Raw genomic sequence first — 57,671 nt, forward strand, 5'->3', positions numbered from 1 at the left:
ACTGCGCTGCTGGACATCACGTCTGAAGAGGTCCGCGGCATCGTCACCACCTTGCTGCACGCTTATGGCGCGAGCTGTATCATTGCCGACGACCGCCAGGTTAATCGCGACTACGACGTGCTGCTGACCGATAATCCGCAAAGGGCCGACGACTATACCCTGCTACTGGCCAGCGATGAGGCCGGGTGGCAACAGCTTGAAAAGCGTTATATTCGGGTAAACTATAACCTGAGTGGCGCAATGATAGACGCCGTGCTGATGCTGATCGAACAGCAAATGGCCGCGCTGGAACAGGAAGAAATCGCGCTATCGCTGACTGCCGATGACATCCAACTCTATGAAAAACAATTGAAATCAAGTGATTACTATGGACTATTCGTTGATACAGTACCCGATGATGTCAAAAAACTGTATACTGAGGCGGGCAGCAGTGATTTCAATGCTCTGTCACAGACAGCACACCGCCTGAAAGGCGTGTTTGCCATGTTAAATCTGCTTCCCGGCAAGCAACTGTGTGAATCGTTAGAACAGCACATCGCAGACGGTGATGCGCTCAAGATCGAGAATAACATCAGTCAGATTGATTTTTTCGTCAGTAGACTGCTGCAGCAAGGTAGCCAACAACATGAATAACCTGAACGTAATTATTGCTGATGACCATCCTATCGTACTGTTTGGCATCCGGAAGTCACTTGAGCAAATTGAATGGGTGAATGTCGTTGGGGAGTTTGAAGACTCGACAGCGCTGATCAACAATCTGTCCAAACTGGACGCTAACGTACTGATCACCGACCTTTCGATGCCGGGTGATAAATATGGCGACGGCATCACGCTGATCAAATACATCAAACGCCATTATCCGCAATTGTCGATCATCGTTCTGACCATGAACAACAACCCGGCAATTTTAAGCGCCGTGTTGGATCTGGATATCGAAGGCATCGTGTTGAAACAGGGTGCGCCAACCGACCTGCCGAAAGCGCTGGCCGCGTTGCAAAAAGGCAAAAAATTCACGCCGGAAAGCGTCTCTAAACTGCTGGAGAGAATCAGCGCCAGCGGCTACGGTGATAAACGTCTGTCACCGAAAGAGAGCGAAGTCTTGCGCCTGTTCGCCGAAGGTTTCCTGGTGACCGAGATCGCCAAGAAACTCAACCGCAGCATCAAAACCATCAGCAGCCAGAAGAAATCGGCCATGATGAAGCTGGGTGTCGAGAACGATATCGCGCTGCTCAACTACCTCTCTTCCGTCAGCATGGCGCCGCTGGATAAAGAGTAAAACCTTCGCGGTTAACCGAGGGCGCGGCATTGTATGCCGCGCCCTTTTGCTTTCTAGGCATCCCCCGACTCGGCGCGCATGCGACGCACCTGCTGGCTGTAGTACGCCAATGTCTGTTCCAGGGTTTCCAGCGTGACCGGTTTCGACAGGCAGTTATCCATTCCCGCCTCCATACAGCGCTGTTTCTCCTCCGCCAGGGCATTCGCCGTCACACCAATTACCGGAGAGGTAAAGTGCTGCTGGCGCAAGCGCTGGGTCAGATGATAGCCGTCCATATTTGGCATGTTGACGTCAGTCAGCACGATATCGACGGTATTGCGATTCAACACGTCGAGTGCATCGAGCCCATCGTTGGCGGTAACCACCTGATAGCCCAGCGAGCCGAGCTGGTCGGAAAGCAACCGACGGTTAATTGGATGATCATCCACCACCAACAGATGAATATCGCCGTTGTCCGCCGTGCTGGCTTTGACCGGTAACGGCAATTGCATCAGAGTGCTGCCGCTTTCAGTGCTGGTGCCAAACAACCGATTGAGCAACGCCAAGGTTTCGCGCGGCGTCGAGGTGCTATGCATCCAGTAACCCGGCCGGGTTTCCTGCGACGGGCCAATGTGCTCAATGGAAAACTGGATCTGCGCCAGCAGCGGCGTATTGACCATCAGTGGATAGTCGCTGAGCATAACCTCTCCTGCGGTGGTGTCCTGCCCCTGATGGCGCAGCACCGTAGCGCCATAACCGCCAAGGATCTCCATCAGATAGCTTTCCAGCCGCTGATTGCGAATGCTCAGCCACAAGGTTTTACCTTGCCAGGTATCACTGGCCTGCGGGATCGGGAACTGAGCGTTAAACAGCGGAATACGGATGGTAAACAGGCTTCCCAGCCCCGGCTCTGATTCAACGGCGATATCGCCATCCATCATATTGATCAGTTTTTCACAAATCGCCAACCCCAACCCGGTCCCCTGGAAATGGCGCTGCACACCGCTGCCTACCTGGAAGAAGGGGTCAAACAAACGGGTAATCTCTTTTTCCGGAATACCGACGCCGGTATCACGAACGCTGAACTCCAGATAACTGCTGCGCGTGCAGACTTGCAGGATGATGCAACCGGTGTCGGTAAACTTAATCGCGTTGTTTAACAGGTTGGACAAAACCTGCTGCAACCGCACGGGATCGCCGGAAATACGCTCCGGCACGTTTTGTTCGATAAAACAGTACAACCCCAGCCGCTTCTTCACCACCAGCGGCAAATAGTTGCCTGCGATGTGGGTGATCACCTCCAGGCAGGAAAACTCGCGCGGCTCAATCTTCAACTGCTCGGATTCAATTTTGGAGAAATCCAGAATGTCGCTGATGATCTTTAACAGCAGCCCGGACGAGTTGTTCATCGCATTGACCAGACGGTCAACGCCCTGCGGCAACGCCTTGGTTTGCAATAGATCGAGGTTACCGATAATGCCGTATAACGGGGTTCGCAGTTCGTGACTGACGGTCGCGAGGAACATCGACTTGGACTGACTGGCCTGTTCCGCCGCCGCCGCCATCTCCTGCAGCGACTCCTCCATTTTTACGCGAGCGCTGACGTCTACCAGCACGCAGATCGCCACATCCTCGTTACGGTAGCGGGAGTGAACGAAGCTGATTTGCAGGTTATTGTTATTGCTGGTCATCACATCGACAAAATTCACCTGCTGTTCGCAGATAATGCGCGTAATGCGGTCACGGTCTTCTTGGGTCAGCAAATTGATGTAGTTATGCGCCAACTCATTGCTCAGAATATTGGTGCCGTCGCTGATGCGCAGAATCAGGATGCCCACAGGCGCCGAGGCGACGATCTTGCGGTTGAACTGTTCATGTTCTTCCAGCCTGAAGGCGTTATTCTCCGCCGGCAGGAACATTTTACGTTCAAACAGCCAGGCCAGGGTGAACAACACAATGGCCGACAGCAGGTTCAGCAGCAACGCATTGAGGATCAGCATCTTGAAACGCTCGACCACACTCTTTACCGGCAAGGCATAAACAATGCTGAGCGACGAAGGCTGGAGCACCTTCTTCATAATCAGATGGCGGTAATTATCATCATAACCAAAATAGGTGTGTGCATCCGGATAGCTATCGAGCGTCGCGGCAGCGCGTTCCCCTTCCGCCAGACGCAATATCGGTTCGTTATTCTCATCCAACAGGGTCACGCCGATCGGCAGATTACCCGCCGTGACAAAATCTTCCAGGCGTATGGTCTGTTCAATGCCCAGCAGCGCCTCCAGCTTGTTGCCAATATAAATTGGCGTCAGCACATACAGATAGCCGACATCCGGCCGCTGTTGGCTTGGGCTGATCCAGTACAGGTTATTGTCTTTATCCTGATTTTTGGCGTTGCGGTATTTAAGGATGCGCTCGTGCAGCGATTTCAACACGTTCTCGCGGTTAGGCACGACATTGCCGCCACCGAACTCCGCCATGCACAGGCTGTCGCCACCGATGAAAAAAACCCGGTTGAGATCGTAGGCCGCAACGAAATTCTCTTTCCAATACTGGATCAGCCCACTCAGCGAATTGAGCGAACTGCGGTAAGTGGTGTTAAGCGAACAGTTGGATTCCGGATACAACGGAAGAAACTCCGGCGTACTGTTCTTGCCGGGGAATATCCCACTGAACATATCCAGACTGCTGACAGAGCCGTTAAGGCGATTTTCCGCCATATATTTGATATCGCGAATAATATCGGCGGAATGACGGATATAACTCTGCGCCTGATCGAAATCCAGGCTGTATTCTTGCCGGATGTCAGTCTCTTTGTCGTTCAGGATATTCAGGATATAGAAGGTTGTGAGCAGCGCGCCCAGCGACCACAGCATAATCGCCAACACCCGGAACAAATAACGGGATATTTTTAACGTGGTGCGAAAAGAAGCTAAATATTTCAATCGGATACCATGAAAAATTGAGTGGCGGCCAGCGCATTCGCCTCAGAGTCGGGATCGCTGATTTTGGCACGGCAATTAAACCATAGAACTGAAAAAGGGCCTAGCATCGCTGCCAGGCCCTGTTTGCATCTGTACGATCCGGGGTCAGCATCACGCCGCCCCCTTACCGCTTAGGCGTTGTCATCTTCCGCATCATCTGTGGCTTCAGAATCATCGTCAGCGTCGTCCAGCGGTGCAGCGTCTTCTTCCGCTTCTTCCGCTTCTTCCGCGCCCGGCTCGAGGCTGTCCAACTCTTCGTCTTCCACCGGCTCGGCAACGCGCTGCAGACCGACGACGTTCTCGTCTTCCGCAGTACGGATCAGCGTAACACCCTGGGTATTACGGCCGACCACGCTGACTTCCGACACGCGAGTACGTACCAGCGTACCGGCATCGGTGATCATCATGATCTGATCGGTAGTTTCCACCTGCACCGCGCCGACAACCTGACCATTACGCTCGCTCACCTTGATGGAGATAACCCCTTGGGTAGCGCGCGACTTGGTCGGGTATTCGGTGACTGCGGTACGTTTACCGTAGCCATTCTGGGTTACGGTCAGGATGTCGCCTTCACCGCGCGGGACGATCAGGGAAATAACGCCATCGCCTTCACCCAGGTTGATACCGCGAACGCCGGTGGCGGTACGGCCCATCGAACGCACCTGCGTTTCCGGGAAGCGCACCACTTTACCATTGGCGGAGAACAGCATGACTTCGTTGCTGCCATCGGTCAGGTCAACACCAATCAGCTCATCACCCTCATTGAGGTTGACGGCGATGATGCCGGCGCTGCGCGGACGGCTGAACTCGGTCAAAGCGGTTTTCTTCACGGTGCCGCTGGCGGTTGCCATAAACACGTGACGCCCTTCTTCATACTCGCGCACCGGCAGAATGGCGGTGATACGCTCATTGGCTTCCAGCGGCAGCAGGTTGACGATTGGGCGACCGCGTGCGCCACGGCTGGCTTCAGGCAGTTGATACACCTTCATCCAGTACAGGCGGCCACGGCTGGAGAAGCACAGGATCGTATCGTGGGTGTTGGCCACCAGCAGACGATCGATAAAGTCTTCTTCTTTAATACGTGCGGCTGACTTACCTTTACCGCCGCGGCGTTGCGCTTCATAGTCGCTCAGCGGCTGATATTTCACATAGCCCTGGTGCGACAGCGTAACGACCACGTCTTCCTGGTTGATCAGGTCTTCGATATTGATATCTGACGTGTTGGCGGTGATCTCGGTGCGGCGGCCGTCGTTGTACAGCTCTTTGACCGCCACCAGTTCTTCGCGGATCACTTCCATCAGACGATCGGGGTTTTCCAGAATAAAGATCAGCTCAGCGATGAAAGTCAGCAGCTCTTTATACTCGTCCAGCAGCTTTTCATGCTCCAGGCCGGTCAGTTTCTGCAGACGCAAATCCAGAATCGCCTGAGCCTGTTGCTCGGTCAGGTAGTATTTGCCGTCACGGATGCCGAACTCCGGCTCCAGCCACTCAGGGCGGGCCGCGTCGTCACCGGCACGTTCCAGCATCGCGCCCACATTGCCCAGATCCCAGGCTTGAGCAACCAACCCGGCTTTAGCTTCCGCAGGGGTCGGCGCACGACGGATCAGTTCAATGATCGGATCGATGTTTGCCAGCGCGATGGCCAACGCTTCCAGAATATGGGCGCGGTCGCGGGCTTTACGCAGTTCGAAGATGGTACGGCGGGTCACCACTTCACGGCGATGGCGGACAAACGCCTGCAGAATGTCTTTCAGGTTCAGCAGTTTTGGCTGACCCTGATGCAATGCCACCATGTTGATGCCGAAGGTGACCTGCAGCTGAGTCAGCGAATACAGATTGTTCAGTACCACTTCGCCAACCGCGTCGCGCTTGATTTCAACCACGATGCGCATACCGTCTTTGTCGGACTCGTCACGCAGCGCGCTGATACCTTCCACGCGTTTTTCTTTTACCAGCTCGGCGATCTTCTCGATCAGACGCGCTTTGTTCACCTGGTACGGAATTTCGTGAACAATAATGGTTTCGCGGCCGGTTTTGGCGTCGGTTTCTACTTCGGCACGAGCGCGCAGGTAGATTTTACCGCGCCCGGTACGGTAGGCCTCTTCGATGCCACGGCGACCGTTGATGATCGCCGCCGTCGGGAAGTCCGGCCCCGGGATGTGTTCCATCAGGCCTTCGATGCTGATGTTTTCATCATCGATGTAAGCCAGGCAGCCGTTGATAACCTCAGACAGGTTATGCGGCGGAATGTTGGTGGCCATCCCCACTGCAATGCCCGACGAGCCGTTAACCAGCAGGTTCGGGATCTTGGTTGGCATGACGGCCGGGATCTGCTCGGTGCCATCATAGTTAGGCACGAAGTCGACGGTTTCCTTTTCCAGATCCGCCAGCAATTCGTGAGCAATTTTGGACATGCGTACTTCGGTATAACGCATCGCCGCGGCGGAGTCGCCATCGACGGAACCGAAGTTACCCTGACCGTCCACCAGCATATAGCGCAGTGAAAACGGCTGAGCCATACGCACGATGGTGTCGTATACCGCACTGTCACCGTGTGGGTGGTATTTACCGATCACGTCCCCGACGACACGGGCCGATTTCTTGTATGGTTTATTCCAGTCGTTACCCAATACACTCATCGCGAACAGAACGCGGCGGTGCACCGGCTTCAGTCCATCACGAACATCTGGCAGCGCACGTCCGACAATGACGGACATCGCGTAATCCAGATACGAGTTTTTTAACTCGTCTTCGATGTTTACCGGTGTGATTTCTCTGGCAAGGTCGCTCATGGAGCTGCTATCCCTCTACTAATGATTCATCTGCCCGCTGCCATAGTGGCAAAGGTGTAAAACTATATCACAAAGCACGCTTTACGGGAAAATAACCGCCGCTGTTTCGCTGAAATTGTGCATATATGTGCGGTAAAAATGTATCGGCGCAGACGGGGCTGCGCCGATACATGTATAATCCGCGCAACGAGAACAAGGAGCCAAACACGCCCATGAATGCAGAATCATCCAACCAAACGCAAAACGTTGACCATCAGGAAATCGCCAAGTTCGAGGCAGTGGCCTCACGCTGGTGGGATTTGGAAGGTGAATTCAAACCCTTGCACCGTATCAACCCGCTGCGGTTGAATTATATCCTGCAGCGTGCCGGCGGCATTTTTGGCAAAACGGTGCTCGACGTGGGTTGCGGTGGTGGCATTTTGGCAGAAAGCATGGCGCTCGAAGGCGCGCAAGTGACCGGGCTGGACATGGGCGCAGAGCCGCTGCAAGTGGCCCGTCTGCACGCGCTGGAAAGCGGCGTGAATGTTAGTTATGTGCAAGAAACGGTGGAGAGCCACGCGCAGGCCAACCCGCAAGGGTATGACGTGGTGACCTGCATGGAAATGCTGGAACACGTTCCCGATCCGGCCTCGGTGGTACGCGCCTGCGCTCACCTGGTGAAACCGGGCGGCCACGTGTTCTTTTCCACCATTAACCGCAACACCAAAGCCTGGTTGATGGCGGTGATCGGGGCAGAATATATTCTGAAGATGGTACCGCAGGGTACCCATGATCATAAGAAGTTCATCCGCCCTTCTGAGCTGCTCGGCTGGGTCGACGGCACGCCGCTGCGCGAAAAACACATGATTGGCCTGCATTACAATCCTGTCACTGACCATTTCAAGCTTGGCCGCAACGTTGATGTGAACTATATGGTACATACTCAGCACGAAGGGTAAGTATCCCAGCCCGCACCGGGGCTGGCTCCGCCGGATCCGGTGCGCATATCAATCAGTATAAATGCCCTATTTTCACGATTTCGATCAAAATCGCCGTTGTAAACAGTTTTTAAGAATATTAAATCAGATCAATATCACGTTTTTTTCTAACGTTTAATAAAGCGGCAAACGATCACGTTTTTGTGAATCTAAGGAAATTCTTATCACGCTTATTGACAAGCTCGTCGCGCCAGTCACAGCGCGCACTCACGGCCGGAAGCCAAATTTCACCCCCAAGTTATCCACAAAATAGGCCGGTTTTGTTCACTTGCAAACGCCCTATTTTCTCACTATCTTGTTACCTCACCGACATACAACCCCTATATGTAGTGTTTACATACTGAGCAGAGCGACTACACTTCTGCTTGGGGGAATCATACGGACAACCACATGAACCAAAGTCTGCTTGTAACTAAACGCGATGGCCGTAAAGAGCGCATCAACCTCGACAAAATCCACCGGGTCATCGACTGGGCCGCAGAAGGTTTAAATAACGTCTCGGTATCTCAAGTAGAGTTGCGTTCCCATATTCAGTTTTATGACGGCATCAAAACCGCCGATATTCATGAAACCATTATCAAAGCTGCAGCCGACCTGATTTCGCGCGACGCGCCGGACTATCAGTACCTGGCGGCACGCCTGGCCATCTTCCACCTGCGCAAGAAAGCTTACGGCCAGTTCGAGCCGCCAAAGCTGCTCGCTCACGTGACGCGCATGGTAGAAATGGGCAAGTACGATAAGCATCTGCTGGAAGACTACAGCTCTGAAGAGTTCGAGCAGATGGACTCCTTTATCGATCACTGGCGTGACATGAATTTCTCCTACGCGGCAGTCAAACAGCTGGAAGGGAAGTATCTGGTGCAGAACCGCGTCAGCGGCGAGATCTACGAGAGCGCCCAGTTCCTGTATATCCTGGTCGCCGCGTGCCTGTTCTCCAACTATCCGCGCGAAACCCGTCTGGACTACGTTAAACGTTTCTACGACGCGATCTCCACCTTCAAGATTTCGCTGCCTACGCCAATCATGTCCGGCGTACGCACCCCAACCCGCCAGTTCAGCTCTTGCGTGCTGATCGAGTGCGGCGACAGCCTGGATTCCATCAACGCCACCTCCAGCGCCATTGTGAAATACGTTTCGCAACGTGCCGGTATCGGCATCAATGCCGGCCGCATCCGTGCGCTGGGCAGCCCGATCCGGGGTGGCGAAGCTTTCCATACCGGCTGTATCCCGTTCTACAAACACTTCCAGACCGCGGTAAAATCCTGTTCTCAGGGCGGCGTGCGTGGCGGTGCCGCCACCTTGTTCTACCCAATGTGGCATCTGGAAGTGGAAAGCCTGCTGGTGCTGAAGAACAACCGTGGCGTTGAAGGCAACCGCGTGCGTCACATGGACTACGGCGTGCAGTTGAACCGCCTGATGTACCAGCGTCTTATCAAGGGCGAAGATATCACCCTGTTCAGCCCGTCTGACGTGCCGGGCCTGTATGACGCCTTCTTCGCCAATCAGGACGAATTCGAACGTCTGTACACCCAGTACGAAAAAGACGACAGCATTCGCCAGAAACGCGTGAAAGCGGTCGAACTGTTCTCACTGATGATGCAAGAGCGCGCTTCTACCGGCCGTATCTACATCCAGAACGTTGACCACTGCAACACCCACAGCCCGTTTGACCCGCAGATCGCACCAGTACGCCAGTCCAACCTGTGCCTGGAAATCGCCCTGCCGACCAAACCGCTGGATGACGTGAACGACGAAAACGGCGAAATCGCGCTGTGTACGCTGTCCGCCTTCAATCTGGGTGCCATCGAAAGTCTGGACGATCTCGAAGAGCTGGCTACCCTGGCGGTGCGCGCGCTTGACGCCCTGCTGGACTACCAGGACTACCCGATCAAAGCCGCTTACCGTGGTGCCATGGGCCGCCGTACTCTGGGCATCGGCGTGATCAACTATGCCTACTATCTGGCGAAGAACGGTGTGCGCTACTCCGACGGCAGCGCCAACAGCCTGACCCATAAAACCTTCGAAGCCATCCAGTATTACCTGCTGAAGGCGTCGAACCGTCTTGCTCAGGAACAGGGCGCCTGCCCGTGGTTCAATGAAACCACCTATTCTCAGGGCATCTTGCCGATCGACACCTACAAGAAAGATCTGGATGTGATCTGTGACGAACCGCTGCATTACGACTGGGAAACCCTGCGTAAAGAGATCAAGGAAACCGGTCTGCGCAACTCCACCCTGTCTGCGCTGATGCCTTCGGAAACCTCGTCGCAGATTTCCAACGCCACCAACGGCATCGAGCCGCCGCGCGGCCACATCAGCATCAAAGCGTCGAAAGACGGCATTTTGCGCCAGGTGGTTCCGGAGTATGAGCGTCTGAAAAACGAGTACGAGCTGCTGTGGGAAATGCCGAACAACGACGGTTACCTGCAACTGGTCGGTCTGATGCAGAAGTTTATCGACCAGTCGATCTCTGCCAACACCAACTATGACCCAAGCCGTTTCCCGGCCGGTAAGGTGCCAATGAAGCAGCTGTTGAAAGACCTGCTCACCACCTACAAGTTTGGCGTCAAGACGCTGTACTATCAGAACACCCGTGACGGTGCGGACGATGTGCAGGAAGATTTGTTGCCGGCCAAGGGCGGCGATGACGACTGCGAAAGCGGCGCCTGCAAGATCTAATGTTTGACACAGCGGGCCGGAACTCTTCCGGCCCCTTCATTTAGCCACGTTACGATGGATTCAGGCTTATGGCTTACACCACATTTTCTCAGAAAAAAAACAACCAGTTGCTGGAGCCGATGTTCTTCGGCCAGTCGGTTAACGTCGCGCGTTTCGATCAGCAAAAACATGAAATCTTCGAAAAACTGATTGAGAAGCAGCTGTCTTTCTTCTGGCGTCCGGAAGAAGTTGACGTATCCCGCGACCGTATCGACTATCAGGCGCTGCCGGAACATGAAAAACACATTTTCATCAGCAACCTGAAGTATCAAACGCTGCTGGATTCCATCCAGGGCCGTAGCCCGAACGTGGCCCTGCTGCCGCTGATCTCAATCCCGGAGCTGGAAACCTGGGTGGAAACCTGGTCATTCTCCGAGACCATCCACTCGCGTTCTTATACTCACATCATTCGTAACATCGTCAACGATCCTGCACTGGTGTTCGATGACATCGTTACCAACGAAGAGATCCTCAAGCGCGCGAAAGACATTTCCGGCTATTACGACGATCTGATCGAGATGGCTGGTTACTATCACCTGTTGGGTGAAGGCACCCATCAGGTCAACGGCAAAACGGTCACCGTTAACCTGCGGGCGCTGAAAAAGCAGCTGTACATCTGCCTGATGAGCGTGAACGCGCTGGAAGCCATCCGCTTCTACGTCAGCTTCGCCTGTTCGTTCGCCTTTGCGGAACGCGAGCTGATGGAAGGCAACGCCAAAATCATCAAGCTGATCGCCCGTGACGAAGCGCTGCACCTGACCGGCACCCAGCACATACTGAATCTGATGCGTTCCGGCGCCGATGACCCTGAGATGGCGGAAATCGCCGTTGAGTGTCAGCAGCAGTGCTACGACCTGTTCGTGCTGGCGGCCCAACAGGAAAAAGAGTGGGCGGAATACCTGTTCCGCGACGGCTCGATGATCGGCCTGAACAAAGACATTCTGTGCCAGTATGTGGAATACATCACCAACATCCGCATGCAGGCGGTTGGCCTTGGCCTGCCGTTCGCAACCCGCTCTAACCCGATCCCGTGGATCAACGCCTGGCTAGTGTCCGACAACGTTCAGGTTGCGCCGCAGGAAGTGGAAGTCAGCTCTTATCTGGTTGGTCAGATCGACTCGGAAGTGCATGCCGACGACCTGAGCGACTTCGAACTGTAAGCGATGGCATCACCTCTCATAACACTGCGTGCCGCTGGCACGCAGTTATCCTGCCCGAAAAGTGAAAGCTGCCTGCTCGACGTACTGGAACTGCACGACGTGCAGGTAGAATACCAATGCCGATCCGGCTATTGCGGCGCCTGCCGCCTGAAATTGGTAAAAGGCGAAGTGACCTATCACCAACAGCCGCTGGCGTTTATCAATGACGGCGAGATCCTGCCCTGCTGCTGCATGCCACTGACCGATATCGAGCTGGAAATTTGACGTTGGGTGCCTGAAACCGCGCCTGGTCACCAGAAGGCGGGGTTTCCCCCGCCCGATGATTACCGCTTCACCTCACAAGCTAACCTGATCAAAATCGTGATATTTTCCTGGTAGATGGCCAACTCACACAGTGAGTCTCTTATCATCCAGATAAATAACAAAATAGTAATACATACAACAGTTAACGAGTGAAACACATGCTTTAACCGCATGCTTGCCTCCTTGCTGTGAAGGGGCTACCATAACGGTGTCTAGGCGTTAGGGCAGCCCCATTCTGATTGAGAGTCAGTTTGGGGCTTTCACTTATCCGCCTTGCCACACAATGCTCAAGACGAACAGTCTCAAGCACCCGCAGCGATTGTAACAGCCTGTCCCAACCAAGATAACCCCTTATAATATTATGATTAATAAGGGATATATCATTAAATCTAACGATTCCTTACTCGATAATCTCCACGATCTCCAGCCAGCCATTTTTGCCGCACGCCTGTTCGCCGTTCAGCCAGCGCCGCAGCATGTCGAGCGCCAGCATCGCCACCGATTCCTGCCGCAGGCGCAAGCCATGGCGTGCCGCCCGGTAGCGTACCGTTTGGCCGATCCCCCCCTTCGGCGTGTGCAATGCAACGCTCACCCGATCGTCACTCATCGCACTGACCGCCAGCGCCAATTGCGCCCCTGCCAGCTCTGCCAACGAACGGGCACGGGCCAACGTGGTTTCCAGCGTTTCCACACAGTGCGACGGCAACAGCTCGCCGCCGGCCAGCGGTGCGCCTTCGCTCTGCAATTGCAGATTGATCAACCCGGCGCTGAACTGTTCGCTCAGCGCCAGCTTCAACCCTTGCTGGGTTAACCGCTGCGCCAGCGTCGCTGGCAAGCCTACCGTGCCTTCAAAAATGGTGTTTTCACCCGCCACCTGGCGCACTCGTTCCCACGCCTGTTCCATCGCTGCGCGCTGGATCTCCGGGCCGGTCAATTTCAGTTCAATGATTGGGCTGGAAGAGCGGTAGCCGAGCACCACTTCCGGCGGCAGCGGCATGCCGTCCAGCTCGGCGGCCAGATCGCTCTCCGAGGTGCCAAAGGTGGTTAAACGCAGGCACAGCGGCGGCGCCGGCAGGGGAAAACGTTGGCGCAGGCGCGGAACGATCTGCTGCTCGACCATCACTTTGAATTCAGAAGGTACGCCGGGAGTGAAAAACATCGTGCACTTGTTCAGCTTGAGCGCAAAACCACAGGCGGTGCCAACCGGGTTATCGAGCATTTCGGCGTTGGCCGGGATCTGCGCCTGTTTGCGATTTGAAGCCGCCATCGGCCGGCCGAGCTCGGCAAAATAAGCCTCGATGCGCGCCATCCATTCAGCATGCTCAACCAGCTCGACACCGCAGGCGGTAGCCGCCGCCAGCGCGCTGAGATCGTCGCTGGTCGGCCCCAGCCCGCCGTTAACGATCAGAACATCAGCGATATGGCTGCGTTCCTGCAGCGTTTCGATCAGAGAGGAGAGACTGTCCCCCACCGTTTCACGGCCGCTCATCGGCATGCCCTGCTGGAACAGATAATCTGCCAGCCAGGCGGCGTTGGTATCTATAATTTGCCCATGCAGCACCTCATCGCCGGTGCTGAGCATCTCCACCCTTAACATTGATCTCTCCCTTATTTTCCAGTCATTCCACTATAGAAGCCCGTAAATAAGTTTTCACTATGCATCACAGGTTAATTTCTGTTGAAGGCATTTTTGCGCTGCCGAGCGGCCCACACAGGTGTAAACATAAATTAACATCATCCGTAACGCCTGTTTGACACAAAATAGTCAATCAACTATCCTGCCGCACTCAGAATTAGTTATCTGTAATTTTCCCAAATCTTTGGCTGGTAGAGAAAAAAGTGAAGAATCGCACTCTGGGCAGTGTTTTTATCGTGGCAGGTACCACCATTGGTGCCGGGATGCTGGCGATGCCACTGGCGGCGGCCGGCGTAGGCTTCGGCGTCACGCTGGCCTTGCTGGTCGGGCTGTGGCTCTTGATGTGTTACACCGCGCTGTTGCTGGTGGAGGTTTATCAGCATGAACAGGCAGATACCGGTCTGGGTACCCTAGCGAAACGTTATCTCGGCGGTGGCGGCCAATGGCTGACCAGCTTCAGCATGATGTTCCTGATGTATGCGCTGACCGCCGCCTATATCAGCGGTGCAGGTGAACTGCTGGCAGCCAGCATCAGCCAATGGACCTCACAAGATTTCCCCACCACGCTCGGCGTATTGCTGTTTACCCTGGTGGCTGGCGGCGTGGTTTGCATCGGCACTCATTCGGTCGATCTGTTTAACCGCATTTTGTTTACCGCCAAAGTGGTGTTTCTAATCGCCATGCTGGGTCTGATGCTGCCGAATATTCACCGTACCAATCTGATGACATTGCCGCTGGAACAGGGGCTGGCGCTGTCGGCCATCCCGGTCATCTTCACCTCATTTGGCTTCCACGGCAGCGTGCCCAGCATCGTTAACTATATGGGCGGCAACATCCGCAAGCTGCGCTGGGTGTTCATCATCGGCAGCGCCATTCCACTGGTGGCCTATATCTTCTGGCAGTTGGCCACGCTCGGCGCCATCAGTTCTACCACCTTCGTCGGCATTCTGGCGCAACAAGCCGGGCTAAACGGCCTGTTGCAGGCGGTACGCGACGTGGTGGCGTCACCGCACGTAGAGTTGGCGGTGCATCTGTTTGCCGATCTGGCACTGGCTACGTCCTTCCTTGGCGTGGCGCTCGGGCTGTTCGATTTCCTGGCCGATTTGTGCAAGCGTCAGAACAACGTGCGCGGCCGTCTGCAAACCGGGGCCATCACTTTCCTGCCGCCGCTGGCGTTCGCTCTGTTCTATCCACGCGGTTTTGTACTGGCGCTGGGGTTTGCCGCCATTGCGTTGGCGGTGCTGGCACTGCTGTTGCCGTCAATGCTGGTGTGGAAGGCGCGTCAACGGCATCAGGCACAATACCGCGTATGGGGCGGCACGCCGGCGCTGGCGCTGGTGTTTGTCTGCGGGGTTACGGTGATTGCCATTCAACTGGGTATCGCCAGTGGTCTACTGCCGGCTGTGGGGTAACAGCGGACTTTTATTGAAACAAGGGGGCTGCGGCCCCCTTTTTGCTGCGTTAGAAACTCAGACCAACGCCGACGTACGGGCCATCGGCAAGCGTGTTGTCACGACGCCCGTCCTTCCCTTCCATCTGTATGTAGCGGTAACCCACATCTACGCTGAGCGGGCGGAAAATATTCCAACGCAGGCCACCGCTGGCTTCGTTATAGGCTTTCACACCGCTGGTCAGCGACTCCGGTGCGAAATAACCTTCGCCGTGCAGGCTAAAGTAACGGCTGATAGCCCAGTCCAGGCCGCCGCCCAACGCCAAAGCACCACCGCTATCGCCGTCTTTCGGGCTCAGATACAGCGCCTTGCCGCCCACCGTAGCGGTCAAAGGACCCAGCGGCAGACCGAAATTCAGCCCCAGGCTACCGACGTTGCCGTCATGATCGCTGCGCGACCAGTTGCCCGTTAACCCCAATCCGGTGCTACCGGTGTCTTGGCCGAAGCCGAGGTTGGTATAATGCTGCCCGGCTTCGCCCGACAGGCCGATAGCGCTCGCCGTACCGGTCACAAACAGCATACCGGCTGCGCACGCGACCAAAGTTTTCATCATCATTTTTCCCTCTCGCTTTTTATCCGTTCAGAATGGCATGAGCCAACCCGTAATAATACGTTCACGAGTCTATACCAAAGCACAACGAGTCTTTAAGGGATAAGGGCGAAAAAAAACCTTCGGATATCAGATAATTGTAAAGTTTTGCAAGTGAAAGGCGAATTCAGGCTGACGACGCCAACGATAACTCAGACCTATTTGCCGCCATCGCCTAATAGAACTACAAATAGTATTGGCATTAATCAACGTCAGGAGAGAACCCCCGGCAGAACTACCATGATGAACGCTTAAGCCACCCGAGTCTTAACGCAATGGCAATACGATAAGGAGCAAGTGATGAGCAAGAAAGGATTGACCACCGCAGCCGGCGCCCCGGTTGTCGATAACAATAATGTGATCACCGCAGGAAAACGCGGGCCGATGCTGCTGCAGGACGTCTGGTTCCTGGAAAAACTGGCCCATTTCGACCGCGAAGTGATCCCCGAGCGCCGCATGCACGCCAAAGGCTCCGGCGCCTACGGCACTTTCACCGTCACCCATGATATTACCCAATACACCCGCGCAAAAATCTTCGCTGAAATCGGCAAGCAAACTGACATGTTCATCCGCTTCTCCACCGTAGCCGGTGAACGCGGCGCAGCGGACGCCGAACGCGACATTCGCGGTTTTGCCATGAAGTTTTACACCGATGAAGGCAACTGGGATCTGGTAGGCAACGACACGCCGGTATTCTATCTGCGCGATCCGCTGAAGTTCCCCGATCTTAACCACGTAGTAAAACGCGATCCGCACACCAACCTGCGCAATCCGGTGTACAAATGGGATTTCTTCTCCCATCTGCCGGAATCTTTGCACCAATTGACCATCGATTTCAGCGATCGCGGTATCCCGAAATCCTATCGCCACATGCATGGTTTCGGCAGCCACACCTTCAGCTTTATCAATGCCAATAACGAGCGTTTCTGGGTGAAATTCCACTTCCGCTGCGAACAGGGCATTGAAAACCTGATGGATGAGGAAGCGGAAGCGATCATCGCCAAAGATCGTGAAAGCTCGCAGCGCGACCTGTTCGACGCAATCAAGCGCGGTGATTTCCCACGATGGAAGCTGCAAATTCAAATCATGCCTGAACATGAAGCCTCGCAGACACCCTACAACCCGTTTGATCTGACCAAGGTATGGCCGCATGGCGACTACCCACTGATCGACGTCGGCTTCTTCGAACTGAACCGCAACCCGGACAACTATTTCTCAGAAGTTGAACAGGTGGCGATGAACCCGGCCAACGTGGTGCCGGGCGTCAGCTTCTCGCCGGACAAAATGCTGCAGGGCCGCCTGTTCTCTTACGGGGATGCGCACCGTTACCGCCTGGGTGTTAACCATCACCAAATCCCGGTTAACGCCGCCAAATGCCCGTTCCACAACTATCACCGCGACGGCGCGATGCGCGTGGACGGCAACAGCGGCAACGGGGCGACCTACGAACCGAACAGCTTCGGCCTGTTCCAGGAACAACCGGACTTCAGCGAACCGCCGTTGAGCATCGAAGGCGCGGCCGATCACTGGAATCACCGCGAGGATAAGGATTATTTCAGCCAGCCGCGCGCACTGTTTAACCTGCTGAGTGCCGAAGAACACCAGCGCATGTTCACCCGTATCGCCGGTGAGCTGTCGCAGGTGCCGGAACAAATCCAGCGGCATCAGGTCGATCTGTTTACCCAGGTGCACCCGGACTACGGCGCCGGCGTCGCCAGGGCGCTGGGGCTGAAATAATCGGCCCTGTTTACCGCCACGGCCGCCTTCGGGCGGCTTTTTCATGCCGTTGAAAGTTGCTCCGCCAGCCATTGCTGAAGCAGACGGCGCGAAATCTTGATACCGCCGGCTTTCAGTTCGTCGGGTAAAGCGAATAGCGCCGTCGGGCGTTGGAAGTTGGCCAGCTTGCCCTGTGACCACGTCAGCAATTCATCCAGCGAGAGGACGCCTTTACTGTCGATCACCGCCACCGGCCGCTGGCCAAATTCAGCATCTTCCACCGGCACCACAAACACCTGCGTAATCTGCGGATGAGCCGTCAGCACGCGCTCAATATCCTCCGGTTGCACACCTTCCCCCCCGCTGAAAAACAGGTTGTCCAGCCGCCCGATAATACGCAGCTCGCCCTGCGCCATCTCGCCGCGATCGCGGGTATGAAACCAACCTTGCTCATCGGCCAGCGGCTGCAAAGCGCCGCAATGCCAGTACCCCAACGCCAGGCTCTGCGCGCGGATCCACACTTCCTCATCCACCAGCCGAATTTCACGGCCGGCCAACGGTAACCCGACGCCCGGCCGCGTATCGGCGCGCTTGGCGCACACCGTAGAAGCCAGTTCGGTCAGACCATAGCCGCACCAGCAGCGAATACCCGCCGCCTCTGCCTGTTCGGTCAGCGAAACCGGGATCATCGCGCCGCCCAGCAGCACCTCTTTCAGCGACAGATCGTCCAGCGGCTGCGCCAACAGCCGCCACAGTTGCGTCGGCACCAGCGAGGCATGGGTACAGCCCGCCAACGCATCGGCCAATGGAAACATATCACGCACCACCAACGTGGCACCGGCAGCCAGCCAGCGCCAGAGAATACCCTGGCCGGATACGTGAAACAGCGGCAGGGAAAGCAACCAACGATCCTGTGGCTGAAAATCCATCAGCCTCAGCACCCCTTCTGCGCTGGCTAAATGCCCGGCGCAGTTATGCGCTGCGGCCTTTGGCATGCCGCTGGAGCCGGAGGTCAGCGTCAGCGTCGCCAGCCGCTGCGGATCCCAAGCGGGTAAAGTCAGCCTACGCGGTTCGGTAGAGGGCGGGGTCAACGGAATAAGGGCGGCCGGCAACGCCGGCAAGGGATCCGGACTGAAGACAAACGCCATATCCAGTTCAGGCAACAGCGTTTCCAACAGAGAAACAGGCAATGCCGGATTCAACGGCAACAGCCGCGCACCGCACTGCAGCAGCGCCAGATAGGCCAACAGCAGCGGATAGCTGTTCTTGCCGCACAGCGCGACCCCGCAACCGGGTTCGACGCCCTGATGCTGAAAATTGGCTGCCAGCTCATCGACCTGGCGTTGCAGCACCTGCCAGTTAATCGGTTGTCGCCCGACAATGACTGCCGTCGCCTGAGGTTGCCGCTGCGCCCAATGCCGCCACGGCCAGTCGTTCAACTGCGCCATAGGCATTCCATCGTTTGCAGATCCCGCAACGGCAGGCGGCTGCCCGGCCAACACCGCAGCAACTGCGCCTGCATCAAATCGAGCGTATCCAGCCCGGGGACGGTAGCCGGCGTCAGCCAGTGCGCGATGCGCGCCAGCTGGGTCAGCCCCAGACTGGATTCGAGGCTGGAACTGATCACCGCCGTCAGCCCTGCCGCATGGGCCTGCTCTACCAGAGCCCGGCAGCGGCTCAGGCTGCCGACCAGCGTGGGCTTGACCACTATCGCCGCCACGCCCGGTTCGGCCTGCACCACAAAATCCGCCTCGCGCACGCTTTCGTCCCAGGCGATGGCTATGCCGGTCGCCAACGCGAAATCCCGCGATTCATCACGGGTTTTGCAGGGTTCTTCGAGAAAAGCGATGCGATCGCGCAGCGCCGGGTTGACGTATTTGGCGAAACCCTCGGCTTTGGCACGGGTCCAGCTGCGGTTGGCATCCAGCCGTAGGCGCAAATCCGGCAGCGCTTCCAGCAGCACGTTAACGATCATGCCGTCACGCACCGCCTCATACAGCCCAACCTTCACCTTGGCGAGCTTCTCGCCCGGCAGCGCGCTCAATACCTCGAACAGCTCATCGGGATCGCCGGTGCAGAGCGGTGCTTTGCGGTAATCGGCCTGCTGCGGCAGGCGCTGTTCCAGCTCGGCCAGCGCGCAGCTGGTGCCGAACGCCACCGAAGGCAGCGGGCTGTCTGCCGGCAACTGCCCCACCTGCCAACCTTGCAGCCAGGCCAACACAGCCTGTTCGGCTTCGGCCAGCGTTTCCTGGCTGAACTCCGGCAGCGGCGCAATCTCGCCCCAACCTTCCTGTTCGCCCTGCTGCAGATGAATCAGCAGGCCATCACGGGTTTTCAGCCGCTGGTTGCGCAGCACCACTCCCGCCTCCATCGGCAGGCAGTAACGGTAAACCGCGGCGTTGCGGATCGGCGCGTTCATTACGGGTTACGCTTGAATTTGCTGAAGTCCGGCTGGCGCTTTTCGTTAAACGCGTTACGCCCTTCCTGGCCTTCGTCGGTCATGTAGAACAGCATGGTGGCGTTGCCCGCCAACTCTTGCAGGCCGGCCTGACCGTCGCAGTCGGCATTCAGTGCCGCTTTCAGGCAGCGCAGCGCCATCGGGCTGTTCTGCAACATTTCACGGCACCAGCGCACGGTTTCTTTTTCCAGGTCCGCCAGCGGCACTACGGTGTTGACCAGGCCCATGTCCAGCGCGGCGGCAGCGTCATACTGGCGACACAGGAACCAGATCTCGCGCGCTTTCTTCTGGCCGACGATGCGCGCCATATAAGAAGCGCCCCAGCCGCCGTCGAACGAACCGACTTTCGGGCCGGTCTGGCCAAAGATGGCGTTGTCCGCCGCAATGGTCAGATCGCACATCATGTGCAGCACGTGGCCGCCGCCGATCGAATAACCGGCCACCATCGCCACCACCGGTTTCGGGCAGGTGCGGATCTGGCGCTGGAAGTCGAGTACGTTCAGGTGATGCACGCCGCTGTCGTCCTGATAGCCGCCGTAGTCGCCGCGCACTTTCTGATCGCCGCCGGAGCAGAAGGCTTTGTCGCCGGCGCCGGTGAGGATAATAGTGCCGATACCGTCGTCATAGCGGGCATTGGCCAGCGCTTCCATCATCTCTTTCACCGTATGCGGGCGGAACGCGTTGCGCACCTGCGGGCGGTTGATGGTGATTTTGGCGATGCCGTCGGCGGATTTGTGATACAGAATGTCCTCGAAATCACCGGAGCAATCCTGCCAGTCGATGGCGGCATACAGTAGTTCTTCATTCGGATAAAGCATGTTCGGTTCCTTAACCAGGGTTAACGAGAAAGGCCTGCAGCTCGGCGACGAAATCCTGCGGGTTAGCCAGATGCGCATTGTGCCCGGCCTGCGGCACGGTGCGTAACGGCAACCCGGCGTCGCGCGCCAGCCGTTGAAATTTGGGGTCATTCTCACCGCACAGCACCATCAGCGGCACGGTCAATTGCTGCAATTGCGGCACCAGATAAGGCTGTTGGCCGAGCGAGGTGGCTTGCAGCATGTCGGCCACCGCCGGGCCACTGTTGTCGGATCGCGCGGCAATCAACGCATCGCGATGCACCGCACTGAGTTCGGTAAATACCGGCTGCTGATACCAGTCCGCCAGCACCTCGGCAATCGGCTGGTGGCGGAATCGTTCCGCCCAGGCGGCATCCTGCGCACGGCGATGGCTGCGCAGCTCTTCGCTGTCCAGCCCCGGATTGCCGCCCTCGACAATCACTCCCAGCAAGCCGTCGGTTTGACCATGACAGGCGTGATACATGGCGATGCGCCCGCCCAGCGAATAGCCCACCAGCCAATAGCGTTCAATGTTATGCATCTGCAAAGTGGCGCTGATTTGCGCGCTGATATCGTCAAAACCGCGGCACGCCACGGCAACCGAATCGCCGTGGCCGGGCAGATCAATCGCCAGAGACGGCCATTCCGGACAGTGCGCGGCGATGACCCGCCACTCATTGTTATTACCCAGCAAGCCGTGCAGCCAAATCAGCCAAGGGCGGTCCGGTTCACCTCGTTGTAAAATACGTGTCGCCAGCATCATTGCACCGCCATTTGTTGCACCAGGAGCCGTAACGTCTCGGCACCGTCGCTCGGCGGCACCTGCAGCTCAATCAACGTAGCGCCACCCTGACGCCAGCCTTGTTCAACCGCCTGCCTCAGTTGCCCCCAGTTTTCCGGCCGCGCATAGTTCAGTTGGAACATCGCTGCGGCATGGCTGAAATCCACGTCCTGCGGCATGCAGTAGAAACGCTGGCGATCTTCTTCCGGCGTCGGTAACAGTGAAAAAATCTGGCCGCCGTTGTTATTCACCACAATCAGCACCGTGGGCGCAGAACACTGCCGCAGCAGCGCCAGCGCATTCAGGTCGTAGAGCGCGGAGAGATCCCCCACCACCGCCAGCGTCGGTTTGGCCGTAGCCCGTTGTACGCCTGCTGCGGTAGAGATCAGGCCATCGATGCCGCTGGCGCCGCGATTGCTGAAGACCGGATAACCGGCCGGCAATCGGGTCAAGGCGTCAATCAACCGCACGACCAGGCTATTGCCGAGGAACAGTTGACCATTTTCCGCCAGCAGCTCCGGCAGGCGGTGCGCCAGTTGCGCCTCGCCAAAGCGGTTCACCAGATAGCCGGAGACACTGTCCAGCGCCTGATCCGCCAGTTGCGACAGCTCTTGCGCCCAGGGGGAACGCGGCTGCGCCGGATGCAGTTCGAGCCATTGCGCCACGCCGGAGCGGATGCGGCGGCCACGGTGATGCGCCGGATCGAGCCTGCCCGGTAAATCATCGATCAACCAATATTCCTGCGGTCGGCATTGCTCCTGCCATTGCAACAGGCGTTTGCCGGTCAGGCTGCTGCCAAATTGCACCACCAGCTGCGCGTCTTGCAGGATGCGCTGCGCCTGAGGCTGAGCCAGCCATAAATCGGCGCAGGGCAGTGGCTGGCCGGTCTGGGACAGCACGTCGCCAATCAGTGGCCAGCCCAGCGTAGCGGCCCATTGCGCCAACTGCTCACCCTCTTGCGCGCTCATGCGCCCTGCCACCACCACGCCGCGCTTTTGCCGCCAGGAGAACCAATCCGGTTGTTTCAGCACCGCATGGGGATCCATTTCCCGCAGCCAGGGCTGGCTGCCTTGCCACCAGTCGCCGAGCGTCGCCGACCAGTCGGCGTAGTGTTGTTCATCGCCGCCGTACAGCGGTTCGGCAAACGGGCAGTTGATGTGCAAAGCGCCGTGCTGCAAGCGCGCCATGGCGCTGTCGACGGTGGATGCCAGCCAACTGGCGGAAATATCCGGCGTCGGACGCGGCAGTTCGATGCTCAGCGTCGGATGGCTGGAATAAAGGCCGGTTTGGCGGATCGCCTGATTGGCACCGCAGTTGATCAGCTCTGGCGGCCTGTCGGCGGTGAGAAACACCAGCCGTTCACCGGTCAGCCCGGCTTCAATCAGCGAGGGATAGAGATTGGCGGCGGCGGTGCCGGAAGTGACGATCACCGCCACCGGCTCTCGCGACGCCTTCGCCAGACCAAGCGCCAGATGGCCCAGCCCGCGTTCATCAAAATGGGTATGGCAGATAAAAGACCTGTTAGCCGCTGCGGCCAGCGTCAACGGCGTAGAGCGCGATCCCGGAGCGATACAAACATGCCGCACTCCGTGGCGGGCCAGCGCTTCCAACAACAACGCTGCCCATCGGCGATTAAAAACACTTGTCGACATAATTCGCTCACAAGTCGGTTAACAGAATCAGCCTTTAGCACCTGCCATTTAGCGGTGTGCCAAAAATTATGTTCTGTATTATATGAGTAGTTATCTCTACGACTTTTGCGCCAGCGCAAAAACGCCGTATATCCCTGTGACTTTATGGCAGACAATTTATTGATTTAGAACAAAAAATAAACATAAAGATCACGAGCAGTTTACACTCGCCGCCTCTGCCGCTCAATAAATCCGGATAATAAATAGGGAAATTCAGCCCGAATTGGTCGGCTGTAACAAGGTCAGCAATCCGGCGGCCTTGTTTTCGACCTCCTGCCACTCTTCGGCAGCATCGGAACCGGCCACGATACCGGCACCGGCATACAGCCTTAACCCTTTCTCCTCTAACTGTGCACAACGTAGCGCAACGCAAAACTCACTGAGGGAGAAAGAAAGATAGCCGGCCGATCCGGCGTACCAGCCGCGGGAGAAAGGTTCATGTTGCAGAATAAACTCGCGCGCGGCCTGGCGTGGCAGCCCGGCTACCGCCGCCGTCGGTTGCAGCCGCTGCAAGCAATCGGCGTCGTCGCTGCGATTGAGCAGTCCTTCGATACGGCGCCGCAAATGCTGCACCTTACGTAAACGCACCACTTCCGGCGGCAGCACGTCCAGCGAACCGGCGCCCCCTTGCAGACGCTGGCAGATATCGTCCACCACCAGCAGGTTCTCATGCTGGTTTTTAGCGTCGCCCTGCAACCACTGCGCCAGCGCCTGCGCGCGCTGTTGATCCGGATGATTGGCCACGGTGCCCGCCAGCGCTTCGGTCAGCAGTTGCAGGCCATTTCGCCGGTACAGCCTTTCCGGGCTGGAACCGAGAAATGCGGAATGTGCATCAAATCTCAGCATAAAGTGGTAGCATCGGTGATTCACCCTACGGCTGGCGTCCATCATCGCCGGTGCGGACAGCGGGCTATCCAGCGTCAGCAACGTGCTGCGCGCCAATACCACCTTCTCCATCTGTTGCCGATCGATCGCTTTCAGCGCTTCGTGCAACATGATTTCCCACCCGGCACGTTCCGGTTGATGCTGCACCTTACCCACGTCAGCCTTTAAGGGCGCGATTGGCCGTGCAGCCACCACCTTTTCCAACCAGCGACCGGCTGCGTCCGCATCGTCACGCAGCGAGCTTTCAGAAAACAGATTAAGCGTTAGCTGGGTTTCACCTTCGCGACTCAGAATTTCCAGACGTGGCAAGAATAAATGCGCAGCGCCGTCAAAAGCGTTCAGCCCCCATATGCGCGCGCCCTGATACGCCCTGATAAATGCCTGCGCCTCTTGCGCTTGCGTAAACAGACGCAGTGCGCCACAGGCTGCCGCTTCTTCATGGCCGTCGCGATGGTGCCAGTAAAACTGCGGGAATGCCGGCTGCGCTGCCAGCCACTCCAATAAGGTGGCGGCCAGCGATGCGGGCACGGGAAGGGAAAACTGGCGGAAACCGCCCCCAACGGGAAAAGGGGATTCAAGCTGTCGGCGCAATCGCCTCAGCAATCCCGAAAGTTGTTCCACGGCCACCTCAATAACCAAACGTAATGTAGGGAATTATACGGTAAATCAAGGCTGAACGGCGGAAAAATAGCGGCGTTAAGTCAAGGTTCACGCTCAAAAATTGTTTATAAAATCTAAACAATCAGTTCAAAAAACGGCCGACCGGGCATTCTGCGACTATACTGAGAAAGCATGTTCCTGCCTGCTGCGAACCCACGTCAGATCTGCCCGGCGTAAAAAACAGGATGTTCACGATCTCCCGGCGGTTTCACCGGCTGTCCTTTGGGTCAGATGTAAGGAGCTTTTGTGTGAAAGAAATACTAATCAATTGGTTAAAAAAACAACGGAAAACTGCAAAAATAAAACCGTTACCTCTGCGGCGTAATAAAAACGCCCCCGAGACCAACGGAGGCACCATCAAGGCAGAACTGTTTTCTGTCGATCAAATGGAACGCTATGGCCAGCGCCTGGCGCGCTCACACAAGCTGGCGACGCGCAAGACGCCCTATTTTTTGCTGAAACGGTTGGACGAAAACGAACGCATACTGGCGGAAAGCTGCCACCAGTTAAGCAACGGCAAGAAATCCAGCATGACCCCCGCCGGCGAATGGCTGCTCGATAACTACTATCTGATAGAAGAACAAATTCGCGTCGTGCGTCACCATTTGCCGAAAACCTTTGGCCGCGGCCTGCCGCAGTTGGCGGCACCCTATAACTGCCCGCGAATCTATGACGTGGCCGCCGAAGCCATTGCGCACGGCGATGGCCGCTGGGACGCAGAAAGCCTCACGCGGTATATCGCCGCCTATCAAAAAGAAGTCAATCTGACGATGGGCGAGCTCTGGGCGTTGCCCGGCATGCTGCGTCTGGCACTGATCGAGAATCTGCGGCGCGTTAGCGTTGAAGTGGCGCAAGCGCAAAGCGAGCGCAATCTGGCCGACAGCTGGGTGACCAAAATGCTGGAATCGGCAGAAAACGATCCGGCTAACCTGATCGTGGTGATTGCCGACATGGCGCGCTCCAATCCCCCGCGTTCCAGCGCCTTTGTCGCCGAGCTAGTCCGTCGTTTACAGGGCCACGGCACCATGCTGGCGTTGCCGCTCACCTGGGTTGAGCAGCGTTTGGCAGAGGTCAGCCTGAGCTCGGCTGAATTGATCCACCGTTTTAACCAGCAGTTGGCCGTCAGCCAGCTGTCGGTCAGCAACAGTATTTCCGGCCTGCGCCAGCTCAGCGAAATGGACTGGGCCGAGTTTGTCGAAACCATGAGCCAGGTCGATCAAACCCTGCGCGACGATCCGGCGGGGGTTTACCCGTTGATGCACTTCGACACCCGCGACCACTACCGCCACGTGATCGAAATGCTGGCGCGCCACTGCTCGCGCAATGAAGTGCAGGTCGCCCAGCACGTACTGAATATGGCGCGGGTGGCGGCCGAAGATCCGTCCAGCGATCCACGCCGCAACCACGTTGGCTACTACCTGATTGACGATGGTCGACCGGAGCTGGAACAACAGCTTGAGGTTCGGCTCGGGCGCATTACCCGCTTGCGCCATGCATTAAATCAGGCGCCGTTGCTTTCCTGGCTGGGCAGCCTGAGCCTGATCACCACCGCCTGCTGTGCGGAGTTGCTGCGCCACGCCTACAGCACCGGCATCAGTTGGGGGCTGGCGCTGCTGTTCTTCCCGATGGCGGCGGTGGTCAGCCAGTTCGTGCTCAACCTGCTTAGTGAGGTCACCACCCGCAGCCGCACGCCGCAACCTCTGCCGAGGCTCGATTTCTCTTGCGGTATTCCCGCCGAGTTCCGCACCCTGGTGGTGATACCGACGCTGATCGGCAGCAAAAGCGGCGTCGATAAGCTGATCAACGCGCTTGAAGTCTATTATCTGGGCAACGCAATGAAACATCTGCACTTTGCCCTGCTCACCGACTTCAACGATGCGCCGCAAAAGCAGCACGCGGACGATGCCAATCTGCTGGCCTATGCCTGTCAGCAAATGGAAGCGCTTAACGGCCGCTATCCCTGTGAAGGCCCCAGCCACTTTTTCCTGTTTCACCGCGACCGCGAGTGGAATGAAAAACAGGGCATATGGATGGGGCTGGAACGCAAACGCGGCAAGCTGAATGCACTGAACGACTGGCTGCGCAACCGGGGCAACGCTTTTTGCACCCAGGTTGGCGCCGGGTTGGAAGTGCTGAAAAACGTGAAATACGTCATCACTCTCGACAGCGATACCGTATTGCCGCGCGAAAGCGCCCACCAGCTGATCGCCGCCATGGCGCACCCGCTGAATCAACCGCAGTACGACGCGCGTCAACAACGGGTGGTAGAAGGCTACGCCATCCTGCAACCGCGCATGGCGGAGGAAATACCGAGTTACGGCCAGGGCCGCTACGCAGCACTGTGCAGCAGCACGCCGGGCAACGATCCCTATACGTTGATGGCCTCGGACATTTACCAGGATCTGTTTGGCGAAGGATCCTTTATCGGCAAGGGCATCTACGATGTCGACGTGTTCTCGCACAGCCTCAAAGGCACCTGCCCGCCGAATCTGGTGCTGAGCCACGATCTGCTGGAAGGCTGCTACGCTCGCTCCGGCCTGCTGAGCGACGTATTGTTGTACGAACAGTATCCCAGCAACTATCTGGTGGACGTCGCGCGCCGCACACGCTGGATCCGTGGCGATTGGCAACTGCTCAACTGGCTGCTGCCACGGGTAAAAACCGAAGACGGTACACGCACGGCCAACCCATTGAGCACCCTGTCACGCTGGAAGCTGTTCGATAACCTGCGCCGTAGCCTGACGTCGCCCAGTCTGCTGCTGCTGTTTTGCGGTCTTGTCTGGCTGCCGAACACCCGCTATTGGCTGGCGTTCTTCGCCATCATCCTGCTGTTGCCTACCCTGCTGGCACTGGCGCAGGATATTGTCCGCAAACCACCCCGCAGGCCCTTCCTGCAACACCTGCAGTTGGCGATGAACGGTTCGCTGCATCGGCTGGCCCAGGTCGGCCTGCGGCTGGCGACGCTGCCGCATGAAGCGCTGTACAGCCTGAAAGCGATCGCTATTACCCTGTGGCGTTTGCTGATCAGCAAACGCAACCTGCAAGAGTGGACCAGCTACGCTCAATCCAGCGCCCGTCAGCAGGTTACTCTGAAAAACTTTTATCGGGCGATGTGGATCAACCCAGTAGCCGGCGCGGCGTTGCTGCTGTTTAGCTTCCTGCATAACCCGATGGCGTTGTTTATCACGCTGCCCTTCGCCACCCTGTGGTGCCTGGCCCCGTTCCTGCTGTGTTATCTCAGCCACCAACCGCAGCGCAGTAAAACCGCGCTCGACGATGAACAACGCCGTTTTCTGCGTCACACCAGCCGCCAGACCTGGGACTTCTTCAATACCTTCGTTAATCAGCAGGAAAACTGGCTGCCGCCGGATAACTATCAGGAGATACCGGAACCGGTGGTGGCACACCGCACTTCGCCGACCAATATCGGACTGTCGCTGCTGGCCAACCTCACCGCCTATGATTTCGGCTACCTGACGCTCAGCGAAGCGCTGCGACGTACCGAGCTGACACTCAACACGCTGGACCGCATGGAGCACTATCGAGGTCACCTGTACAACTGGTACAACACTCGGACCCTGGAACCGCTGAACCCGCGCTATATCTCCAGTGTAGACAGCGGCAATCTCGCCGGTCACCTGCTGACGCTCAGCGCCGGCCTGCCCGCGCTGGCTCACCAGCCGGTCATCAGCCCGCAATTAGTGCTGGCCGGGCTTGGCGACAGCCTGCAACTGCTGGAACAGCATTGGGGAGACGCCGCCCACAAAAACCTGCCGAAGCTGCGTAACCATTTTGAACAAGCGTTAAACAGCCATCCCACCGCGCTGCAGGCAGAACTGAACGCCATGCGCAACTACAGCAACGGGTTGCAGGAACCGGCGCTGAATCACGACGAAGAAACCAAACGCTGGGCCGGCGCGCTGCATCAGCAACTCAACGAACTCTGCGCGGAATGGGCGCTGTGGTTCGGCTGGCTGAGCGACAGCGTACCCGAGTTGGAGCCGGCGCCAAGCCTGCACTGGCTGGCCAATCCACCGGCGCAGCTGATGCTGTCGGCAGAGCAGCAAAGCCAACTTGACGCCGCCAGCGCACTGGCTCAGGAACGGCTGACGCAGTTGTATAGCCTCCAGCAGCGGCTGGAAAAAATGGCGCAGATGGACTTCAACTTCCTGTATGACGAAGCGACCCATTTCCTGTCCGTCGGCTTTAATTGCGATCAAAACCGCATGGACAGCAGTAAATACGATCTGTTGGCATCGGAAATTCGCCTGACCAACTACGTCGCCATCGCCACTAATCAGGTGCCTCAGCGCAGTTGGTTTGCACTCGGCAGACTGTTTACCGTGATCGAAAATGAGCCGGCGCTGATGTCGTGGAGCGGCTCGATGTTTGAATACCTGATGCCGCAACTGGTGATGCCGGCCTACCCCGACTCCCTGCTGGTGCAAATGTGCCGCGCCGCGGTGGAACGGCAAATCGCCTGGGGCAAGGAGCGCGGCGTGCCCTGGGGCATCTCCGAATCCGGCTATTTTGGCTTCGATGCCGATCAAAACTACCAGTATCACGCCTTTGGCGTACCGGGACTGGGCCTGCGTCGCGGGCTGGGTGACGATATGGTGGTCGCGCCCTACGCGACGGTGATGGCGCTGATTGTCGATCCGGATGCCGCTTGCAGCAACCTCGTCGCGCTGGAAAAAAATGGCGCCAAAGGCCGCTACGGGTTTTACGAGGCGCTGGATTACACCACCGCGCGCCTCAGCCGTGGTCAGCTGTACGTGATCATCCGCTCCTATATGGCGCACCATCAGGGTATGAGCTTCCTTGCCCTGTCCCATCTGCTGCTGGATGCACCTATGGTGGCGCGCTTCGCGAATTACCCCGCCTTCCAGTCGACGCGTCTGTTGCTGCAAGAACGGGTGCCGGATGCGGTTGAGCTGTACAGTACCCGTCGTCACTTCGAAACCCATGAGGGCACCATTACCCCGGCCAGCTTCATTGCGCGTGAGTTCAGCCGGGTGGATTCGCCGATCCCGGAAGTGCAGTTGCTGTCCAATGCCAACTATCACCTGATGCTGACCCAAGCCGGCGGCAGTTACAGCCGCTGGCAAAACCTTGCCCTGACCCGCTGGCGCGAGGACGCGACCTGCGACAACTGGGGGGCCTTCTGTTACCTGCGCGATCCGCAAACCGGCGAAGTGTGGAGCAACACCTGGCAACCGATCGGGGGTGCAGCCAAGGGATACAGCGCGGTGTTCAACGATGCCGGCGCCGAATATCAACGCCGTCAGGGTTTACTGTCGGTCAAAACGCAGGTTGTCGTGTCACCGGAGGACGATATCGAGCTGCGGCGCATCACCCTGGTGAACCGCAGTAAACAGTCCCGCACCATCGAAATCACCAGCTATGCGGAAGTGGTGCTGGCGCCGGCCGGCAACGATCTGGCTCACCCGGCGTTCAGCAATTTGTTCGTTCAGACCGAACTGCTGCCGGATCAAGACGCCATTCTGTGTCACCGCCGCCCGCGCGAGCCAAACGAGAAATGCCCGTGGCTGCTGCATATGATGACGGTACAGGGCCGCTCCAGCCAGACCTCGTTCGAAACCGATCGCGCCAAATTTATCGGCCGCGGACGCACCCCGGCCAACCCGCAGGCGCTGTATCAGAATACGCCGTTGACCAACAGCGCCGGGCCGGTCATCGATCCGATTATCGCTATCCGCCAGCGCGTGGTGCTGGAGCCTAACGTGCCGCTGACGCTGGATATTTTCTACGGTGTTTGCGAAGACCGCGTCAGCAGCCTGGCCATGCTGGAAAAATACCGCGATCGCCATCTGGCGGACCGCGTGTTTGAACTGGCCTGGTCGCACAGCCAGGTGGTACTGCGTCAGTTGAACGCCAATGAGGAAGATGCCAACCTGTTCAATCGCCTGGCGAGCGCAGTGGTGTTCCCGGCACAGGAAATGCGCGCCGCCAGCAGCGAAATCATCCAAAATCGCCGCGGCCAGTCGGGGCTATGGGGGCATTCGATCTCCGGCGATCTGCCGATCGTTCTGTTGACGGTGACCGATGGCGAGAACATCGGGCTGGTGCAACAGCTGATTCAGGCGCACAACTACTGGCGGCTGAAAGGGCTGCCGGTGGATCTGGTGATCCTTAACGAGGACGCCGGCGGCTACCGTCAGGAGCTGCAAAACCAGATAATGGGCCTGATCGCCGCGGGTATGGAATCAACCCAGACCGATAAACCCGGCGGCATTTTCGTGCGTACCAGCGAGCATATGTCACCGGAGGATCACCGCCTGCTGCTCAGCGTGGCGCGTATTTACCTCGACGATCGGCGCGGCGGATTAAATGAACAGCTAAACCAACGGTTGCAACTGCCGCAGATCCAGCAGCAGCCGCTGTCGCCGGTAACCGCTTCGTCGAAACTGGCGACGGTGAACAATCTGCCGCGCAACCTGCATTCGCCGCAGTTGCCCGCCATCGACGCGCTGCAGTTCTATAACGGCCTCGGCGGCTTCTCGGAGGATGGCCGTGAATATGTGATCGCCATGAACGAGAGCAAGATCACCCCTGCGCCCTGGTCAAACGTCATGGCCAACCCGATGTTCGGCTCGGTTGTCTCGGAAAGCGGCCAGGCCTACACCTGGTACGAAAACGCCCACGAATACCGCCTTACGCCTTGGGAGAACGATCCCATCTGCGACCGCAGCGGCGAAGCTTTCTATCTGCGTGACGAAGAGAACGGCCACTTCTGGTCACCCACGCCGCTGCCCACCCGGGGACGCGGCCACTATCTGACACGCCACGGCTTCGGTTACAGCGTGTTCGATCATCGCGAAAGCGGCATTGACAGCCAGTTCACCGTATTAGTCGCTAAAGAGGTGCCGGTGAAACTGTTCCTGCTGACGCTGACCAACACCTCCGGGCGCACGCGCAAGCTATCGGCTACCGGCTACGTGGAGTTTATCCTCGGCGATCTGCGGCAGAAAACGGCCATGCACATCGTCACGCAGGCGGCAACGCCCGAAAGCGGATGCGGCGTCCTGGCCACCAATCACTACGGTGGCAACGGTTCTGAACGCACCGCCTTCTTCGGCGTCTCCGGCGCGCATTGTTCAGTCAGCGGCGATCGGCGCGAATTCATTGGCCGCAACGGCTCGCTGACCAGCCCGGCGGTGCTGAAGCTGCGGCGCTTATCCGGCAAAGTGGGCGCCGGCATGGATCCCTGCGGTGCCGTGCAGTCGGCGATCAGCCTGATCGATGGCGATCAACGCAGCTTTGTGTTCGCCCTCGGCCTGGGGCAAAATGCCGATGAGGCCGAAGCGCTGCTGCAAAAATACCTGCAAGAAGAGGCACTGCAAAATGAGTTGCTGCAGGTGACGGCGCATTGGGACGGCATTCTCAACAAAGTACAAATCAGCACGCCGCAGCCGGCGGTCGATCTGCTGGCCAACGGCTGGCTGCTGTACCAGACCCTCTCCTGTCGCATTCAGGCGCGCAGCGGCTACTACCAATCCGGCGGCGCCTTTGGCTTCCGCGATCAACTGCAGGATACGCTGGCGCTGACCCACGCCGCCCCTGAGCAACTGCGCCAACAGATCCTGCTGTGCGCATCGCGCCAGTTTGTCGAAGGCGACGTGCAGCACTGGTGGCATCCGCCGCAGGGCAATGGCGTTCGCACGCTCTGTTCGGATGATTATCTGTGGTTACCGTTGGCGATTTGCCACTACCTGGACGCCACCGACGATAAAACCATTCTGGAAGAACAGGTCGGCTATCTGGAGGCGCGCAAGCTGACGCCAGGCGAGGAATCGTCCTACGAACAACCGGCGCTGAGCGCGACGCAGGAAACCCTGTATCAGCACGGCGTGCGCGCGTTGAAACACGGGCTGAACTTCGGCGAGCATGGCCTGCCGCTGATGGGGGCCGGAGACTGGAACGACGGCATGAACATGGTCGGCCTGGAGGGGCGCGGCGAAAGCGTGTGGCTGGGCTTCTTCCTGTTCCATATTCTGCAACGTTATGGCGAACTGGCGACCGCCCGCAACGACAAGGAACTGGCGACGCTGTGCCGCCAACAGGCCGCCACCCTGCGCGATAACCTGCGTGACCACGCCTGGGACGGCGAATGGTATCGCCGAGGTTACTTTGACAGCGGGGAACCGCTGGGCTCCCATGAGTCGGCGGAGTGTCGCATCGATGCCATCGCCCAAAGCTGGTCGGTGCTGTCCGGCGCCGGGGATAAACCGCGCAGCCTGCAGGCGATGCAGTCGCTGGATAAACACCTGGTCGATAACCAGGCTGGCCTGATCAAACTGCTGACGCCGCCGTTCGACGGCAACGGCCCAAACCCGGGTTACATTCGCGGCTATCTGCCCGGCGTACGCGAGAACGGCGGCCAATATACCCACGGTGCGGTCTGGGCGGTGATGGCCTTCGCCGAAATGGGCAATATCGAACGCGCCTGGGAACTGATGGCGCTGATTAACCCGATAAACCACAGCCTGGACAGTACCGCCGCCGAACGTTACAAGGTCGAGCCCTATGTGGTCACCGCCGATATCTACGCGGTGGCACCGCATGTCGGCCGCGGCGGCTGGAGTTGGTATACCGGCTCCGCCGGCTGGATGTACCGGTTAATCGTCGAATCCCTGCTGGGGGTGAAACGCCACGGCGATCGGCTGACCGTCAATACCCGGCTGCCTGCAGACTGGCCGCAGGTAACGCTTAACTACCGTGAAGGCGGCAGCGAGTATCGGTTGACGATCCGTCAGGGTCAGGGCGAGGCGCTGGTCACTGTAGACGGTGAAAAACAGCCTGAGGCGGCGATAACGCTGGTTGACGATGGGAAAATCCATCAGGTGGAGGTCACGCTGGGGCAGTAAACTCCGGGGCGCGGCGATTGCCGCGCCCAACTTAAACAGGCCGTTATTTACGCGCCAGCAACAGACCCAGCACCAAACCGACCGTGGCGCCAATGCCCACGCTGTGCCAGGGTTTTTCGCGCACGTAGCCGTCGGTGCGGCAAACGACATCCTTGGCCCGCGCATAGTAGGACTCGGTGGTGTCAGTCAGCCGCGACTTTACCTCACTCAACGCCTGTTCCGCGTGGGCCTTGATATCGATATAGGCCTGATCGGCGCGATCGCCGGAGTATTTCAACACTTCTTCCAGCGTGTCACTCAGCATTCTCAGATCGTCATCCAGCGTGGTTTGATCCGCATCCGTATTTCTCGCCATGTTAAATTCTCCGTGGTTAAAAAATTAAACGGTTCTTAACTATAGACAAGGATCGCCGGTCCACGCCATCAGACTATTGGCTAAAATCAGAACACTAACTGCACCTTGGCTGCCAGGCTCTTGTCACCGGCAAACTCCAGCGCCTGCGCCAGTTGCCGGTTATCGAACTCGGCGGAAAGCAGCGGCAGCGGATCGACTGTCCCTTCGGCCAGCCAGGTCACCGCCAACGAGAATTCCTCAACAAAACGAAACGATCCCAGCAGGTTCAGCTCTTTGGCAATCAGCAGCATCAGCGGGAAATCCGGGAAACTGCCGCCCATGCCCACCTGCACCACCGTCCCTTTGGCGCGGGTGATTTCCAGACAACGCTGTAGAGACGACGGATGGCCGGAAACCTCAAAAGCGATATCAAAATAACCTTTGTCCTGCAGATAAACGCTGAAATCGTCGTCGGCGGCGTGCAAACGGACGTCGGCCCCCATTTCCCCGGCAATATCCAGGCAGCGCGGGCTGAGATCGGCGCAGACAATTTCACCGGCACCCAGCGCCTTCAGCGCTGCTACCAGTAAGCAGCCTATCGGGCCGACGCCGGACACGAACACCTTTTTTCCTTTGACTTCACCGGGCTGCTTCGCAGCGTGGATCGCCACCGCCAAGGGTTCGGCAAACACCATCACCTTTTCGTCGCGATCGGCGCCGAACGCAATGCACTGCGCGCTATCGACCACCTTGTATTGGGTGAAAGCGCCGTCAACATGCGGGAAATACATCGCGCTGCCGAAAAAACGCATTTGAGTACATTGGTTTTGCTGATTCGCCAGACAATATTTGCACTGCCCGCATGGCTTGCTGGGGTTCAGCGCCACTTTCTGGCCCGCTGTCAGCAGCGCCGAATCGCTGGCCACCACTTCGCCGATCACCTCATGGCCAAGCACCATCGGCTGACGCACCTGAAAACTGCCGACCTTACCTTCCTGGTAATAATGCAGATCTGAACCGCAGATTCCGCCACGGGTGATTTTCACCAGCGTGCCGGTTCCCTGATATTCCACCTCTTGCTCCACCACAGCTACGTCATATTTGCCGTTGACCACACAGGACCGGGTTTGAATTTTCATCATGATTTTCCGTTGAACAGGTCGTTATACCGCAGCGGACATGCCGCCATCGACAAACAGCAAATGGCCATTAACAAAGTCCGAAGCTTTGGACGACAAAAACACCGCCGCGCCAATCAGCTCCTGCGGATCGCCCCAGCGTGCGGCCGGTGTGCGTTTGGTCAGCCAGGCAGTAAACTCCGGATTGTCCGCCAGCGCCTGGGTCATTTCGGTTTTGAAATAGCCCGGCGCGATGCCGTTGACCTGAATGTTGTAACGCGCCAGCTCCACGCACATGCCGCGCGTCAGCATTTTCACCGCACCTTTGGAGGCGGCATAGGGCGTAATGGTGTCGCGCCCCAGCTCACTCTGCATCGAGCCGATGTTGATAATTTTGCCGCTTTGGCGCTGCACCATATGGCGCGCCACGGTTTGCGAAACCATAAATACCGCTTTCTGATTGACGGCGATAATGTCGTCCCAGTCTTTTTCCGGGAATTCGGTAAAGGGATGGCGCCGCTGGATACCGGCGTTGTTAATCAGCACATCGATCCCGCCCATTTCCGCCTCAATCTGCTCAATAGCGGCATGAATGGCCTGCGAGTCGGTCACGTCAAAAGGGGCTGCATCGGCACTGAAGCCTTCACGCCGCAGAGCATCCACTGCGCGCTGCGCGTTTTCCCGGCTGGTGGCGTTGACCAGAATGTGTGCGCCGTACTGCGCCAGCCCGCGCGCCAGCAGAAAACCAATGCCCCGTGACGCGCCGGTAATCAGTATTTTTTTATTATCCAGCGAAAATAAGTTGTTCATAAGCTTCCCCGATCCCCGTCATTCAGTTAGAACAGGTGCCTATCTCACCGGATTGCCGCCGGCAAAAACGTGAGTTGTATCACTTAAAATCATGTTACTAAAAGCTGTTACCTTTAACGTGAAGCCGCGCATTCTCACAGGCCAAACACTTGACATATTTCATTGATAAATAGGATTTTTATACTTTATAACGTCGATTGTTATCACCAAATCGATTTGCTAACATGGGGTTATCCGCGATTTCTCCGCCCCACCCTGCTAAGGCCTCAGAATGAAGAACCAACGCGTTACGCTGCAAGATATCGCGCTGCTCGCCGGTGTGACCAAAATGACCGTCAGCCGCTATCTGCGTACGCCGGAAAAGGTGGCGGCCGATACCGCCGCGCGCATCGCCGAAGTGATGAAAGAGGTGAACTTCACCGACACGGATGAAGCGCGTTCGAACCAAAAACCGCGCATCGGCGTGTTAGTTCCCTCCTTCAACAACCAGATCTTTGCCGATCTGCTGGCCGGCATCGAATCCGTCACTCTGGATCAGGGTTATCAAACGCTGGTGGTGAACTATGAGTACAGCCGCGAACGCGAGGAAGAACACATAACCCAGTTACTGGCCTACCCGATCGCCGGGCTGATCCTTACCGATTCGCAGCACACTCTGCGGGCGGAAAAGTACCTGACAGCGGCAAAAATCCCGGTGGCGCAGGTGATGGATCTTGAAGGGCCGGCAGGGCGAATTGCCGTGGGGTTCGATAACTATCAGGCGGGCTATGACATGACCGAAGCGCTGCTTGCCAGCGGTAAGCGCCAGGTGGTCTATTTCGGCGCCATGTCCGATGCGCGCGACTTGAAACGCTTTCAGGGCTATTGCCGGGCGATGGAAAATCAGGGGTTGCCCCCACGCCAGATCACACCGCATAAGGTTTCATCGGTCTCGGTCGGCTCCGATATGCTGGCGATGGCGCGTCGGCTTTATCCTGATCTGGACGGCATACTGTGCACTAACGACGATCTGGCAGTGGGCGTGTTGCAGGAGTGCCTGCGGCTTGGGTTGAAGATCCCGCAGGACATCGCGCTGTCAGGCTTTCACGGTCTGGATATCGGTAAAGCCACCACGCCGGGCATCGCCAGCGTGATTACCCCCCGATTTGATATCGGCAAGGTAGCCACCGAGATCCTGCTAAAACGCATAAAAGGGGTGCCGTGCATTGAGCGCGTTGACCTGCACTACCGCATTTCACTCGGCGGCACTATTTGAATGCGCGGTAGCCACGTCAGGCATTTTCGCCTTACCGTTGCGCGCCGCCAGCCACAGCCCGCTGTTTTTCATCGCGTAACCAAACACCAGCCCCACCAATAAAGACGCTGTCACCAGCGGCCAGTCGCCCCCGCCGGCAAAGGTAGCGCAAGCGCCGATAAAGGTACCGGGCACGAACCCCAACCACTGCTGTTTGGCCTGAATGCACATCAGGAAGGCCACTATGCCGGTCAGCAGGTAGCCGAGCATGCTCCAACCCGGCGCCAGTTCGCTGCCGTGAATGATCGCCATCGCCCAAAACACCCCGCTACAGCTGGTCAGCGTGCTAATCAACAATCCTTTCAGCCCACCCTGCGGACAGGCGAAATAGGCGGTGCAACCGAGAAAGCCGGCCCAGCCGATCAGTCCCAGACTGACGGCAACCCATCCCCAGACGCCGGACAGAATCCCGGTAGTGACAGCAATGGCGAAAATAACGTTCATAAATCGACCCGGCAGAAAAGAAAGCGCGCAGTGTACTCGAAAACCGGTGAATTTATGTGACAAGAATCACAAAAAATATGTAATAGGAGAAATGTAAATTACAGACTTGTGGAATTTGTCACAAAAAAAACCAGCGTGGCAAGCACGCTGGAAATGACACACAACAACACCAGGGAAATCGTTCACCACATTGCGTGGCTAAAGTATTCTTTCTTATACCCTATGAATATCAAGTTGCAGCCAACCACACGGCGGCTTCACAAGCGGCGGGTATCAGCGCGGGAAGCCCGCGCGGGTCACCATGAAGCTCAGAATCAAGCACACCAGGGTACTGACCACAAATAACAGGTTGACCGCCAGGTGCAGGCTGGCATGGTCGATCACTACCCCCAGCAGGATGGGTACCCAGTTGGCGATATAAGCAATAACGTAAAACAGTGAAATTAGTCTTGCATGGCTGGCCTTCGGTGAAATCAGATTCACCAGCGTGGCGCTGCCGACAAAAATGGCGCCGTAAGCATAACCGGCAATCACCATCCCTGCGGCTGCCAAGCCCAGCGAGTGGATCTGGATCGCCTCGGTAAACACCACCACCGACAACGCCTGCGCCAGGCAACCAAACATCAGAGAGTGCCGCGCATTAATGCGGCGACTGAGGATCTGGCTAATGCCGGCAATCACCAGGTACACGGCAATCACATAACCGTAAACGCCACGGCTGTGCATGCCCAACAACTTTTCCGATACGCTCGGGCCAATCGCAAGAATACTGGCAGCGACCGCCCAACAGATGAACAACGCACCGGCGCACAAGAAAAACTTGCCGCCCGTGGCGCGCAGGCCGTCCGCCAACGAACTCTTTTCCGGCACGGCGTTTGCCACCGGCTCCCCGCTTACCGGCACAACCACCACTTCACCCGGCCATTTCAGCATCACACCCAGCGCGGCTACTGCCGCCACCGCCATGATGATAATGAAGGGCAATGACGTAGTATGGAATCCGGTTTGCAGCGCCACACCGCTGAAAATCGGCCCCAATGCCAAGCCGAGAGTAAACGACAACGTAGCGATCAGCGCCGCATTCTTACCGCCGTCTTTCGGCCCAAAACGCACCAGCGCAATATTGGCCGCCCCGGTTAGCGCACCGGTCCCAATCCCGGCCAGCAACCGTGCCATAAACATCATCAAAAACGAATCGGCCATCGAAAACAACAGCGCGCCGGCTAAAACCACCAGCAGCGCCGGCACAATCATGCTGCGCAGATCTTTCACTTTGCCGGCCATATTGCCGACGCCAAACAGTGAAATCAGCACCCCTGCCGCATAAGCGCCATAAATAATTGTCAGACTGACCGAGCTTAAACCCAATTCATGTTGATAAAGCGGATAAAGCGGCGTCGGCGCACTGCTATTAAGCAATGCAGACATTAATGCCAGCGCTAAAAAAAGCAGAATGGCAAAATGCGACGTGCCCGAATTCGTTTTAGCTGCTTGATTAACAGCGACACCTTCAGACATTTTTCTCTCCCGAAACAAGCTGGATAAACATTCTGTCCTGAAAACCAAACTCAATCAGGAAACGCGTTCATCATACCGTTTGGGTATAAGAGCAAAAATAGCCAAGAATGCATCACAGTGATTCATTAATGCATGAACAGGGCAAATATGATCGTTTAATGCAACACGCGAACGGGCTGCCGGCGCGGCCAAATACCGCAAATACCCAAGGCCAAACCATATACGGCATGGTTGACCAGACTGGCCACCAGTAGACCTATGCCGTTAGTGGCGCTGCCGAAAAACCCCAATCCAACTGAGGGATAAATTAAACATAACGATATAAGCGAACAAATCAGGCCATAAATAACGGCCCGGCACAGGGCACCGCTGCGCGGATGATAAACGGAAAAAACAAAATAATAAAAAAGAAGTGCCAGGACGATACCGGCAAAATAATGCGCACCGTAGCCCAATAATAATGCGTGCGGCACAGGGGGAATATCGCCAGGCCGCAGGAACAGGAATTGCCCATGCCGCCATTGATTGGCTAAATTGCCGATAAAAACCAGGTTCAGCTTACTGATAACCCCGGCGGACGCGGCAATAAAATTGACCAGGTCCATGGCGACGGTCGCCGCAATGCCATACAGTCCATAACGTGCCAGTTCCCTGGCTGGGCTTACATCCAATGGTCTCTCTCCTTTGTGGTTAAACTGCCGCAGCCTTCGAGGCTTTCGCCGGGCTGCGTTTCAAAATGGCCAATGCGCCGGAAAGAATAATCAACGCCATGCCGGCTGCAGCAATGTAAGACAGCTTTTCGCCAAACAGCAGATAACCGAGCAGCGTGGAAAAAATGATGGTGCTGTAGGACAGGATGCTGACAATCACCGCATTGCCGCTACCGTAAGCGCGGGTCATGGTGATTTGCCCCAAACTGCCAAATACGCCGATAGCGCCTACACACAGCATCATGGCGCTGTCCAGGGCCGTAAAGCCCATCACCGCAGTCATCACACAGCCAATCACCGTACCCACCAGCGAGAAATAGAACACCACCCGCAGCTCCGGCTCACCACTGCGCACCAGTTTACCGACATTGAAATAGGCCAACGCAGTCAGCAGACCGGACAAGAGGCCAATCAGAGTAGCGACATACTCGCCATTCGGCGTGTCCGGACGCAGCAACACCAGTATGCCGATAAACCCCAACAGCACGGAAAACAGCAGTTTACCGGTCAATTGGCCTTTGGAGGTAACGAAGGCGATCGCCGACTGAAAGATCGGATTGGTGTAACCCAGCGTGGTGGCGGTGGCGATCGGTAGGTGGATCAGCGAATAAAAGCCGCAATACATCGCCGCATTGCCGATAGCGGCGCGTTTCATATGCAAACCGAGGTGCTGCGTGCGGAAACCGAGATTTTTAACCTTAATCAGCGCGGCGACGATCAGTACGTTAATAAAAGAACGATAAAAAATAATATCGAAAAAGCCGACTTTGGCCGAAGCCAGTTTAACACTGGCCCCCATCAGCGCGAAAAACCCGCTGGCGACGACCATCCACAAAGCAACCATGATTTCCTCGGAATACGACCCAAACGGGTGGCAAAAATGATCTATACCCTGTACGGACAGGCTGCCCCAGAGTGGGCCAGTGCCTCCGTATGCTGCACCCGTATCAAACGGGGCGAACATATTCGCCCCCTACGGGCAGTGCAGTCAACAACGCCGCAGCTTGAAAGACACTATTATTCGGCGGTTTTCACCGTCAGTGGTTTGTTGTCAGCACAAGCGAAGAACACCAGCATCTCCGCCCCTTTATCGCCAGAAACGCCCTGATGAACGATATCTACCGTGTCGGTAAAGGAATCCCCTTGCTTAAAGGTGTGCTTCAAGCCGGTTTTTTTTACCGTGAGAGAAACGCTGCCGCCGGTCATATACACCGCACTGATGCACGGGTGGATATGCCAGGCAAGCACCTTATTCGGCTCCACCGTCACTTTCAACAGGGTGATCTGTGGGGCGCCGGCCGGATACTGCCCGTACGGCGTGCCCTCCCACGAGGTTTCGGTTTTCAGCAAGGTTTCTTTGCTGATCCCTTCGCCGTGATCTTCAGCAGCCTGCGCGCTCCCCTGAAATGCCATCGTTAATGCCAGAAGTATCAATTTATACATTGTTATCGCTCCATGACCCTGTGAATAAGAACAGAAATGGCGTGATACAAAGGATAATTAACGACGGCCTCAGGGACGCGCCCTTACAACCCTTTGATACGCTGTTCGTATTCTACGATGCTCTCGGCATAGTATCGATTGGGTGCGACATGATTTCCGACTATCACTTCGATCAGGAACGGGCCCTCATACTCGGCTGCGGCGGCCAGCGCCTCGTCCAGCTCCTCCAGCGTCGCCGCCTTCGCAGAGGCGACGCCCAGGCTGTTGGCGAAGGACTTCCAGTCGTGGCTCGGCAGAGCGGTGTAATCAGCCGATACGCCTCGGTTCTGAAGCGTGTCGATATGCATGGCACCGTGGGCGCTGTTGTTCATTACGACAAAGGTCATTTTGACCTGATAACGTGCGGCGGTCTGGATCTCGATGCCATGCATCAGCATGCAGCCGTCGCCGGTCACTACCACGCAATCGCGGTGCGGTGCCGCCAGTTTGATGCCAATACCGGCGCATATCGCCCAGCCCATCGGTGCCAGGGAGCTTGAGGTGTGGTAATCACCCCGCCCGCTGGCCAGCCAGTGGTGGGCCATAAAGATACGGTGCGCCCCGGAGTCAACCACCACGTTGGTGTCCTCGTCCATGCGGCTGCGGATGCGTTTGATGACATCACCGGGATACATGTTGGCTTCACCTGCGGCCTGCCGCGCCTGCAAGTCAGGCTGTTGCTGTTCAAGCGGCAATTGACGCACCTGGTCAAGCCAGCCATCGCGCAGCGCCTTGATACCGGCCAGGTGCGCGTCGTCGTCGCCGACCGCATCCAGCAGGTGTTGCACCCCACCGGTCAGGCTGGAGAAAATCTGCATGTCCGGCTGATAGTGCGAACTGACCTTGTCAAAATCTTCGTCAATCACCACCAACGTTTTGGTGCCGTGCAGCCGCGGGTTCCAGTTCAGGCTGTCACGCTGGCTAAGGTCGCATCCCAGCACCAGCAGTACGTCCACGTCATCGCCATTGATGGTTTCCACCGCACGAGTATGGCCGGCGAACCCATACAGGCCAAGCGCCAGCTCGTGCCCTTCAGGAAACGCCCCCTTGCCGGACAGCGTGGTGGCGACCGGCAGACGATACTTCTCCGCCAGGCGCAGCAGCAGTTCGGCATCCTGCGGGTTATTCATGCGGTTGCCCACCAGGCAGGCAACCTTCAAGCCGCGCAACAGGTAATCGTCCAGCACCTGATCCAAGCCTTGCTGGTCAATCGCCGCTTCGCGGCACTGTGGTGTGCGCTGCGGATCTGCAGCATGATTGCCGGCCACCGCTTTCTTTTGCATGTCGACCGGTACGCTTAAATAAGCGCGGCCTTTACGCTGGGTATTCAGGCAAGACAAACTGCGCCGCAGTTCATGCTGCAACGTCAGATTATTTTTCACTTCGATGGCGGCGGAAAGCAGAGGTTTGACGATAGTCAGCTCATCGATGCCGCTATTGCTGCCGTCCTGAAAAGCGCCCTGCGCTTCATGGTAGGTAGCGATGCCGCCGGCCAGGTACAGCACCGGGATCTTATCGGCCTGTGCTGCAGCCATCGCCGGCAGGAAATTCATGGTGCCCGGGCCGGAGATGCCGAGGCAAACGCCGAACTTGCGGCTGGCACGGGCGTAGCCATCGGCCATAAAACCGCAGGCAGTTTCATGAGCGCCGACGATGCCGGTAATGCCGGAATGTTCAATGGATTTAATTAGTGGGTACACGAGCTTGCCCGGTACCAGGAATATGTATTGAATACCGCGAGCTTCAAGACCCTGGATAATCACATCAGCGTTACTTCTCTCTACCGCTTTCGCGCCAGGCGTCGCAATAACCCTGATACCGTCCGCAGTTGCCAGGGCTACGGGGGTGTATAACTTCTCTGCGTGAGACTCCATTTTTCATGTCCAGTCGTGGTGGGCCAACCTGATTCAGAGTCAATCCCACCAGGCGGTTAGCCCACAGAGACAGGCTCTCATGCGCATCTGCTTACGCGTTAGGGTAACATTGATACAAAAATGTGCGCCAGATCACAGCATAAACGTTGATAAGCATAAAGATTGTTTAGTAAAAATAAAGATGCAAAACTGCTTCACGTTGATGCATTTATTCATATCCTGAAACATAATAAATAATTATGATACGTGGGCTTCATTTGCAGCCAAAACCAGAGCCAAAGCGGCTGCGCGAGAATGAACACTGATAAGACCGATAAGCCTGTACAAAGGAAATGGCATGATGAATTGGGATGACGCACGCTTCTTCCTGGCAGTAGCACGCTGCGGTACTTTACGAAAAGCCGCCAATGAACTACACGTCGACCAGGCCACTGTCGGCCGACGCATTACCGCGTTTGAAGAAAGCTTGGGATCGAAGCTGTTTATCCGCACGCCGAAATCATTTTCCCTCAGCCCGCTGGGCGAGGAAATGCTGGCGGACGTAATGAATATGGAAAACTCGGTGCAGGCAATTGGCCGCAAAGCCACCAGCGGCGACGACAGCCTGTGCGGTAACGTGCGCATCGCCACCACCGACACCATGGCCGAGGCCTTTGTCATTCCGGCGTTGAAGGATCTGCGTGAGCAGCACCCATTAATCACCGTCACACTGCTGACGGCGGTTAATATCTCCGATATTTCTTATCGCGGCGCGGATCTGGCGATCCGTGGCGCACGGCCCGATTCTGATGAGCTGATTATCAAGCGCATGGCGACCATCGAAATGGGGCTGTACGCGACGCAAGACTATCTCGATAAACACGGCCAGCCAACCAAAGGCGACCACCTGCGCGGCCACGATTTACTGATGTTTCCGCGCGAACTGGTGCCGCGCCACTGGAATAATTTCTGTGGCGAGGCGCTGATCGATCCCAACGTCGTTTTGCAATGCAATTCACAGTTGCTGCTGCGCTCGGCGACACGGAGCGGTTTGGGGATTGGTCTGCTGTCCTCCTTCCTGGCGGATAAGGATCCAGACCTGGTGCGCATCTTCCCGGAAAATAAGGACTGGGTGGATATCTGGCTGGTGCTGCACCCCGACCTGCAGCGCGCTGCGCGGGTGCGTGCCGTCGTGCAGGCGCTGGAAGCGTCGTTTAAAAATAACCCAGGCTGATCCCCCACCCCATAAAAAAGGTCGCCGAAGCGACCTTTTTTATTGCCTTGATGCCCATCAGAACATCGGCTGCGCCATCTGCACCAGCGTAATCAGCGGCTGTGGGTAGACACCCAACAGCAACACCAACGCAGCGGAGATCAGCACAACCACACCGCCCGCAGTCAACGCCCAGTTGTTCGGCGTATCGCGTTGCAGAGCTTCCGGCGCGCTGAGGAACAGGCTGACGGTCACACGCAGGTAGTAGTACAAACCGATGGCACTGCCCAGTACCACAGCACCGGTCAGCCACCACAGGTGAGCGCTGACGCCCATCGCGATAACGAAGAACTTACCGATAAAGCCCAGGGTCATCGGGATACCGGCCAGAGACAGCATCATCACCGTCATGACCGCGGACAGAATCGGCTTATGCCAGAACAGACCACGGTAGGAGAACAGTGAATCGGCGTCCGGGCCACGGTACGGGCTGGACATCAGGCTAACCACACCGAACGCGCCCAGGCTGCTGAACAGGTAACCGGCCAGGTAGACACCGGCGGTTTCCAGCGACAGTTGATGGGTTTGCACCGCAATCAGCGCCACCAGCAGATAACCCAGGTGGGCGATCGACGAGTAACCCAGCAGACGCTTGATGTTGGTCTGGCTGATAGCCATCAGGTTGCCGAACAGAATTGAACAGACGGCAATGATCGACAGCACCATACGCAGCGCTTCGCTGTCGGCGGCCGGGGCATACAGGAACAGACGCATCACTACGGCGAAGATCGCAATCTTGCTGGCAGTGGCCAGGAAGGTAGAGACCGGCGCAGGCGCCCCCTGATACACATCCGGCGTCCACAGTTGGAACGGCACCAGAGACAGCTTGAAGCCCAGACCCACAATCATCATGCCCATACCGGCCAGGATCAGCGGTTGGTGCATCATGTTTTCGTGCAGGCTCTTGCCCAGACCGGCCAACGACAGATCACCGGACTCGGCATACAGCAGCGCCATACCGAACAGCAGGAATGACGAAGCCGCAGCGGACAGCAGCATGTACTTGATAGCGGCTTCCAACGGACGCTTCTGGCGGTAGGCATAGCCCACCAGGCCGAACAGCGGCAGCGAGATCAGTTCAATACCGATGAACAGCGACGCCAGGTGGTTGGCACTCGCCAGCACAATGCCACCCAGCGTGGCAATCAGCACCAGCAGGTAGAACTCTTCGCGGTTGTCCGGGTAACCCACCAGCCATGGATAAGCGAAGGTACAGGTCGCCAGACTCGCCAGTATCACCAGCCCGGTATAGAACATCGAGTAGCCGTCAACCCGCAGCAGCGGGGTGACGTCCATTGGGCCTGCCTGGCCAACAAAATACAGCGAAAGCAGCGCCAGGTTTAGACCGATCACGGTCAGCGTGGCGTTGATAAAGTGGTCGCGTCGCCACGCAATGCCTAGCATCACAACCACCACCGTCAATCCGACGATCAACAGCGGTAGCAGTGCGATCAGTTGTTGAGGAGTTATTGTCATGGCGAATTACGGCCTTGTTGTTGAAATTGCTGAAACTGACGAACCAAACCAGTGTTGCACATTGCTCATCGCCGCATTAGACGTGTCCAGAATCGGCTGCGGGTAAACCCCCAGCAGAACCAGCAACACCACCAACAGCAGAATGATGAACAGTTCGCGCGCGGTCATGCCCGGCAACGGTTGCTCGGATTTAGCTTTGCCGTAGTAGGCGCGCTGCATCATGATCAACGAGTAAACCGAAGCAAACACCAGACCGAAGGTAGAAATCACGGTGATCACCGGCACCACCTGGAAGCTGCCGAACAGGATCATGAATTCGCCGACGAAGTTACCGGTACCCGGCATCCCCAAGGTAGCTACCGCGAAGAACAGCGACAGCGCAGGGATGTACTTGATACGCCCCCACAGGCCGCCCATCTCGCGCATGTCACGGGTATGCAGACGTTCGTACAACTGGCCGCAGATGATGAACATGCCGGCCGCAGACAGACCGTGCGCAATCATCTGAATCACCGCGCCCTGGTAAGCCAGTTGGCTGCCGGTGTAGATGGCGATCAGCACGAAGCCCATGTGCGATACCGAGGTGTAAGCGATCAGACGTTTAATGTCGGTCTGCGCGAACGCCATCCAGGCACCGTAGAAGATACCGACCACGCCCAGCCACATGGCGATTGGCGCAAACTCGTGCGAGGCTTCCGGGAACAGCGGCAGGCTGAAACGCAGCATGCCGTAGGCCGCCGTCTTCAGCAAGATCCCCGCCAGGTCAACGGAACCTGCGGTTGGCGCCTGGCTATGCGCATCAGGCAGCCAGCCGTGCAACGGCACCACCGGCATTTTCACCGCGAAGGCGATGAAGAAGCCCAGCATCAGCAGATATTGCACGTTGTGCGACATTGGCGTTTGCAGCAGGTCTTCGTAATCGAAGGTCCACACGCCGGTCGCATTGTAGTGCACGAACACCAGGCCCATAATCGCAATCAGCATCACCAGACCGCTGGCCTGGGTATAGATGAAGAATTTGGTAGCCGCAGTGATGCGGGTTTTACCGTCCGACGCCTTGTGACCCCACAGCGCAATCAGGAAGTACATCGGCACCAACATCATTTCCCAGAAGAAGAAGAACAGGAACATGTCGATGGCGAGGAACACGCCGATTACCCCACCCAGGATCCACAGCAGGTTCAGGTGGAAGAAGCCCTGGTATTTCTGGATTTCACGCCAGGAACAGAGGATGGCCAACACGCCCAGCAGGCCGGTCAGCACCACCATCAGCAGTGAAAGGCCGTCCAGCGCCAGGTGGATGGAAATGCCAAAGCGTGGGATCCACGGCAGCAGGAATTCAGACTGCCACTGCGGAATGCCTTTCGGCGTAGTCAATGTGTAGCCACCCTGCATCCACAGATACAGAGAAAGCGCCAATGTCAGCCCCATTGCGATCAACGCAATCCAGCGCGGCACCTTAGTACCGAAGCGCTCAAACTGCCAGCACAGCAGACCGCCAATAAAGGGGATAAGAATTAGCCAAGGTAATAGCATGGCGTTTTGTGTCCCTTATTCTACCGTTGTCTTTCACGCTGTAGCGTTGTTGGCTGCGGGCGTTTACCCCTGTCACTTACCTAAGTAAGCTCCAGGGGATGCTCGCACTTGCCGCCTAGCTACAACGCGAAATCCATACGGTATAAAACATTGTACATAGCACAGAGCTATGCCCGATAAATGCTTTAAATTATTATCAACAGCGCCAATACGACCACTGCACCCACACCCATAGACGCTATATACCAACGCACCTGACCGTTCTCGCTCACCGTCAGACCACGGTTCCCCCAGCGGGAGAAAATGGCCGGCAGGTTCATCATCGAGTTCAGCGGATCGCGCTGCAGCAGTTTCGCAATGCCCAGGTAAGGCTTGACGAAGACTTTGTCATACAGCCAATCGAAGCCCCAGGCATGGAACCACCAGGTCGAGAAGAAACGCCCCGGCGCGCTTTTAGCGATGCTGGTGACCAGGCTGCGTTTGCCCAACCACAGCGCTGCCGCCAGCAGGATACCGGCGATAGCCACCACGCCGGAGGTAATCTCCAGTTGCAGCACGCTACCGTGCGCCAGCTCGGTGGTGTCCGGCAGTACGCCCTGCAATGGCGGAACAATCATCGCGCCAACGAAGGTGGACAGCACCAGCAGAACCAACAGCGGCAGGTGGTGAGTGATGCCTTTACCGGCATGCGCTTTGATTTTCTCTTCGCCATGGAACACGATGAAAATCATACGGAAGGTGTAGAGCGAGGTCATGAACGCCCCGACCAGACCAGCAATCATCAGGTTGAGGTGACCGTTCGCCATCGCGCCCGCCAGGATCTCATCCTTACTGAAGAAGCCGGCAGTGATCAGCGGCAACGCCGACAGCGCAGCGCCACCCACCAGGAAGCAGACGTAAACCATCGGAATGCTCTTGCGCAGGCCGCCCATCTTGAAGATGTTCTGCTCGTGGTGGCAGGCCAGGATCACCGAACCGGAGGAGAGGAACAGCAGCGCCTTGAAGAACGCGTGGGTCATCAGGTGGAAGATCGCCGCATCCCACGCCTGCACGCCCAACGCCAGGAACATGTAGCCAATCTGGCTCATGGTGGAGTAAGCAAGCACGCGTTTGATGTCGGTCTGCACCAGCGCGGCAAAGCCGGCCAGCACCAGGGTCACAGCCCCGACGATACCCACCAGATGCAGCACTTCCGGCGCCATCAGGAACAGGCCGTGAGTACGGGCAATCAGGTAAACACCAGCGGTTACCATGGTCGCAGCGTGGATCAGCGCTGAAACCGGGGTTGGACCCGCCATTGCGTCAGCCAACCAGGTCTGCAACGGCAGCTGCGCCGATTTACCGACCGCGCCGCCCAGCAACATCAGGGTAGCCCAGGTGATGGCGGTATCGCCGACGGCCAGCTTTTGCGGCGCCAGGATCATCAGTTCACGGATATTCAGCGTGCCCAGCTCGTTGTAGAGAATGAACAGCGCGAACGCCAGGAACACGTCGCCGACGCGGGTCACGATGAAGGCTTTCATCGCCGCTGCACCGTTGGCCGGATCCTTGTAGTAGAAACCGATCAACAGGTAGCTGCACAGGCCCACGCCTTCCCAACCCAGGTACATCAGCAACAGGTTGTCTGCCAGTACCAGTATCACCATGCTGGCGATAAACAGGTTGGTGTAAGCGAAGAAGCGCGAATACCCCTCTTCACCGCGCATGTACCAGGAAGCGAACATGTGGATGAAGAAACCGACGCCGGTAACCACAGACAGCATGGTCAGCGACAGGCCGTCCAGCGTCAGCGTCACGCCGATATTGAAATTGCCGACGGTCATCCAGTTCCACAGGCTTTGCTCAAACAGCTGCACGCCAGTGGCTTTCTGGGCGAAGAAATCCATTGCCACATGCACCGTAACCAGCGCAGCCAGGCCGATAGAGCCTACCCCGACGGTCGCCGAGACGTTTTCAGACCAGCGGCCACGGGAAAATGCCAACAGCAGGAACCCGATCAGCGGTAGCAGAATAGTTAAATATAATAGGTTCATCCGCGCATCTCACTGACAGTATCGATATTCAGGGTATGACGACGACGGTAGAGCTGCAGCAGCAACGCCAGACCAATACTGGCCTCGGCAGCCGCCAGGCTGATCGCCAGGATATACATCACCTGCCCGTCCGGTTGGCCCCAATAGCTGCCCGCCACGATAAACGCCAAGGCTGCGGCGTTAATCATCACTTCCAGGCTGATCAACATAAACAGCAGGTTGCGACGGAGCGTCAGCCCGGTCAGGCCGAGCACGAACAGGATCGCCGCCAGGATCAGACCATGTTGAAGAGGGATCATGCTTGCTCCTCCGATTTTCTTCTCGCCATTTCGCTACTGGCCGGGGCGTTGCTCAACACTTCGCCCGGTTTGTGCTCGCGGCCAATGTGGAAGGCAACAACCAGACCTGCCAACAGCAGCATTGAAGCCAGTTCAACCGCCAGAACGTAAGGACCGAACAGGCTGATCCCCACGGCTTTAGCGTCAACCATATCACCGCTGATACCCTGATCGGACAGGCTGCGGATAGCGACAATCAGTACCACCAGCAGCGCCAGCGACATCAGACCAGGCCCGATCCACACCGACGGCTTCAGCCACTCGCGCTCCTGCTGCTGCACCGCGTTGCCGAGGTTCAGCATCATCACCACGAACACGAACAGCACCATGATGGCACCGGCGTAAACGATGATTTCCAGCGCGGCGGCAAAGTACGCGCCGAGTGAGAAAAAGACTGCAGAGATCGCCAGTAACGAGACGATCAGATACAGCAACGCATGCACAGGATTGGTATGCGAGATCACGCGAATCGTCGCGACAATCGCAATCAAACCTGCCAGATAAAAGGCAATTTCCATGCTTGCTGGCTCCTTAAGGCAACAGACCTTTGACGTCGATCGGTTTGGCTTCGTTTTCGGCTTCGCCCTTGGCTTTGCCGTCAATCGCCATACCGGCCATCCGGTAGAAGTTATATTCCGGATATTTACCCGGCCCCGAGATCAACAGATCTTCTTTTTCGTACACCAGATCCTGGCGCTTGAACTCACCCATTTCGAAATCCGGCGTCAGCTGGATTGCGGTGGTCGGGCAAGCTTCTTCGCACAGGCCGCAGAAAATGCAGCGCGAGAAGTTGATGCGGAAGAACTCCGGATACCAACGGCCGTCTTTCTGTTCTGCTTTTTGCAGCGAGATACAGCCAACCGGGCAGGCAACCGCACACAGGTTACAGGCCACGCAACGCTCTTCGCCGTCCGGATCGCGCGTCAGCACGATGCGGCCACGGTAGCGCGGCGGCAGGTAAACCGGTTCTTCCGGATACATCTGGGTTTCGCGCTTGGCGAAGGCGTGCAGGCCTATCATCCAAATGCTGCGCACCTGGGTGCCGAAACCAACCAATAACTCTTTCAATGTCATGGTTTATTCACCCCTTATTGAGCGTTGTACAAAATGACTGCGGCAGTCGCCAGCAGGTTCAGCAGCGTCAGCGGCAGGCACACTTTCCAGCCGAAAGACATCACTTGGTCATAGCGCGGACGTGGCAGAGCAGCACGAATCAGAATGAACATCATCATGAAGAAAGCCGTTTTCAGCGCGAACCAGATGAATGGCGGCAGGAACGGACCCTGCCAGCCGCCGAAGAACAACGTCACAATCAGGGCGGAAACGGTGACGATACCGATATATTCACCCACGAAGAACAGACCGAACTTCATGCCGGAATATTCAATGTGGTAGCCGTCAGCCAGTTCCTGCTCGGCTTCCGGTTGGTCAAACGGATGGCGGTGACACACCGCAACCCCGGCAATCGCAAAGGTAATAAAACCAAAGAATTGCGGAATGACGTTCCAGACGTGAGCCTGCGATTCAACGATGGCCTGCATGTTGAACGAATCAGCCTGCATCACAACGCCCATCAGCGAAAGGCCGAGAAACACTTCGTAGCTCAGGGTTTGCGCAGAAGCACGCATCGCCCCCAACAGCGAGTATTTGTTGTTGCTCGACCAGCCGGCGAACAGCACGGCGTAAACCGCCAGGCCGGCCATCATCAGGAAGAACAGAATACCGATGTTGAGGTCGGACACCGCCCAGGTCGGGCTGACCGGGACGATGGCAAATGCCAGCAACAGGGAAGTAAAGGCGATCATCGGCGCCAGGGTGAAGATCACCCGGTCGGAGAATTTCGGTACCCAGTCTTCCTTGAAGAACATTTTGATCATGTCGGCGACCAGCTGCAACGAGCCGCCCCAGCCGACACGGTTCGGTCCATAACGGTTCTGGAACAGGCCGAGCAGACGGCGTTCGCCGAAGCTCATGAATGCCCCACAGCTCACTACGACCAGCAGGATCACTACCGCTTTAAGAATGGAGATCAGAATGTCGATCACCTCAGGGGTAAACCAGCTCATCGTGTTGCCTCCCGCAGATTTTCAACCGTTGCACCCACCAGCACCGGTGGGATCCCTGGCAAGCCAAGCGGCAAACCAACCTGGCCCTGGGTCAGAGTTTCACTCAGACGCACCGGCAGACGAAGCTGCTGGCCCGCACAGCTGAACTCCACCAGCGCACCGGCATTAACGCCAAGCGCAGCGGCATCGGCCGGGTTCACCATCACATAAGCTTCTGGCATACGCTGCTGGATCACACCGGAACGCTGTGACATTTCATCACTGCCGAACAGGTGGTAATACGGCGCGACACGCCAGCCTTCCGCATGATTAAAGGCGGCAGGCACGTTGGTGAAGTAACCCAGGTTACCCTCCCCTGCTTCGATCAGGCGGATACCCGGATCGCCATGACGCAGCTTGCCGCCCACTTCGGCCTGGAATTTGTTCCATGCCTGCGGTGAGTTCCAGCCTGGCGCCCAGGCGAACGGGATCTGCTGACGATCGGCCAGCGGGCTGTTGTTCCCTTCCATTGAGAAGGCAAACATGGTGTCTTTATCCTGCGGCTGACGCGGTTCGTGCACGCTGATGTTGGCGCGCATGGCGGTGCGGCCACTGGAGCGAATTGGAGAACGGGCCAGCTTCTGGCCGCGAATGCGGAAACTCGCATCCGGCGCCGCCTCCACAATGCCCTGCAACTGCGGCAGCGCCGTGACGCAGGCTGCGATCACGTCGTCGAGCTGCGTCCAATCCACGTGGCGACTGGTGTAGGTGGAGTGCAGCGAGTGCATCCAGCGCCAGCTTTCCAGCATCACGGTGTAAACGTCTTTCTTCGCATCGTCGTAGTAAGCCGGATCGTAAACCTGGAAGAAGCGCTGCGCGCGGCCTTCCTGGTTGACCAACGTACCGTCGCTTTCAGCGAAGCTGGCCGCTGACAGGATAAGGTTGGCCTTATCCATGATCGCGGTGCGCTGGTGATCGGCCACGATCAGGTTGCTGACCTTCGCCAGTGCAGCGTCCACTTTCGCCGCCGGTGCGTGACGGTAAAGATCGTTTTCCATCACGATAGCGGTGTCGGCTTCGCCGCTTTCCAGCTTCGCCAACGCTTCATCGAGCGAACCGCCGCCGATCATCGACAGACCGACGCTGTTGGCGGCGCTGGCGACGAAAGTAATGCCAACGTCAGAACCGCGATCCTTCAGCGCCTTGGCGATGTTGGCCGCCGCTTCGATGATGGCTTCGCTGCCGGCGTTGCTGCCGGTAACGATCAGCGGTTTGCGCGCGTCGGTCAGTGCCTGCACGATGATGTCGACTTTCTTGTTTAGGTCGGCAGCCAAATCGCTGACCGCCGGCGCTGCGTTGTCCAGCGCATGGGCAATGGCAAAGCCAAAGCGAGCCTGATCGTCCACCGGCGCGCGGTAGTTCCACGCCGCGATGTCGTCCAGACGGGTGTTATCCACGTTGGTAACGAACAGCGGGTGTTTGGCGCGTTGGCCGATGTTTTGTATTGCCGCAATCTGCCAGTCGGCAACGCGCTGTGCCGCAGCCATCGCACGTGCCTTGCCCTTCACAGCCTGGCGAACCGACAGCGCGATGCGTGCGCCGGTCTGGGTCAAATCTTCACCCAGAACCAGAACGGCATCGTAGTCTTCGATTTCGCGCAGTGCCGGGGTATAAACGCCGCTGTTTTGCAGCACGTTCAGCATCAGGTTCAGGCGTGCCTGCTCAGACTGGGCAATACCGGTGTAGAAATTCTCGGCGCCAACCAGTTCACGCAGCGCAAAGTTGCTTTCCAGGCTGGCGCGTGGCGAGCCGATACCGATGGTTTTCTTTGCCTGACGCAGAATGTCCGCCGCGCCCTGCATCGCCTGTTCGGCGTTCAGGGTGATCCAGTCATTGCCGCGCAGTTGCTGCGGCTGACGCGGACGATCTTTCTGGTTCACGTAGCCATAGCCAAAGCGGCCGCGGTCACACAGGAAATAGTGGTTCACGCTGCCGTTGTAGCGGTTTTCGATACGACGCAGTTCGCCATAGCGCTCGCCCGGGCTGGTGTTACAGCCGATGCTGCACTGCTGACAGATGCTTGGCGCAAACTGCATATCCCACTTACGGTTATACCGCTCGGAGTGAGTTTTGTCGGTGAACACGCCAGTCGGACACACTTCCACCAGGTTACCGGAGAACTCGCTTTCCAGCGTGCCGCTTTCCGTACGCCCGAAGTAGACGTTGTCGTGCGCGCCGTACACGCCGAAATCGGTGCCATCCGCGTAATCTTTGTAGTAGCGCACGCAACGGTAACAGGCGATACAGCGGTTCATCTCATGCGAGATAAACGGCCCCAGCTCCTGATTGTTGTGGGTACGCTTACTGAAACGGTATTTACGGAAGCTGTGGCCGGTCATTACTGTCATATCCTGCAGGTGACAGTTACCGCCTTCTTCACATACCGGACAGTCGTGCGGGTGGTTGGTCATCAACCACTCGACCACGCTTTCGCGGAACTGTTTGGCTTCGGAATCGTCGATGGAAATAAAGGTTCCATCCGATGCCGGTGTCATACAAGACATCACCAAACGGCCACGCGTATCTTCCGCGTTTTGGTATTGCTTTACCGCACATTGGCGGCAAGCGCCGACGCTTCCCAGCGCCGGATGCCAGCAAAAGTAAGGAATATCGAGCCCGAGGGAGAGACAAGCCTGCAGCAGGTTGTCAGCGCCATCTACGTCGTATTCTTTGCCGTCTACATGAATCGTAGCCATAGTCAGCATGCTTCCAAGTGGCCTGCCTTACGGCAGGCGTTAATCAAAAATTCTGGCCGTGTTGTCGGAACGAGCCGGCTTACCAGCGTTGCTTCAGCAGATTGTTCGGCTGGATGCCGCCAATCGCATGCGCGTTGCTGAAGTGCTTAACGGCTATGCCTGCTTCAAACTCTTCACGGAAATATTTAATCGCGCTTTGCAGTGGCTCTACGGCACCTGGCGCATGAGCGCAGAAGGTTTTACCTGGGCCAAGGGAACGGCACAGCTGCTCGAGGGTTTCGATATCCCCCGGCTGCCCTTCGCCATTCTCCAGCGCGCGCAGGATCTTCACGCTCCACGGCAGGCCATCGCGGCACGGCGTACACCAGCCGCAAGACTCGCGTGAGAAGAACTCTTCCAGGTTACGCACCAGCGGAACCATGCCGATTTCGTGATCCACCGCCATCGCCAGCGCGGTGCCGAGACGGCTGCCGGCTTTGCCGATGCTCTCGAAATCCATCGGCAGATCGAGGTGATCGGCGGTCAAAAAGTCAGTGCCCGCGCCGCCTGGCTGCCAGGCTTTAAAGCGCAGACCGTCACGCATGCCGCCGGCGTAATCTTCCAGAATTTCACGCGCGGTGATGCCAAACGGCAGTTCCCAAACGCCTGGGTTTTTCACCCGGCCCGAGAAGCCCATCAGCTTGGTGCCGGCATCCTTGCTTTTGCCACCGTTGATCCCCTGGTACCACTCAATGCCGTTCGCCAGGATTGCCGGAACGTTGCAGAGGGTTTCTACGTTGTTTACGCAGGTTGGCTTGCCCCAGACGCCGGAGGAAGCCGGGAAAGGCGGTTTGGAACGCGGGTTGGCACGACGGCCTTCCAGCGAGTTGATCAGAGCGGTTTCTTCGCCGCAGATGTAGCGGCCGGCGCCGGTATGGACGATCAGCTCGAAATCGAAGCCGCTGCCCATGATGTTTTTGCCCAGCAGGCCCGCTTCGGTCGCTTCAGCGATGGCGCGACGCAGATGCACCGCCGCCTCGATATATTCGCCACGCAGGAAGATGTAGCCGCGATAGGCTTTCAGCGCGAATGCGGAGATCAACATGCCTTCCACCAGCAGGTGCGGCAGTTGCTCCATCAGCAAGCGGTCTTTATAGGTGCCCGGCTCCATTTCATCGGCGTTACACAGCAGGTAACGGATGTTCATGGATTCGTCTTTCGGCATCAGGCTCCACTTCAAACCGGTGGAGAAACCTGCGCCGCCACGGCCTTTCAGCCCGGCGTCTTTCACCAGGTTGACGATCTCGTCCGGGGCCAAGCCCTTGATGGCTTTCTCGGCGCCTGCATAACCGTTTTTGCTGCGGTATTCATCCAGCCAGACCGGCTGTTTGTCATCGCGCAGCCGCCAGGTCAGCGGGTGCATTTCGGGAGTGCGTACAATGTCTTTAATCATTGATACTGCTCCAGTAGCGTCTCGATATCTTCAGGCTTCAGCTGACTGTGAGTATCCTCATCAATCATCATGGTTGGCCCTTTATCGCAGTTGCCCAGGCAACAGGTCGGCAGCAGAGTGAAGCGACCATCAAAGGTGGTTTGACCCGGTTTGATGCTCAGTTTTTTCTCGATGGCGGCCTGAATGCCCTGGTACCCGGTGATGTGGCAGACAACGCTGTCACAATAACGGATCACGTGACGCCCTACTGGCTGACGGAAAATCTGGCTGTAGAACGTGGCCACGCCTTCTACGTCGCTGGCAGGAATGCCCAGCACTTCCGCGATGGCGTAAATCGCACCGTCCGGAACCCAACCGCGCTGCTTCTGCACAATTTTCAGTGCTTCGATGGAGGCTGCGCGTGGATCCTCGTAATGGTGCTTTTCGTGCTCGATCGCATCACGTTCTTCCGCGCTCAGTACAAATGCATCAGCGCCGCTCTGGGGAGCGGCTGCATTGATTGGCTCAAGCGCATCGTTGACTGCGTGATTGTCTTTTTGATCATGCATAGTTAGCGGTCCACATCTGACATTACAAAATCGATACTACCCAGATAGACGATCAGGTCGGAGACCAGGCTGCCACGGATTACCGCAGGGATTTGCTGCAGGTGAGCAAAACTTGGCGTACGTACCCGGGTGCGGTAGCTCATGGTGCTGCCGTCGCTGGTCAGGTAGTAGCTGTTGATCCCTTTAGTGGCTTCAATCATCTGGAATGATTCGTTGGCTGGCATCACCGGGCCCCAAGAAACCTGCAGGAAGTGGGTGATCAGCGTTTCAATATGCTGCAGCGTGCGCTCTTTCGGCGGCGGCGTGGTCAGCGGGTGATCGGCCTTGAACGGGCCTTCCGGCATGTTGTTCAGGCACTGTTCGAGGATGCGCAGGCTCTGGCGCAACTCTTCCACCTTCAACATTACGCGGGTGTAGCAGTCGCTGTTGCCGTCGCCGACCGGGATTTCGAAGTCGAAATTCTCATAGCCGGAATACGGGCGCCATTTGCGCACGTCAAACTCGATGCCGGTGGCACGCAGGCCGGCGCCGGTCACGCCCCATTCCAGCGCTTCTTTGGCATTGTAAGACGCAACGCCGACAGAACGGCCCTTCAGGATGCTGTTCTTCAGCGCGGCCTTGACGTAAGAATCCAGACGTTTCGGCATCCACTCGAGGAACTCACGCAGCAGGCGATCCCAACCGCGCGGCAGATCATGCGCGACGCCGCCGATGCGGAACCAGGCCGGGTGCATACGGAAACCGGTGATCGCTTCAACCAGATCGTAGATTTTCTGGCGGTCGGTAAAGGCGAAGAACACCGGGGTCATTGCGCCGACGTCCTGAATGAAGGTACTGATGTACAACAGGTGGCTGTTGATGCGGAACAGTTCAGACAGCATTACGCGGATG

Annotated in this window: 42 protein-coding genes (2 of these 42 running past the window's edge); 11 read left to right on the forward strand and 31 right to left on the reverse strand. The window is 57.3% G+C overall.

Annotated features, from left to right (window positions below):
- Both rcsD and rcsB read left to right on the forward strand, forming a co-directional pair.
- On the forward strand, nt 1–633 hold the end of the coding sequence (gene rcsD, locus JEM67_RS19030; RefSeq protein WP_199636226.1) for a phosphotransferase RcsD. The gene continues 2,070 nt to the left of window position 1, outside the view; the window shows 633 of its 2,703 coding nt (coding positions 2,071–2,703); the start codon falls outside the window, past its left edge; its stop codon occupies nt 631–633.
- Entirely contained in the window at nt 626–1,276 is a 651-nt protein-coding gene (gene rcsB, locus JEM67_RS19035) for a response regulator transcription factor RcsB (protein WP_004947156.1), read from the forward strand. The genes rcsD and rcsB overlap by 8 nt, the downstream gene beginning before the upstream one ends.
- Before the next feature lie 53 nt (nt 1,277–1,329).
- Here the strand turns inward: rcsB and rcsC are convergent, their stop codons facing one another.
- A complete protein-coding gene (gene rcsC, locus JEM67_RS19040; RefSeq protein WP_199636225.1) occupies nt 1,330–4,200 on the reverse strand; it encodes a two-component system sensor histidine kinase RcsC in 2,871 nt (956 codons plus the stop codon).
- Nucleotides 4,201–4,370: 170 nt separating this feature from the next.
- Nucleotides 4,371–7,031, reverse strand: coding sequence for a DNA topoisomerase (ATP-hydrolyzing) subunit A (gene gyrA, locus JEM67_RS19045; protein ID WP_199636224.1), 2,661 nt, complete (start codon nt 7,029–7,031; stop codon nt 4,371–4,373).
- A gap of 212 nt (nt 7,032–7,243) precedes the next feature.
- Between gyrA and ubiG the strand changes: the two genes are divergently transcribed.
- From ubiG to yfaE, 4 genes are all read left to right on the forward strand, one after another.
- A complete protein-coding gene (gene ubiG / locus JEM67_RS19050) occupies nt 7,244–7,969 on the forward strand; it encodes a bifunctional 2-polyprenyl-6-hydroxyphenol methylase/3-demethylubiquinol 3-O-methyltransferase UbiG (protein WP_199636223.1) in 726 nt (241 codons plus the stop codon).
- A 429-nt stretch (nt 7,970–8,398) separates the two neighbouring features.
- Complete coding sequence (gene nrdA / locus JEM67_RS19055; RefSeq protein ID WP_013813862.1) at nt 8,399–10,687, forward strand: class 1a ribonucleoside-diphosphate reductase subunit alpha; 2,289 nt, start codon at nt 8,399–8,401, stop codon at nt 10,685–10,687.
- Between the two features lie 68 nt (nt 10,688–10,755).
- Nucleotides 10,756–11,886: a class Ia ribonucleoside-diphosphate reductase subunit beta gene (gene nrdB, locus JEM67_RS19060; protein ID WP_199636222.1), complete on the forward strand. Its 1,131-nt coding sequence runs from the start codon at nt 10,756–10,758 to the stop codon at nt 11,884–11,886.
- 3 nt (nt 11,887–11,889) lie between these two features.
- The gene (gene yfaE, locus JEM67_RS19065) at nt 11,890–12,150 is read left to right on the forward strand and encodes a class I ribonucleotide reductase maintenance protein YfaE (protein ID WP_013813864.1); all 261 of its coding nucleotides are present in this window, start codon (nt 11,890–11,892) and stop codon (nt 12,148–12,150) included.
- Nucleotides 12,151–12,209: 59 nt separating this feature from the next.
- Here yfaE and JEM67_RS19070 read toward each other — a convergent pair whose 3' ends face one another.
- Both JEM67_RS19070 and JEM67_RS19075 read right to left on the reverse strand, forming a co-directional pair.
- Complete coding sequence (locus JEM67_RS19070) at nt 12,210–12,362, reverse strand: Hok/Gef family protein (RefSeq protein WP_013813865.1); 153 nt, start codon at nt 12,360–12,362, stop codon at nt 12,210–12,212.
- A 227-nt stretch (nt 12,363–12,589) separates the two neighbouring features.
- Nucleotides 12,590–13,786: a nicotinamide mononucleotide deamidase-related protein YfaY gene (locus JEM67_RS19075; protein WP_199636221.1), complete on the reverse strand. Its 1,197-nt coding sequence runs from the start codon at nt 13,784–13,786 to the stop codon at nt 12,590–12,592.
- A gap of 242 nt (nt 13,787–14,028) precedes the next feature.
- Between JEM67_RS19075 and tyrP the strand changes: the two genes are divergently transcribed.
- Nucleotides 14,029–15,237, forward strand: coding sequence for a tyrosine transporter TyrP (gene tyrP / locus JEM67_RS19080; RefSeq protein ID WP_199636220.1), 1,209 nt, complete (start codon nt 14,029–14,031; stop codon nt 15,235–15,237).
- 49 nt (nt 15,238–15,286) lie between these two features.
- Here tyrP and JEM67_RS19085 read toward each other — a convergent pair whose 3' ends face one another.
- The gene (locus JEM67_RS19085; RefSeq protein ID WP_199636347.1) at nt 15,287–15,829 is read right to left on the reverse strand and encodes a YfaZ family outer membrane protein; all 543 of its coding nucleotides are present in this window, start codon (nt 15,827–15,829) and stop codon (nt 15,287–15,289) included.
- Between the two features lie 336 nt (nt 15,830–16,165).
- On the opposite strand from JEM67_RS19085, the gene katA reads away from it, so the two are divergent.
- The gene (gene katA, locus JEM67_RS19090) at nt 16,166–17,602 is read left to right on the forward strand and encodes a catalase KatA (protein WP_199636219.1); all 1,437 of its coding nucleotides are present in this window, start codon (nt 16,166–16,168) and stop codon (nt 17,600–17,602) included.
- 41 nt (nt 17,603–17,643) lie between these two features.
- On the opposite strand, the gene menE is transcribed toward katA, so the two are convergent.
- From menE to menF, 6 genes are all read right to left on the reverse strand, one after another.
- Entirely contained in the window at nt 17,644–19,029 is a 1,386-nt protein-coding gene (gene menE / locus JEM67_RS19095) for an o-succinylbenzoate--CoA ligase (RefSeq protein ID WP_199636218.1), read from the reverse strand.
- Complete coding sequence (gene menC / locus JEM67_RS19100; protein WP_199636217.1) at nt 19,017–20,000, reverse strand: o-succinylbenzoate synthase; 984 nt, start codon at nt 19,998–20,000, stop codon at nt 19,017–19,019. Before menC ends, menE begins: the two co-directional genes overlap by 13 nt.
- Complete coding sequence (menB, locus tag JEM67_RS19105) at nt 20,000–20,857, reverse strand: 1,4-dihydroxy-2-naphthoyl-CoA synthase (RefSeq protein WP_013813872.1); 858 nt, start codon at nt 20,855–20,857, stop codon at nt 20,000–20,002. The genes menC and menB overlap by 1 nt, the downstream gene beginning before the upstream one ends.
- 10 nt (nt 20,858–20,867) lie before the next feature.
- The gene (gene menH / locus JEM67_RS19110) at nt 20,868–21,638 is read right to left on the reverse strand and encodes a 2-succinyl-6-hydroxy-2,4-cyclohexadiene-1-carboxylate synthase (RefSeq protein WP_199636216.1); all 771 of its coding nucleotides are present in this window, start codon (nt 21,636–21,638) and stop codon (nt 20,868–20,870) included.
- Nucleotides 21,635–23,308 carry a 2-succinyl-5-enolpyruvyl-6-hydroxy-3-cyclohexene-1-carboxylic-acid synthase gene (gene menD, locus JEM67_RS19115; RefSeq protein WP_199636215.1) on the reverse strand — a complete coding sequence of 558 codons (1,674 nt, stop codon included), beginning with the start codon at nt 23,306–23,308 and terminating at the stop codon, nt 21,635–21,637. Before menD ends, menH begins: the two co-directional genes overlap by 4 nt.
- 252 nt (nt 23,309–23,560) lie before the next feature.
- Complete coding sequence (menF, locus tag JEM67_RS19120) at nt 23,561–24,853, reverse strand: isochorismate synthase MenF (RefSeq protein ID WP_199636214.1); 1,293 nt, start codon at nt 24,851–24,853, stop codon at nt 23,561–23,563.
- Nucleotides 24,854–25,140: 287 nt separating this feature from the next.
- Between menF and JEM67_RS19125 the strand changes: the two genes are divergently transcribed.
- The gene (locus tag JEM67_RS19125) at nt 25,141–33,780 is read left to right on the forward strand and encodes a GH36-type glycosyl hydrolase domain-containing protein (RefSeq protein WP_199636213.1); all 8,640 of its coding nucleotides are present in this window, start codon (nt 25,141–25,143) and stop codon (nt 33,778–33,780) included.
- Nucleotides 33,781–33,823: 43 nt separating this feature from the next.
- On the opposite strand, the gene elaB is transcribed toward JEM67_RS19125, so the two are convergent.
- The 3 genes from elaB to idnO form a co-directional block, all read right to left on the reverse strand.
- Nucleotides 33,824–34,135: a stress response protein ElaB gene (elaB, locus tag JEM67_RS19130; RefSeq protein ID WP_199636212.1), complete on the reverse strand. Its 312-nt coding sequence runs from the start codon at nt 34,133–34,135 to the stop codon at nt 33,824–33,826.
- Between the two features lie 86 nt (nt 34,136–34,221).
- The gene (gene idnD, locus JEM67_RS19135; protein ID WP_041416261.1) at nt 34,222–35,253 is read right to left on the reverse strand and encodes an L-idonate 5-dehydrogenase; all 1,032 of its coding nucleotides are present in this window, start codon (nt 35,251–35,253) and stop codon (nt 34,222–34,224) included.
- A gap of 24 nt (nt 35,254–35,277) precedes the next feature.
- Nucleotides 35,278–36,042, reverse strand: a complete 765-nt coding sequence (idnO, locus tag JEM67_RS19140) for a gluconate 5-dehydrogenase (protein WP_006326794.1) — start codon at nt 36,040–36,042, stop codon at nt 35,278–35,280.
- Nucleotides 36,043–36,313: 271 nt separating this feature from the next.
- On the opposite strand from idnO, the gene JEM67_RS19145 reads away from it, so the two are divergent.
- Entirely contained in the window at nt 36,314–37,297 is a 984-nt protein-coding gene (locus JEM67_RS19145) for a substrate-binding domain-containing protein (protein ID WP_199636211.1), read from the forward strand.
- Here JEM67_RS19145 and JEM67_RS19150 read toward each other — a convergent pair.
- The 6 genes from JEM67_RS19150 to JEM67_RS19175 all read right to left on the reverse strand — a co-directional run bounded on the left by JEM67_RS19150 (nt 37,277) and on the right by JEM67_RS19175 (nt 43,364).
- The gene (locus JEM67_RS19150; RefSeq protein ID WP_199636210.1) at nt 37,277–37,780 is read right to left on the reverse strand and encodes a DUF1097 domain-containing protein; all 504 of its coding nucleotides are present in this window, start codon (nt 37,778–37,780) and stop codon (nt 37,277–37,279) included. The genes JEM67_RS19145 and JEM67_RS19150 overlap by 21 nt on opposite strands.
- Before the next feature lie 273 nt (nt 37,781–38,053).
- Complete coding sequence (locus tag JEM67_RS19155; RefSeq protein ID WP_199636209.1) at nt 38,054–39,298, reverse strand: MFS transporter; 1,245 nt, start codon at nt 39,296–39,298, stop codon at nt 38,054–38,056.
- A 155-nt stretch (nt 39,299–39,453) separates the two neighbouring features.
- Nucleotides 39,454–39,903 carry a DUF6789 family protein gene (locus tag JEM67_RS19160; protein WP_233527701.1) on the reverse strand — a complete coding sequence of 150 codons (450 nt, stop codon included), beginning with the start codon at nt 39,901–39,903 and terminating at the stop codon, nt 39,454–39,456.
- 85 nt (nt 39,904–39,988) lie between these two features.
- Nucleotides 39,989–40,852, reverse strand: a complete 864-nt coding sequence (locus tag JEM67_RS19165; RefSeq protein WP_199636207.1) for a DMT family transporter — start codon at nt 40,850–40,852, stop codon at nt 39,989–39,991.
- A 173-nt stretch (nt 40,853–41,025) separates the two neighbouring features.
- On the reverse strand, nt 41,026–41,451 hold the full coding sequence (locus tag JEM67_RS19170) for a cupin domain-containing protein (RefSeq protein WP_013813884.1): 426 nt from the start codon (nt 41,449–41,451) through the stop codon (nt 41,026–41,028).
- 83 nt (nt 41,452–41,534) lie between these two features.
- Complete coding sequence (locus JEM67_RS19175) at nt 41,535–43,364, reverse strand: thiamine pyrophosphate-binding protein (protein WP_199636206.1); 1,830 nt, start codon at nt 43,362–43,364, stop codon at nt 41,535–41,537.
- A 337-nt stretch (nt 43,365–43,701) separates the two neighbouring features.
- Between JEM67_RS19175 and JEM67_RS19180 the strand changes: the two genes are divergently transcribed.
- On the forward strand, nt 43,702–44,577 hold the full coding sequence (locus tag JEM67_RS19180) for a LysR family transcriptional regulator (RefSeq protein ID WP_013813886.1): 876 nt from the start codon (nt 43,702–43,704) through the stop codon (nt 44,575–44,577).
- 57 nt (nt 44,578–44,634) lie between these two features.
- Here the strand turns inward: JEM67_RS19180 and nuoN are convergent, their stop codons facing one another.
- The 11 genes from nuoN to nuoC all read right to left on the reverse strand — a co-directional run.
- Entirely contained in the window at nt 44,635–46,092 is a 1,458-nt protein-coding gene (gene nuoN / locus JEM67_RS19185) for an NADH-quinone oxidoreductase subunit NuoN (RefSeq protein WP_013813887.1), read from the reverse strand.
- Between the two features lie 6 nt (nt 46,093–46,098).
- On the reverse strand, nt 46,099–47,628 hold the full coding sequence (nuoM, locus tag JEM67_RS19190) for an NADH-quinone oxidoreductase subunit M (RefSeq protein ID WP_013813888.1): 1,530 nt from the start codon (nt 47,626–47,628) through the stop codon (nt 46,099–46,101).
- Nucleotides 47,629–47,813: 185 nt separating this feature from the next.
- A complete protein-coding gene (gene nuoL / locus JEM67_RS19195; RefSeq protein WP_199636205.1) occupies nt 47,814–49,661 on the reverse strand; it encodes an NADH-quinone oxidoreductase subunit L in 1,848 nt (615 codons plus the stop codon).
- A complete protein-coding gene (gene nuoK / locus JEM67_RS19200; RefSeq protein WP_004947249.1) occupies nt 49,658–49,960 on the reverse strand; it encodes an NADH-quinone oxidoreductase subunit NuoK in 303 nt (100 codons plus the stop codon). The genes nuoL and nuoK overlap by 4 nt, the downstream gene beginning before the upstream one ends.
- On the reverse strand, nt 49,957–50,517 hold the full coding sequence (nuoJ, locus tag JEM67_RS19205; protein WP_199636204.1) for an NADH-quinone oxidoreductase subunit J: 561 nt from the start codon (nt 50,515–50,517) through the stop codon (nt 49,957–49,959). Before nuoJ ends, nuoK begins: the two co-directional genes overlap by 4 nt.
- A gap of 13 nt (nt 50,518–50,530) precedes the next feature.
- The gene (gene nuoI, locus JEM67_RS19210; RefSeq protein WP_004947256.1) at nt 50,531–51,073 is read right to left on the reverse strand and encodes an NADH-quinone oxidoreductase subunit NuoI; all 543 of its coding nucleotides are present in this window, start codon (nt 51,071–51,073) and stop codon (nt 50,531–50,533) included.
- Between the two features lie 14 nt (nt 51,074–51,087).
- A complete protein-coding gene (nuoH, locus tag JEM67_RS19215; RefSeq protein ID WP_013813891.1) occupies nt 51,088–52,065 on the reverse strand; it encodes an NADH-quinone oxidoreductase subunit NuoH in 978 nt (325 codons plus the stop codon).
- The gene (gene nuoG, locus JEM67_RS19220; RefSeq protein WP_199636203.1) at nt 52,062–54,800 is read right to left on the reverse strand and encodes an NADH-quinone oxidoreductase subunit NuoG; all 2,739 of its coding nucleotides are present in this window, start codon (nt 54,798–54,800) and stop codon (nt 52,062–52,064) included. The genes nuoH and nuoG overlap by 4 nt, the downstream gene beginning before the upstream one ends.
- A gap of 79 nt (nt 54,801–54,879) precedes the next feature.
- Entirely contained in the window at nt 54,880–56,232 is a 1,353-nt protein-coding gene (nuoF, locus tag JEM67_RS19225; RefSeq protein ID WP_006317998.1) for an NADH-quinone oxidoreductase subunit NuoF, read from the reverse strand.
- Nucleotides 56,229–56,780: an NADH-quinone oxidoreductase subunit NuoE gene (gene nuoE, locus JEM67_RS19230; protein ID WP_004947273.1), complete on the reverse strand. Its 552-nt coding sequence runs from the start codon at nt 56,778–56,780 to the stop codon at nt 56,229–56,231. Before nuoE ends, nuoF begins: the two co-directional genes overlap by 4 nt.
- A 2-nt stretch (nt 56,781–56,782) precedes the next feature.
- Nucleotides 56,783–57,671 carry the end of an NADH-quinone oxidoreductase subunit C/D gene (gene nuoC, locus JEM67_RS19235; RefSeq protein WP_004947275.1) on the reverse strand. Its footprint extends 908 nt past the window's final position, so 889 of the gene's 1,797 nt are visible here — the last part of the coding sequence; its start codon lies off the right edge, out of view — the gene reads right to left on this strand; its stop codon occupies nt 56,783–56,785.

Origin of the sequence: Serratia sp. PAMC26656 (genome assembly GCF_016469055.2) — a bacterium.
Lineage (GTDB): Bacteria > Pseudomonadota > Gammaproteobacteria > Enterobacterales > Enterobacteriaceae > Serratia > Serratia plymuthica.

Bases quoted from the DNA above. Each gene is read 5' to 3' on its own strand.
- menD (WP_199636215.1), bottom strand. From the start codon at position 23,308: ATGTCGACAAGTGTTTTTAATCGCCGATGGGCAGCGTTGTTGTTGGAA.
- idnD (WP_041416261.1), bottom strand. From the start codon at position 35,253: ATGAAAATTCAAACCCGGTCCTGTGTGGTCAACGGCAAATATGACGTA.
- JEM67_RS19075 (WP_199636221.1), bottom strand. From the start codon at position 13,786: ATGTTAAGGGTGGAGATGCTCAGCACCGGCGATGAGGTGCTGCATGGG.
- nrdA (WP_013813862.1), top strand. From the start codon at position 8,399: ATGAACCAAAGTCTGCTTGTAACTAAACGCGATGGCCGTAAAGAGCGC.
- menH (WP_199636216.1), bottom strand. From the start codon at position 21,638: ATGATGCTGGCGACACGTATTTTACAACGAGGTGAACCGGACCGCCCT.
- katA (WP_199636219.1), top strand. From the start codon at position 16,166: ATGAGCAAGAAAGGATTGACCACCGCAGCCGGCGCCCCGGTTGTCGAT.
- menB (WP_013813872.1), bottom strand. From the start codon at position 20,857: ATGCTTTATCCGAATGAAGAACTACTGTATGCCGCCATCGACTGGCAG.
- JEM67_RS19085 (WP_199636347.1), bottom strand. From the start codon at position 15,829: ATGATGAAAACTTTGGTCGCGTGCGCAGCCGGTATGCTGTTTGTGACC.
- nuoJ (WP_199636204.1), bottom strand. From the start codon at position 50,517: ATGGAAATTGCCTTTTATCTGGCAGGTTTGATTGCGATTGTCGCGACG.
- JEM67_RS19170 (WP_013813884.1), bottom strand. From the start codon at position 41,451: ATGTATAAATTGATACTTCTGGCATTAACGATGGCATTTCAGGGGAGC.
- JEM67_RS19155 (WP_199636209.1), bottom strand. From the start codon at position 39,298: ATGTCTGAAGGTGTCGCTGTTAATCAAGCAGCTAAAACGAATTCGGGC.
- JEM67_RS19165 (WP_199636207.1), bottom strand. From the start codon at position 40,852: ATGGTTGCTTTGTGGATGGTCGTCGCCAGCGGGTTTTTCGCGCTGATG.
- JEM67_RS19150 (WP_199636210.1), bottom strand. From the start codon at position 37,780: ATGAACGTTATTTTCGCCATTGCTGTCACTACCGGGATTCTGTCCGGC.
- idnO (WP_006326794.1), bottom strand. From the start codon at position 36,042: ATGAACAACTTATTTTCGCTGGATAATAAAAAAATACTGATTACCGGC.
- nuoK (WP_004947249.1), bottom strand. From the start codon at position 49,960: ATGATCCCTCTTCAACATGGTCTGATCCTGGCGGCGATCCTGTTCGTG.
- nuoH (WP_013813891.1), bottom strand. From the start codon at position 52,065: ATGAGCTGGTTTACCCCTGAGGTGATCGACATTCTGATCTCCATTCTT.
- menE (WP_199636218.1), bottom strand. From the start codon at position 19,029: ATGGCGCAGTTGAACGACTGGCCGTGGCGGCATTGGGCGCAGCGGCAA.
- yfaE (WP_013813864.1), top strand. From the start codon at position 11,890: ATGGCATCACCTCTCATAACACTGCGTGCCGCTGGCACGCAGTTATCC.
- nuoN (WP_013813887.1), bottom strand. From the start codon at position 46,092: ATGACAATAACTCCTCAACAACTGATCGCACTGCTACCGCTGTTGATC.
- nuoM (WP_013813888.1), bottom strand. From the start codon at position 47,628: ATGCTATTACCTTGGCTAATTCTTATCCCCTTTATTGGCGGTCTGCTG.
- ubiG (WP_199636223.1), top strand. From the start codon at position 7,244: ATGAATGCAGAATCATCCAACCAAACGCAAAACGTTGACCATCAGGAA.
- JEM67_RS19160 (WP_233527701.1), bottom strand. From the start codon at position 39,903: ATGGACCTGGTCAATTTTATTGCCGCGTCCGCCGGGGTTATCAGTAAG.
- rcsB (WP_004947156.1), top strand. From the start codon at position 626: ATGAATAACCTGAACGTAATTATTGCTGATGACCATCCTATCGTACTG.
- nuoE (WP_004947273.1), bottom strand. From the start codon at position 56,780: ATGCATGATCAAAAAGACAATCACGCAGTCAACGATGCGCTTGAGCCA.
- nuoF (WP_006317998.1), bottom strand. From the start codon at position 56,232: ATGATTAAAGACATTGTACGCACTCCCGAAATGCACCCGCTGACCTGG.
- JEM67_RS19180 (WP_013813886.1), top strand. From the start codon at position 43,702: ATGATGAATTGGGATGACGCACGCTTCTTCCTGGCAGTAGCACGCTGC.
- nuoL (WP_199636205.1), bottom strand. From the start codon at position 49,661: ATGAACCTATTATATTTAACTATTCTGCTACCGCTGATCGGGTTCCTG.
- menC (WP_199636217.1), bottom strand. From the start codon at position 20,000: ATGAACGCGCCGATCCGCAACGCCGCGGTTTACCGTTACTGCCTGCCG.
- nuoG (WP_199636203.1), bottom strand. From the start codon at position 54,800: ATGGCTACGATTCATGTAGACGGCAAAGAATACGACGTAGATGGCGCT.
- nuoI (WP_004947256.1), bottom strand. From the start codon at position 51,073: ATGACATTGAAAGAGTTATTGGTTGGTTTCGGCACCCAGGTGCGCAGC.
- elaB (WP_199636212.1), bottom strand. From the start codon at position 34,135: ATGGCGAGAAATACGGATGCGGATCAAACCACGCTGGATGACGATCTG.
- nrdB (WP_199636222.1), top strand. From the start codon at position 10,756: ATGGCTTACACCACATTTTCTCAGAAAAAAAACAACCAGTTGCTGGAG.
- JEM67_RS19070 (WP_013813865.1), bottom strand. From the start codon at position 12,362: ATGCGGTTAAAGCATGTGTTTCACTCGTTAACTGTTGTATGTATTACT.
- gyrA (WP_199636224.1), bottom strand. From the start codon at position 7,031: ATGAGCGACCTTGCCAGAGAAATCACACCGGTAAACATCGAAGACGAG.
- JEM67_RS19175 (WP_199636206.1), bottom strand. From the start codon at position 43,364: ATGGAGTCTCACGCAGAGAAGTTATACACCCCCGTAGCCCTGGCAACT.
- JEM67_RS19145 (WP_199636211.1), top strand. From the start codon at position 36,314: ATGAAGAACCAACGCGTTACGCTGCAAGATATCGCGCTGCTCGCCGGT.